We start from the raw sequence: 57,671 nt of genomic DNA on the forward strand, positions 1-57,671 counted from the left end.
AAAACACCTACGAAATAAATTGACTGATATGAAAAAAATATTTTTCATCCTTTGCTTGTTATCACTGACCAAATTCACATTTGGACAAGAGAAAAGAGTAATATCGAAAATTGATTCAACAAAAACACCTGAATTAGTGCTAATCCAAGAATTGACTGTAAAGGCTCCTATTGATTCGGTGTGGAATGCATACACAACTAAGAAAGGATGGGAAAATTGGGCTGTACCACTTGCGGAAGTTGACCTAAAAGTTGGTGGACATATCAAAACGAATTATAATGAACAAGGTAAAATTGGAGATAGCACTACAATTATTACTCACATCATAAATTACGTACCAAAAAGACTTCTGACTTTACAAGCGGAAATAACCGATAATTTCCCCGAATTTATGAAAGATGATGCCAAAGATTTTTTCAATGTGATTTATTTTGACGAGTTAGAAAACGGAGATACCAACATTAAATCATTCGGAATTGGATATAAAAACAATCCGAAATACCTTTCATTAATGAATTATTTTATTCCAGCCAATGAAAAGACCTTAATGAAACTAATCGCTTACTTGGAAAAAAAGAAGTGAAATAAAAAACTGTGGGCAACACCGTGTATAGCTCATTGCGGCTGAATTCCTAATCGGAATTCATTGCATTATGCTATCTTTCGGTTACGGCGGAAAATCATAGCTGATTTTCCGCAACGAGCCATACACATTAACGTTGCAAGTAATAGCGGAAATCACTCAGACGTAATAAATCAGTATTTAAAAAGGGAGAATATTGCGGAGTAAAATGCTGAAAATAAAACGTTGGAATTTACTCAATTGTGAAAAAAAAGCAGAACCGATTTTGAGCAACTTTGTGGAAATTTACTCAAACTGAATTTATAAGTGTTGTGAAAATAGGAATTGAATACTGAAATACTCTTGCGGAATTTAGCTTGCTTATGGAATTGAAAATATTTGCGAATTTATTTACTTAAAGCTCAAATTTATGGAAAATCAATTAAAAACTGAAAAAACTACTACTTGCAACACCATGCATAATTTAATTGCTAAATAGTTTTTCCTGCGGAAAAACCTCGCTAAATCAAAAGATAGTCTTTTTTAAGTTTTTTTTCGCTAAATTTACGCAATCAAACCATGCACAAACACGTTAGCTTTAATGCGTGAGCTGAACTTTCCTGAAATAGGTTGACTAAAAATTAAGCAATTAATTACAGTCACTTATGAAAACACAAAATGAACACTGGCGAAAAAAAAGCTACCAAAAAGCCACTTTAGAAACCAAACTTTTAGTCGTTGACCAAATCTTAAATGGGCAGATTTCAAACAACCAAGCTTCCAAAAAATACGACGTTCCCAGAACAACTATTTCCTATTGGTTAAGAAAATACAGTACCTTAGTACAACAAAATACGGGTATGAGTAAAAACGATGAAATTAAAAAGTTAAAGGAAAAAATTGAAGAACTTGAGTTTCAAAAAGACTTCCAACAAGATATTATTGCTGATATGGAACTCATTACAGGCGTCGATATGTCAAAAAAGTCATTGCCCAAAACATTAGCAAAAGAGATAGAGCTAAAGAAAAAACAGCGTATAAAAGAAAATGGCTCTATGGATGTTTTGGGTTATCTAAACAAGCCTTCTACAAAAGACTCAAAACCCAACAGAAACAAGAAGTAGACCATCAAAAAGTAATCAAAATGGTTAAGGACTACCGTAAAAAAGTAGGCTCGAAAACCGGTGGTATTAAGCTACATAAAGAACTAAAACAGGACTTTATAAACGCTGACATTAAAATTGGTAGAGACAAGTTCTATCGATTCCTCAGACTAAATAATCTTTTGATTCCTAAAACTAAAAATTACATCACAACGACAAACTCAAACCATATGTACAAAAAATATATGAACCTGGTAAAAGACCACGTTCCTACTCGACCAGAACAACTTTGGGTTAGCGATATAACATACATTAAAACAGAAAATGGACACAACTATCTAGCTTTAGTCACAGACGCCTATTCTAAACAAATAATGGGATATAAACTCGATAACCATATGAGAACATCGCTTTGTAAAGAGGCGCTTGCTATGGCTATTAAAAACAGAAAATATCCTAAGCAAAAGCTTATTCATCATTCCGACAGAGGGTTTCAATATTGCAATCCCAAATACACAGAATTTGCTGAAAGTAACGGAATAACAATGAGTATGACTGAACAATACGACCCTTATGAAAACGCTGTTGCTGAACGCATTAATAGAACGCTTAAATATGAATATGGATTAAAACAAACCATTAAAAACACTCAATTAGCACAAAAAATGACACAACAAGCAGTCTATATTTATAACAATTTAAGAACCCATTTTAGCCTGGATCTCAGAAAACCTGCTGATGTCCATCTCAATCCAAACATCAAATACAAGTCGTACCGAAAAAATAATGTAAATTTACCTGAACTTACAATTTAAGAACAAACCTAGTTCAAACTTTTTTTTTGCATTCTAAACGGATAAAAAAAACTTTTGAACGTCTAAATATTAACTAAAAAGAGTCAACCTATATCAGTATAATACAAACCAACAAAAAACACACTAAAAATTTGAATTTAAGTAAATTAATAAACAAAGGATTGATTACGGTTTACGGACCTTTAGTTTCGTTTGTTATTATTTGTGGATTAATAGCAAATTGGTTTACTTCGAACATTCTGAAATTGGAAAAGGCTGATTATATTGTTGCAATTACTATTTTTCTTGCAGTTTGTATTGGTTGGATTTGGTGGAGTTTTAAAATCGTTAAATGGAAATATTGGGCTTTCTCAAAACTTACAATTAACGAAAGTTATGAATTATACATAAAAGCTATTGAATCTGGTCTGATTTGGAAAACTGGAAGTGTGTTTAACAAAACTGAAATTTGGACTGAAAAAGACAAAATCAAATGGCAGAAAATTAATCCAGAAATTCGAAAAATATTTGAGATAGAAGATGAATAAAATAACTCTCGAAACGGAATCTTATTTAGTTGAGGAAAGAGGAAATGAAAGATTTTTTCCTTTTTTGGAAATAGAGTATAATGAAATAATAATTTACGAAAATGAAGTTCCAAAATATTATTTATCATTTTCAAGTGAATTAGAATCTGCTAACGGTTTTGGGAATTGGTTTATGGAAGAATTACAAAATAAAGGAAATGACTTGAGCGGATTTATAGTTGAACTTGGAAAAAGTCTAAATCTCAATTGGGATGTTTTTTACACAGGTTTTGGAGAAATAATTGAGGACAGTTGGAATTCCGAAATTGTTGAACTAATTGAATTTAATGACAAACTGATAGAAAAATTAAAAACGACACCACAACACCGTGTATAATTAATTGCTTTGGTCGTTGCTTATTTGGAAAATTCCTTCGGAATTTTCTCGCGTTCGTTTTTGTTTACTAAATTAGTTGCTGAAACACGCAACTAACCATACACAAAACCGTTGTGGTACATTTACCAAAACGAACGCTGGAATCAAAAACTGACTTAAACCGAACTGAAATTTTAATGAATTTTTCACGACATTGTGATTTATGCGAAAACCAAATAACGAGTCTTGAAAAAGGATTGACTTGTAATTTGACCAATAAAAAACCTGATTTTAATAATACTTGCTCAAAAATTACACTTGATAAAAAAATTTCAAGAAAAATTAGAAATTGCTAATCTCGAATTGGAAATAATACGCAGAAACCAAAATCAACACATCTGACTTTCTATGGCACAACATTTATTGGTTTTCTTTTAATACTTCTTGGGTACTTTTTATCTGACTGGAAAATATTTAGCTTGTATATATGGTACGTGAAAATTGGAATGATTGGAGCTGGATTTTCATTTCTGGCAGCTGCTTACTCTAAACTGAATAAATATAGAAGAGAATATAAAAAAGCGGAACTGGAAAAGAATAAAATGGATGAAGTCCTAAATAAATATGGAATTTCATATCAAGAAAACTTTGAGTTTAAAGAAAAAATTCACGGAACTCGAGAAGTAAATGTGAATATCGAATTTAAAAATTGGACAAAAATAAAAACAACAAACTCTTATAAATTTGACTATTAAAAGTAAAAAAAACGACACCAGAACAAAGTACTGTCGTAAAAAAACAAGTAAAATCTTATTAATTTTTCAATAAAACACTTCTGTAATTAGTATCATAACTTAAACCTAATTTTGCAATAGCAAAAACCCTTTTAATAGCGTATTACAGATGCTATGATCCCTTTTTGTACTTTCTTGTGACTATTAACCGATTGTAAATTGCTTTGCAAGACTTGTTGTATTTACAAGCAATAGACTTTCATTCAGACAATTAAATTTAATACCGTTTAAAACTCCTAGAAAAAGGAATAATTTCCGTCTGTTTTGACACAACATCACATCCAGTATAAACACATGTAAAACAGAGGTATAACAAATGTTTTAATACAGTTTATAGCGTAGTTATAGTATACTTATAGCAAGTATATAGCATAAATAAAAGTAGGCAGTAAGATGTAATCTTAATAAACAAAGTCACAATTAAAGTATATAACGTTAAGAGGCATATATCTAATTTAATCGGTAATAGCCTAGTCTTAATATACCATCAAATGGTATATTAGGTTAGAAAGAACTAACTGTAATGCTTAAATCATCTAACAAACAATAAACAACCCACTATCCAGATAGAGTATAACAAAAAAAGCATAAACTTAAAACTGTGCTTTTTGTAGCATCTAATTTTAAACAAAAAACTTTTATTTTTTTACAAATATTTAAATTCAACATTAAAAATTGTACTTTTCTAAATCATTTTTAATTATTCAAACTTCAAATTAACAAACAATATGACTGTATTACTTTTTTCAATTAACTTCATTTAATTTCTAATAATTTATTAAAACATAATCATTTTCATTACATGTTGAATAAGATTAAAGAACAATCAAAAAAAGAAATGATTTTCGATACTATAGAAAGTATCACTATAGAAAACCAAACAACTGAATTCCCAAAGCATTATCACGAGACTTTTTGTTTTTCTCTTGTTTACAAAGGAGTAAATCAAATAGATTTTAAAAATCAAAGTGTTTTTAGTGAAGCTGGAAGTCTATCAATTGTTAATCCTTATCAAATACATTCAAATCCAATAATAGATAATGTATCTCATATAAAGTTTGACACAATTTATGTTCCAAAAGAAGTGCTAAAGTTTATAATGAAAGGTAAAAACATCAAGTTTACAGAACAGAGTATTAAAAGCAAAAAAGTGAAACATTTATTTTTGTCATTAAAAAGTGCCTTGCAGAAAAAAAATAACAAACTTATTGAAATTCATTTATCCAAATTCATAAATTCCTTAAAATTCTGTGCCATAGAAAATGAACAAGAATATTTAGGATTAAATTTTGATAATTTTAAACAAATTAACCAATATATTGAAGCTAACATTCAAGATAAATTTTGCTTAAATCAACTATCATCACAAGCAAACATAAATAAGTTTGGTTTTAGTAAAAAATTTAAACTAACTACTGGTATGACACCTATGAATTATATTTTAATGAGAAAAGTTTTTTCAAGCAAAAAATTAATTCATACAAATTTAGAACTAACCGAAATTGCATATCTGTATAATTTTACAGACTTAGCACATTTCTCTAAAACTTTTAAACGGTTTATTGGTATTTCTCCTAAAAAGTATAAGGAAAGTATCTCAAAAAAAGCATAACGACCAAGATTATACAAATGCTTATCAAATAATAAATTTAGATTTGAAAAAATTAATTTTCAAATGAAAAAAGCAAATAACTACAAGTCTTACAAGTATAAAATACCACTACTTATTACTTCACTTATACTTTTGTTTTGTTCCTGTAAAAACAATAACAATATAATATCTATTGATGCACCTAGTCAGGAATTTAATATTTCAAATAAAGACTCAATCACCCATGATTTAAAATTAATAAAAGATAAATTTTACTCTTTTACAATATATCAAAAAGGAATAGATGTAGTCGTTTACTTAATGAATAGTAAAAATGAAATTTTACAAGAAAAAAATAGTCCAAATGGATCTTATGGATCTGAACAATTTTATTTTTATTGTGAAAATCAAGATGAATACAAACTTTTAATTAAACCACTTAACGAAAATAAAAATACTTCAAAAGGAAAGTACACTTTAGCTGTATCTGAAGTTTCTAAAGACACTAAAATCACTTTAGACAAATCAGATTATTTAAAAGATTTTAACACTTTTAAAGCTATTTTTGAAAAAGCAAACTCTGGACTATATAGATACTATTCAAAACAAGAAGTAGATAGTGTATTTTCTGTTAACAAAAACAAGATAAATAATAAAACTACATATCAAGAATTTTACAATTTAGTATGGAATGTAATAGACTATACTGGAAGTTGTCATAATAATTTAAGGCTTCCCAAATATTTAAAAACACTATTGTATAGAAAGGATATTTTTTTTCCTATTCCTATAAAATACATCGACGGAAAACTATATTCAAATATTAATTATAATAACATTCCTGCTGGAGCAGAAATTTTAAGTGTAAATGGAATAAAAGCAACAGATTTTTCAAATCAGATTTCTAAATATAGAAGTACAGATGGTATAAATCAAACCTCCAAATATAATTTTATTCAAACCAATTGGGCGCCTTTATACATTTATCATGCTTATGGTGAAAAAAATGAATTTAATATAATCTATAAATATAATACCGAAACTACATCTGTAGTCTTAAAAAGTATCAATTTTAATAATTACTTGAAAAATTATAATAAAAGACACTCTAAAGTATATGACACAAAAGTAAATGATGCTTATCAATATCGATATATTGACAGTTTACACGTTGGAGTATTATCTATCAAATCTTTTGATCTAGGAGAAAAAGGGAATGAAAGTTTTAAAAAGTACGAATTATTTCTAGACTCTGTTTTTATCTCCCTAAAAGACAAAAAAAACTTAATTGTAGATATTCGTGGAAATGGTGGAGGCAGTGGTGATGCCCTTATGTTACTTACTAGTTATTTAAGTAATAGAAGTGTAAAAGAAAATATAGGTGCATACACTTTGTTTAACAAAATACCTTTTCCTGAATTTTATATAGGATCAGTTCAAAACAATGAAAAAATTTTAAATGACTATGTTGATGACTTTAAAAATGGAAAATATTACCAAAATAGTAAATTCAATCCACTTTGGAAACCAAATAAAAATAACTATAAGGAACATTTTATTTTACTAATAGATCCATTTGTTGCTTCTGCTGCTTCTCACTTTGCAGCACATATTAAAAGTGATAAAAGGGCTACTATTATTGGAGAGGAAACTGGAGGAGCATATTATGGGCATACTGGACATTTCCCAGTGTTATATATATTGCCAAACTCTAAACTTGAATTAAGTTTTTCTGTGGTAAATTTAGAGCAAGATGTCATTAAGATAGCAGAAGAAAAATTTGGAAATGGTGTTATACCTGATATTGAAATAGTGCAAAATCACGAAGATTTTATGGAGAATAAAGACACACAGTTAAACTTTGCTTTTGATTTTGTAAAAAAGAAAACACAAAAATAAAAACGTTGCCTAACAATATATATTATCTTAGGGTAGTTAGTGTTTTATAATAAAAGTTAAATAAAAAAAGCACAATTCTATGATTGTGCTTTTTTATGTTATGTAACAGGACTTAAAAAGATTACTTTTTTGGTATCTCTTTTAATATCTCTAAAACAAACTTCCAGTATTTTTGAGCAGACGATATTTGTGCACGCTCATCAGGACTGTGTGCGCCTTTAATGTTTGGCCCAAAACTAATCATTTCCATATCTGGATAATTTTGTCCTAAAATACCACATTCTAATCCTGCGTGACAGGCAGCAATATGTGCTTTTTCTCCGTTTAGTTTTTGATATAAATTATCTAACACTTTTAATATAGAGCTATCCATATTTGGTGTCCAACCAGGATAATCTCCAGAAAGCTCAACCTCACAACCTGTAAGCTCAAATGCTGCACGTAGTGTATTTGCTAAATCCATTTTACTACTTTCTACAGAGCTACGCGTTAAACATCCTATTTTTACATGTCCATCTTTAACAATTACGCGTGCAATATTATTAGAAGTCTCTACCAATTCAGGAATATCTGCACTCATACGATACACGCCATTTAATGCAGCATAAATTGCACGTGTTAATCCTTCTTGTACACCAAGATCCATGATAAACTCTGGAGTTTCAGTTTTTAATACCTCAACAACCAAATCAGGTTCCATGGTTTTAAGTTCGGTTTTAATACTATCTGCTAATAATTGCATATCATTTACAAAAGCTGCTTCATGCACAGCATCAATAGCAACTACTGCTCTACTCTCTCTTGGTATAGCATTACGTAAGCTTCCTCCATCAATCTCAGAGATACGTAAACCAAAATTTTCAAAACCATCAAATAATAAACGGTTCATTATTTTATTAGCATTACCTAAGCCTTCGTGAATTTGCATACCAGAATGACCTCCTTGTAAGCCTTTTACTTTTACTTCAAAACCTATTTTAAATTCAGGTGTTTCTTCTTGCTCATAAGTTCTTGTTGCAGTTACGTCAATACCTCCTGCGCAACCAACACCAATCTCGTCATCTTCTTCTGTATCCAAGTTTAATAAGATTCCGCCAGTTAACAAACCACCTTTTAATCCCATTGCACCTGTCATACCAGTTTCTTCATCAATAGTAAATAAAGCTTCAATAGCTGGATGTGGTATGTCTGTACTTTCTAAAAGTGCCATTATTGTTGCAACACCTAATCCGTTATCTGCACCTAGCGTTGTTCCTTTTGCTTTTACCCAGTCACCTTCAACAACCATTTGGATACCTTGTGTGTCAAAATCAAAATCGGTATCTGCATTTTTTTGGTGAACCATATCTAAATGCGATTGCATTACAATAGTCACACGATCTTCCATACCTGCAGTTGCTGGCTTTTTAATAATGACATTTCCTACCTCATCTTCTATAACTTCTAAACCTAAATTAGTCCCAAAGTCTTTCATAAATTTAATAACGCGCTCTTCCTTTTTTGAAGGTCTTGGTACTGCGTTTAAATCTGCGAATTTATTCCATAATGCTTTTGGCTCTAAAGCCCTAACGTCTTGACTCATTTGTGTTGTTTTTATTGAAGTACAAAAGTACAAATTGAATAGGCATTTAGAAACCTTTTTAACTTAGAAATAATATTGGGTGAAACAACTTTTTTAATACGACGTAATGTTTTAACCCATAAAACTCAAAACCATATACATTGCGAAAGTTAGAAACATCAACACGACTAATAGTAATATAAATAGGTTTATATTTTTAAGATAAAACAATACTTTTTTCAGGAAGCAGAAGCGTTAATTCTTTCATTTTTCTAGATATGTGTTCATATAGTTTGTCTAAATTAAACGGATTGTGGCATTATGTCATCTTCATTAAATTCTACAATTTTCTTTCTCATCATTTGATTATTTGTAAAATGTCTAGAAATATCCATTGTCTTATTTACAAATTCATTTTTATTATAATAATGGATTTTTATGGACTTGCAATTTTCATGTTCAAATATTTCATTTAACATTACTCGATCTGATAAACCACAGGAATGTCCATAAATTACAACTTGATAATCTTCTGAATTTAAAAACCTTAACAAGTCTCTATACCTTCCATTTTCCGCATACTTAAAAGACTTAATTCCTTTAAAAAATTCATTATCATTTAATTCTTCTATTTTTTTATATTCTTCATTCATTTCATCTCCATACCCAAAAACTAAAGACTCTTCTTCTAAACTATTGTGGATATGGTTTACGATAATATTTTTAGAGCTCCTTAAGTTTTTGATTTTAGATGCGTTTATAACATTGTCTACTGTTTTAGTATAATTAAAATTCAAGAAAAATATAACATCAGTTTTTATATTTTGCCCTTTCCTTAATTTATCAATTATATCAGTTTCTCTTATATTTGAAGTTAATTGATTAATATATTTTTTTGATAATTCAAAGTCAAGCGATTTAGTATAGTCTAACTGGTTTAGATATTGATGAAGTAGTTTTTCTAATTGATTCAACTCTTTGTTTAATATTTCAATGTCTGTTTTCCCTTTTAAACAATCTTTCAATAATTCAAAATATGCATTTTCAATATCAACCCAACTATCTATTGAATCTTTAAAATTTTTTTCTAATAATTTTGATTTAAATTCGTAATTAAATTTGTGAGGACCACTTAAAATGTAATCTTTAATTTTTTGATAACTATCCATGTCATGAGCAAATGAAAGTATGTTTTTATCTTCAAACGAATAATTCCTTTTATTGTAAAAAGTAAATAATTCATCATCATTAAAACTAAACAACAAGTCTCCTTTTTTATTTCTCAAATCACCTCTTTTCTTTAAACTCTTAATTATAAAACTCTTAAAATACCAGAGTAAAAAATCTTCATATCGTGTTTTTAAACCCAATGACAAATCAAAGCCATTACCAACTAATACTAATTTATTAACGACTTTCTTTTTAGGTTGAAACTCTAATTTTGATTCTCTCATAAATCTAATTATTCTTTGTAATTTTATTTGTACTTAAAGTCATACTTATAAACAACTCTAAACAATGACTATAGTAATTATTCATATAAACAATAAATGTATAAATATAAATTGATTCTGCTTTACTATTCAGCTCAATAACATCTGATTTTCAAATCTTTAAACTACTTATTATACCATTACAAATACAAAACAACCTTAGTCGCTACTCCTGATAGTAGTGGCATCCTTTTTTGCAAAAAAAGATATAACGGACAGCAGGTAGAAACCTTTTAAATAAACCTAAGTGATTGGTCCTAATTTTTAATTATTTTTGAGTTATGATTAAAAACAAAAAACTTTGGGTTGTCTTACTAATAATACCAATGTACATTGTTGTAAAATTAGCGACTAATTATCCTGAAACAGTCGAAGTTATTTACAGTAAAGGCATCTATCCTTACATAGCTAAATTGTTTAGATATACCTTAGGATGGATACCCTTTAGTATTGGTGATGTCTTTTTAGGTTTTTCTATTATTTATGCAATCCGTTGGTTAATTCTAAATTTTAAACGCATCTGGAAAGACACTGTCAACTGGTTATTGGATGTTGGTGCTACTGTTAGTATTATTTTTATTGCTTTTCAGTTACTTTGGGGTTTAAATTATCATAGAGTTGCTTTACATAAAACTTTAGATCTTGAAGACGACTACTCTACACAACAACTAATAGAGGTTACCAAACAACTTATTAAAAAATCAAACGCTTTACATTTAGATATTGTTAAAAATGATAGTATTAAAGTGGTGTTACCATTTACTAGATCTGAAATTTTAGAGTTAACTCCAACAAGTTACGATGTTTTAAAAAATGATTTTCCAGAGTTAGCTTATCATCCTAAGAGTTTAAAAAAATCACTATTTAGTTATCCTCAAGCGTATATGGGTTTTGCTGGTTATTTTAATCCTTTAACACATGAAGCTCAGGTTAATTACCTTATTCCTGTATACAAATACCCAACGACTTCTGCTCATGAAGTAGCACATCAATTAGGCTATGCAAAAGAAAACGAAGCTAATTTTATCGCTTTTTTAGCGACTATTAGTAATCAAAACATGTATTTTAAGTATTCTGGTTACACTTTTGGATTAAGACATTGTTTGGGTGAAGTCTATAGACGTGATCCTGATTTGTATGATACATTATTAGCCGATATAAATAAAGGGATTATAAAAAACTTTCAGGAAAGCAGACAGTTTTGGCTAAAGTATATGAATCCGCTAGAACCATTTTTTAGATCTACCTATACCACTTACCTAAAAGCTAACAATCAATCTAAAGGAATGGATAGTTATAGCTATGTGGTGGCTTTATTAGTTAATTATTTAGAAAATAAAACCTTATAGAAACGTTAAAATAGCTTTTAGCGTTTGTTTAGCATATTGGCTATTGCGTATATTTAAGGTTTAAACAACCTTAAACTATCAACCAATGATTAAAAAATGGGCAATATTAAGCCTACTACTGTGTGGTTATTTTTCTTTTGCACAGGAGTATGTACCTAAAAATGATGGTGTTAAAACTAACACTTCTAATTACACTGCATTTACAAATGCTAAAATTTATGTTACTGCAAATCAAGTTATTGAAAACGGAACGTTACTAATAAAAGACGGTAAAGTTGTCTCTAGCGGAAACAATGTTACTATCCCTAAAAATACTGTTGTTGTTGATATTTCTGGTAAAACTATCTACCCTTCTTTTATTGATATTTATTCTGATTTTGGTGTTAAAAAACCAAGCAGTACTCCTGGTAACAGAAGAAACCCTCAGTATGATGCTGGTCGTGAAGGTTATTATTGGAATGACCACATTAGACCTGACCAAAACGCTGTAGATCATTTTAAGTTTGACAGCAAAAAAGCAGAGGCTTTACGTAAAGCTGGTTTTGGTGTTGTAACCTCACATATTGATGATGGTATTATCCAAGGGACTGGAGTTTTAGTTACTCTTGCTGCTAATGGTAATGATGCTACTAGACTACTTGACCAAAAAGTGGGACAGTTTTCTAGTACTTCAAAAAGTAGAACCTCAAGACAAGCTTACCCAACGTCTTTAATGGGTACTATGGCTTTATTACGTCAAGTTAATCATGACGCAGATTGGTATGCTAAAGGTAATATTAAAGAAAAAGATAGAGCTTTAGAGGCTTATATAGCTAACAAAAATCTGGTTCAGTTTTTTGATGCTGGAAAAAAAGTCAACGCATTACGTTTTGACAAATTAGGTGACCAATTTGGTATACAATATGTATTTGTTGGTGGTGGAGATGAGTATGAACTTATTAAAGACATCAAAAATACAAATGCAAAATTTGTGTTACCAATAAATTTTCCGGTTGCTTATGATATGGAAGATCCATTATTAGCACAATCTGTTAGTTTGGAAGATTTAAAAGCATGGAACCAAAGTCCTGCTAATCCTAAAATTTTAGCAGAAAACAATATCACATTTGCTTTAACAACACATAAGTTAAAAGATGCAAAACAATTAATGCCTAATCTATTAAAAGCTATAAAATATGGTTTAGATAAAACTACTGCATTACAAGCATTAACTTCTGTTCCTGCAAGTATAATAGGAAAATCTAAAGAATTAGGACATCTTAAATCTGGTGCTTATGCTAACTTTTTAATTACCTCTGGAGATATTTTTGATAAAGAAACTACTATTTATGAAAACTGGATTACAGGTATTAAAGACCAACTAACAGACATGAATACCACAGATTTACGTGGTAATTATACTTTTAATTTAGACAATACAGACTACCAATTAGAAATTACTGGTGATATTGAAAAACTTAAATCTAAGGTTAAAACCGAAACTAAAGCGTACGACGGAAAAATTAGTTTTGATAAAAACTGGATGCAACTAACATTTGCAACACAGGACAGCACCAAAAAAGAGTTTTTTAGAGTTGTAAGTCACGTTACTAACACCAACACTTTAAATGGTAAAGTCTATTATCCAAACGGAAACGAAACAACCTTTTTTGCTAGCAAACAAAATAAAGAAGACAAAAAAGGTGGTAAAAAAGATAAAAAGAATAAGAAAACAGACGCACCAAAAATATATCCTGTTACCTACCCTAACATGGCTTATGGTACAGAAAACCTTCCTAAACAAGAAACGTTATTGTTTAAAAATGTAACGGTTTGGACCAATGAAAAGGATGGCATTATAAAAAATACTGATGTTTTAATTAAAAACGGAAAAATTGCTAAAATAGGTGTAAATCTAAGTACTAGTAATGCAACTGTTATTGACGGAACAGGTAAACACTTAACAGCTGGAATTATTGATGAGCATTCCCATATTGCTACAGAAAGCGTAAACGAAGCTGGACACAACAGTACTGCAGAGGTTACTATTGAAGATGTTATTGATGCAGAAGATGTAGACATTTACCGTAACCTTGCTGGAGGTGTAACAAGTATTCAGATTTTACATGGATCTGCCAATCCAATTGGTGGACGCTCAGCAATTATTAAATTAAAATGGGGAGAAAAAGCCGATAACTTAGTGTACACAAACAGTCCTAAATTTATAAAATTTGCTTTAGGAGAAAATGTAAAACAATCAAATTGGGGAGACAATGCTAAAACACGTTTTCCGCAAACCAGAATGGGTGTAGAACAAGTTTTTACAGACTACTTCCAGCGTGCAAAAGAATATGACGCACTTAAAAAAAGCGGTAAACCTTACCGTAAAGATTTAGAGCTTGAAACTATTGCAGAAATTTTAAATAAAGAACGTTTTATTTCTTGTCACTCTTACGTACAAAGCGAAATTAATATGTTAATGAAGGTGTGTGAAGCATTTGGATTTAACGTCAACACCTTTACACATATTTTAGAAGGTTATAAAGTCGCAGACAAAATGGTACAACATGGTGCTGGAGGCTCTACATTTTCTGACTGGTGGGCTTACAAGTATGAAGTTAATGATGCTATCCCTTTTAATGCACCAATCATGCATAATGCAGGTGTTTTAGTCGCTATTAATAGTGACGATGCAGAGATGTCAAGACGTCTAAATCAAGAAGCTGCAAAATCTGTTAAATATGGAGACATTAGTGAAGAAGATGCTTGGAAGTTTGTAACCTTAAATCCTGCAAAGCTATTACATATTGACAATCGCGTTGGTAGTATTAAAGTTGGTAAAGATGCAGATGTTGTGTTATGGACAGATAATCCTTTATCTATTTACGCTAAAGCGGAAAAAACAATCATTGAAGGTGCTGTTTATTTTGATTTAAAACGTGATGCAGAACTTAGAGAGGCTATCAAAAAAGAGAAAAACGAATTAACAATGTTAATGCTTGATGCTAAAAACAAAGGTTTAAAAACAAAACCTATTGAAAAAAAGGAGAAAGAATTACTGCATTGTGACTCTATTGATCACCAACACATCCATTAGTAAACAGAAAAACACACTCATAAATTTTCGCTTTAAGCGGAAATAAAAACGATAATAAATCATGAGAAAACTTAATATATTAATCCTTGCGTTGTTGATTTCGGTAATTAGTTTTGCCCAGCAAACACCAGGAGACAAACAATCTCAAGCCATTACAATTGAAGGTGCAACAGCACACATAGGTAATGGTCAAGTTATTGAAAATTCATTAATAATATTTGAAAACGGTAAACTAACCTTTGTTGGAAGTGCTAATACAAAAATTGCAAGAAAAGGTAATGTGATCAATGCATCAGGTAAACATGTATATCCTGGTTTTATTGCACCAAACTCGACATTAGGTTTGGTAGAAGTCGATGCTGTTAGAGCAAGTGATGACGAGGACGAAGTTGGTGCAATGAATCCACACATACGAAGCTTAATTGCTTATAATACAGAGTCAAAAATAGTTGAATCTATGAGACCAAACGGAGTCTTGATGGCACAAATTTCTCCTAGAGGTGGACGCATTTCTGGTACGTCAAGTGTTGTACAACTAGACGCTTGGAACTGGGAAGATGCAGCTATTAAAGAAGACGATGCTATACATTTAAATTGGCCAAGAAATTACTCTAGAGGTCGTTGGTGGTTAGGAGAACCTAATGTTTTAAAAGAAAACAAAAACTACTCAAAAGAAGTTGAAGAACTATCCAATTACTTTGCACAAAGTAAAGCATACAATGCCAACAAAACCAGTCCTAAAGACTTACCTTTTGAAGCTTTACATGGTTTAATTGATGGTAGTAAAAAACTATTTGTACATGTAGATTATGAAAAAGGAATTACAGACGCTGTTAATTTTGCTAAAACGCAAAACGTAAAATACCTTGTAATAGTTGGTGGATATGAAGCTAATAATGTTAGTGATTTATTAAAACAACACAATATACCTGTATTATTACAACGTGTACACTCTAGACCTAAAGGAGACGATCATGATTATGATTTACCTTATAAACTAGCAACACAATTAGTAAATAGTGGTGTTTTAGTTGGTCTAGAAAACGCTGGAGATATGGAACGTATGAATACTAGAAACTTACCGTTTTTAGCTGGTACAACTGTTGCACATGGTTTAACCAAAGCGCAAGCATTAAGTTTAATTACATTAAATACTGCCAAAATTTTAGGTGTTGATGATAGTGTTGGATCATTAGAAGTTGGTAAAGATGCAACCCTTTTTATAAGTGAAGGTGATGCTTTAGATATGAGAACCAACAAACTTGACAAAGCGTTTATACAAGGTCGTGATGTAAGTTTAGAAACGCATCAAACAGAATTATACAAACGTTACTCAAATAAGTATAAGAAAAACTAAAGGTGTATTCAGTTTTAGTAATACCAACTATAGTTAATAAAAAAAGGCGACCCATTGGGTCGCCTTTTTTTTATTGCTTGTAGAAAAACTACTCTACGACTTCAGCAGTTTCTGGTTTTGCAAATGTGCTTACAGGCAATGCTGTTTTAAATAATTTAACATCAGTAAAAGGTAAATCGTTACGCTTTTTAACAGGTAAATTATCTTCAACTACATACCATGTTAATGTATCTGGTACAACTACACCTTCAATGGTTTGCCATTTTCCGTATTTAATAAACGACCATTTTTCACTTTTAGCTTTTGTATTAAAAGTAACAGTATAAGCTAACCATTCCATTTTAAATGTTTTAGGATTGTAGTAAACAATGTACTCATCGTCAGAAGATGATCCAATACCATTATCATAACTAATTTTAATTCCTGGATACGTAACACCTTCAAATACTAATGGTTTAGCACCTTCATAATTAATTCCGTTATCAGCTAAAACAAAAGGCATTGCATTAAAGTAAAACATTAAATTGTAGTAAAACTTAGGATTACCTTTGTACGCTTCTTCATTTTTACTGTTTAGCCAAACATTGTTACCATCAAAACCTAAAGTATGATTTGGCATAGTAATTACAGATTGTCTTGTTTTTAGGTTAACAGTTGTTACTTCTTTACCTGTTGGTTTTGTAATTGTAAATTCTAAAGCCTGTAATGCATTCCAGTTATCAATACCTCCATGAGCATCAAATACTTTAGTAATATTTTCTGGATAAGTTTTAGTCGCTACTGTTTTAGTAACCTCTTTTGGCATTAGTGAGTCTTTAGGTGTTGATTGTGTCTCATTTTTACATGATACAACAAGCAATGCAATACATAATGTGTAAAGTAAGTGTTTCATTTAATTTATTGTTTTTATAATTCTGATTATAGTCGAAATTACCTCAGATTCTTTACAAAAAAAGCTTCAGTATTTAACTGAAGCTTTTAAGTATATTACTTATTGGTTTTTAATCAACAAATTTTGCTTTTTCTGGTTTAACAAACATAGCTGCATCAGGAGCTGTTTTTGATAATTTTACATCAGTAAAAACGTTAGGCTTTTTTGGAGTTGTAGGTTGGTCGTTTTTAAAACCATATCCTGTAATAGAGTTAGGTAAAAGTAACCCGTTTACTTCTTGCCAATCTCCATAACGTCTAAAGTGTAACTCTTTAGTATCAATTCCTGGTACAAAATTAACTGTATAACCTAACCACTCCATTGTATAAGTTTCAGCATTATAATACAGTACATAAATATCTTCAGGTGTTGCTCCTACTCCACTATCATAAGAAATTTTAATTCCTGGATAAGTTACACCTTCAAAAGTTAATGCTTCAGCTTCAGAAAATGTAATTCCGTCGTCAGACAAAATAAAAGGCATTGCATAAAAATAGAACATTAAATTATATCCAAATTTAGGATCGTAACCTTTATATTCTTCATCTGTTTTATTTAATAACCAAGGTTTATCTCCATCAAAACCAATTGCGTGTTTTGGAGAGTCTAATAACGCTTTTCTATTGTATAAATCTGTTGTAGTAACTAATTTACCATCTGGTTTTTCTTCAGTATACTCTAAAGTTCTCATAGACTTCCATACATCCAATCCTCCATGTGCATCAAAAATCTTAACCAAGTTTTCTGGATATTTTTTAGTCTCTTTAACTACTTTTTTAGTTTCTGGTTTAGTCGTTTTTTCAGCAACTGTAGTTGTTACTTTTTTTGTTTCTGTTTTACAAGAAAACAATAATAACCCTAATGATAAGGTGTAAAATAAATGTTTCATTTTAAAATAAATTGGTTTAGTACTTTATACTCAGTCTAAATTAATCACAATAACTTACATAAAAAAGCTTAAAAAGTTATAATTAAATTCAGTAATCAATTATTACAAATTTCTCATTTTTCTACGCTTTTATTAATGATAACTCAGTGTAATGGAGTTCAATTTTTAATCCAAAAAAGTGATACTATGTATACTGCAAGATTTAGCTTAAATTTGCAGTCTTCATTACAATTAATAGATGGCAAATAAACAAATAAGCAGTACACAAAATCAATTAATAAAGCATATAGTTTTGTTAAAAGAAAAATCTCGTGAACGTAAAAAACAAAGACTTTTGTTATTGAAGGCGAACGCGAAATACAATTAGCCATTAATGGACTGTATACTATTGAAACCGTTTTATACTTTCCGGAAATTTATGATACGAATAAACTAAGTGCGCTTCCTGAAAATATAAATTGTATTGAAGTTACAAAAGAAGTCTATCAAAAAATTGCTTATCGTGATACTACAGAAGGGATTGTAGCAATTGTAAAAAGCAGACCTCACCAATTAGACAGTATTAGTTTTACTAACAAAACACCTTTAATATTAATTGCTGAAGCACCAGAAAAACCCGGTAATATTGGAGCCATTTTACGTACTGCAGATGCAGCAAACGTAGATGCTGTAATTATTGCAAATCCTAAAACCGATTTATACAATCCAAATTTAGTACGCTCTAGCGTTGGTTGTGTTTTTACCAACCAGATTGCAACAGGAAGCACCACTGATATTATTACTTTTTTAAACCAAAATAACATCAATATTTATAGTGCTATTTTACAAGAAGCTAAAGATTATCATACACAAGATTTTACTCAAGCATCAGCAATAGTTGTTGGTACAGAAGCTGTTGGATTAAGCGATGCATGGAGAGACGCCTCCAAACAAAACATAAAAATACCAATGCAAGGCAAAATTGACTCTATGAATGTGTCTGTTGCAGCAGGAATTTTGATTTTTGAAGCTAAACGTCAACGTAATTTTAAATAATATTATGACAGCAAACACTCTATTTTACATCATCGTAGCCATAATAATTATTAGTTTTTTAATTGATAAAGTTTTAGATGCACTTAACGCTAAACATTACAATAACATACTTCCAACAGAATTAGAAGATGTTTACGATACTGAAGAATATAAAAAATCACAACAATACAAAGCCACAAACTATAAGTTTGGCCTGTTAACTTCTGGATTTTCAATTATATTAACGCTTAGTTTTTTCTTTTTAGATGGTTTTGCTTTTGTAGACCAAATAGCACGTCAACTAACAAATAACTCCATTTTAGTTACTCTTATATTTTTTGGTATTATAATGTTGGGAAGTGATATATTAACAACTCCGTTTTCTTATTACAAAACCTTTGTTATTGAAGCTGAATTTGGTTTTAATAAAACCACAAAACAAACCTTTATTTTAGATAAAATTAAAGGTTGGATAATGACCATAATTGTAGGAGGAGCAATTTTAGCTGCATTAACATGGTTTTATCAAACTACAGGATCTACATTTTGGTTATATGCTTGGCTACTAATAACAGTATTTACGGTATTTATTAATTTATTTTACTCTAAATTAATTGTACCTATTTTTAATAAACAAAGTCCTTTAGAAGACGGTAGTCTACGTACTGCAATATCTGACTATGCTAAAACTGTTGGTTTTAATCTAGATAAAATTTTTGTTATTGATGGTTCTAAAAGAAGTACCAAAGCCAATGCCTATTTTTCTGGTTTTGGAAACGAAAAACGTGTCACACTATACGATACTTTAATTAATGATTTAAATGAAGATGAAATTGTTGCTGTATTAGCTCATGAAGTTGGTCATTATAAAAAGAAACACATCATTTTTAACCTAGTGACTTCTGTATTACTTACTGGATTTACACTTTACATTTTATCTTTATTAATAGGAAATCCAATGTTAAGCGAAGCTTTAGGTGTTGCAACACCAAGTTTTCATATAGGATTGATAGCTTTTGGTATTTTGTATTCACCTTTATCAGAAATAACAGGTTTATTAATGAATTGGTTTTCGCGTAAATTTGAATATCAAGCTGATAATTATGCAAAAAACACCTATAAGCCAGAGCCTTTAATTACCTCTCTTAAAAAATTATCAAAAAACAGTTTAAGCAATCTAACACCACATCCAGCTTACGTTTTTATGCATTATTCTCATCCTACTTTATTACAACGTATCTCAAAATTAAAGGGTTAGATTAAAATCTAAAAATATTATTTAGAATTATTATAAATAATTTGGTTAATCCAAAGTACATAGATATTTTTGCACAAAATTAACTATTTATATTAAGTCTAAATAAAGATAAATGAAAAATTTATTACTATTACTAACACTATTTTTAGTTTCATTTGTATCAATTGCACAAAGTACAGCAATCGAAGGAACTATATTGGATAATAATCAATCACCTATAATTGGTGTTAATGTGTTAATTAAAAACACAACAAAAGGTACAACATCTGATGTAGATGGAAACTTTGAAATAAAAAATATAACCAATGGAGACTATGTAATCTCTGTTTCTTACTTGGGATATAAAACTAAAGAAATAGAAGTTTCAATTATTAATAATGAAAGCGTAGCCTTAGGAAACATAACCATGTACGAAGGAAACGAAATACTAAATGAGGTAGTTATAGATATTAACAGAAAAAATAAGTTTTCAAGAAAACAAAGTGCTTATGTTTCTAAATTACCATTAAAAAACATTGACAACTCACAAGTATATAACACAATTACAAACCAATTACTAGTATCACAGTCTGTAAATACTTTTGAAGATGCATTAAAAAATGCTGCTGGTATAACAAAATTATGGTCATCAACTGGTCGTAGTGGTGATGGTGCTGGTTATTATTCTAGTCGTGGTTTTGCAGTACAACCTCAATTGGTAAATGGTGTTGCTGGTATTACTAATGGATTTATAAATCCTTCTAACGTTGAGCGTGTAGAGGTTATTAAAGGACCTGCTGGAACATTATTTGGAAGTTCTGTTTCTTCATACGGAGGATTAATTAATATTATTACTAAAAAGCCATACAATAAAACTGGAGGAGAAATAACTGTTTCTGGTGGATCTTTTGATTTTGCTAAGTTTAATGCAGATGTTAATGTTAGTCCAAACGATAAATTATCGTTTAGAATAAACACAGGTTTTCAACAAGAACATAGTTTTCAAGATGCTGGATTTAAAAAATCTGTATTTGTAGCGCCTTCAATTTCTTATAAGTTAAACAATAACTTGACTTTTAACTTTTCTTATGAAGCCTCAGATAACGAACAAACAAATGAAACATTTTTATTTTTAAACAGATATGCACCTTTAGCGTTTAGCTCGATTGACGAGTTAAATTATAATACAGACTTATCTTTTACAAATGATGATATTAGTATTAAAAACATTACTCAGAATTATCGTGGTGAAATCGCTTGGAAAATATCTGACCAATGGTCTTCTCAAACATTAATTTCTGGTGGATTAGCTAAATCTTTAGGGTATTACACGTATTTATGGAATGGATCTGATGCATTATTTAACTTATATGCTCAAGATACAGATGCAAGAACTAAAACTAGAAATTTACAACAAAACTTTACTGGTACTTTTAAGATTGGTGATATTGAAAACAAATTGTTAGTTGGAGCAGATTATCTAGATTCAAATACCATTGATAATAGTTCAAATTGGGGATATTTACACACCATAAATATTGATGGAGATTTAGTTTATGGTGAGCCAGAAATTAACGAAGATAATTTAAGTGCAGCATTAACAGGTATTGGTTTTTTAGATAGTGACATACGTCAAAATATATTAGGCTTTTATGTGTCTGATGTAGTTAAGGTTTTACCTAGCTTATCTGTAATGGCTAGCTTACGTTACGACAGATTTGACTACCAAGGAGACAGACAAACAAATGCTGATGATGATACGGAATATACGGAGTCTACTTTTTCTCCAAAATTTGGTGTTGTGTACCAACCTATAGTCGATCAGTTATCAATATTTGCTAACTACCAAAATGGTTTCTCTTATGTTAACCCTCAATATATAACAGATTTTGATACTGGTATTGTAACATTACAAAGCTATGACGTAGAGCAAGCAAACCAATATGAATTTGGAGTGAAAACAAACCTATTTAATAACAAATTAGAAACGACTTTAAGTTATTACAACATAAACGTAGACAACAAATACTATTGGGCAACTCAAACTCAAGATTTAGCTATTAATAGTCAAGGTATAGAATTAGAAGTAAATGCTAATCCTATTGATGGATTAAACATCCATACTGGATTTAGTTATAATGATTCTGAAATTACAGACTCTCCTTCTGCAAGATTTTTAGAAGGCAATCGTTATGGAGAATCTGGAGCAGATATAACCTACAACTTCTGGGCAGACTATAAGTTTTTTGAAAACTTTGGTGCTGGTGTAGGATTTAATGGTCAATCAGAATATGATACAATGGTAGATTACAAATCCGTTACAGGTAGTTTTGATATACCTGCTTACACAATATTTAATGCCTCTTTATATTATGAAACTAATACATTTAGAGCTAGTATAAAAGCTAACAATATTACAGATAAAACTTATTTCTCTGGATGGAGTACGGTAACACCACAGAGACCAAGAACAATTCTGGGAAGTGTTACATTTAAATTTTAAGTTCAATTAGTCTAACTTAAAAGGACAACTTTTACTAGTTGTCCTTTTGGTATTTAAAAAAATATGTCCTTTAAAAAAATCATTTTTCAATTACATAAAATTTTAGGTTTAGCAACAGGTTTAGTTGTGTTTATAGTTGCTATAACAGGTTGTTGTTGGGCTTTCAAAGAAGAAATTGAAAGCCTATACAACGACTATAAAAAGGTAGAACCACAAGACAAGCCAATCTTAACACCTACACAAGCTAAAGACTTTGCCAAAGCGGTATTACCAGATCACCATATACATGGTACATTGTTTAAAAAAGCTGATGATGCTATTGAAGTTATATTTTATGATGCAGAACCAGAATTTTATCAGAGTGTTTTTTTAAATCCTTACTCAGGTAAAGTCATACAGGTAGACGACCATATGTCTGGTTTTTTTGCCTTTACACTCAAAGGGCATATGCGTTTATGGCTACCAAAAGCTATAGGCGAACAAGTTGTAGGTGCTTCAATTTTAATTTTTATTTTAATTATTATTTCAGGATTTATTTTATGGATTCCTAAAAAGCGTAAAAACTTAAAACAACGATTAAAATTTGACTGGAAAAAAACGACCAGATGGAAACGTAAAAACTTTGATTTACATACAGTTATTGGATTTTACATTTGCTCCTTTGCATTAATATTAGCATTTACAGGATCTGTAATATCTTATAATTGGTTAAAATATGTAGTCTATGTATCTACTGGTGGAGATAAAGTACCTGCTTTTATTATTCCTAAAAACAATAGTGAAATTACTAAAAACGACAGCATTAAACCTATGGATTACTTAATTGAAAAACTATTGAAGGAGTCTCCTGATGCAGAAAGTTATGAACTACATTATCCTACCAATGATGAAGAAAGTATTTATGTTGAAGTCTCAAATAGTAAAGGCTTGTATTATGATTCTGATTACAGATTTTTTGATCAAAACACATTAGAAGAAATAGAAACTCCTGCCATATACGGTAAATACAAAGACGCTAAATTTGCAGATAAAATACTGCGTATGAATTATGATATACACATTGGTGCAATTGGTGGTATAGCAGGAAAAATTCTTGCGTTCTTAATTAGTTTACTTACAGCAACTTTACCTATAACAGGTATATTATTATGGTATGGAAGAACTTACAAGAAAAAGAAACCTAAAGTATAAAGTTTAATACTCTTCCTCTAAAGCGCTTTGCACATTATAGTGTTTAAAATGAAACCCTGTATCTTCTATTTTTTTAGAACTTACACGTTGACTTTCGAATAGTAAAATGTGCATTTCGCCTAAAACCAATCGCATCGCAAATCTAGGAATATTTGGTAAAATTAAAGGTCGTTTTAACTGTTTTGCTATAGCTTTTGTTAACTCTTTATTAGTTTCTGGATTTGGTGCTACACCATTATAAACGCCTTCTAATCTATTGGTCAATACGTGTAAAAACAGACTTGAAAGATCCTGTACATGAATCCATGATTGCCATTGTTTCCCAGAGCCAAAAGCTGCTCCAGCTCCAAATTTAATAGGTTTAGCCATTTCTGGTAAAGCGCCTCCTTTGGAAGACAATACCAAGCCTATTCTTATTTTTGAAACTGCAATATCTAAAACAGAAAAGGCATTTACAGCTTGTTCCCATTGTTTAACCACTTGTCCTAAAAATGAAGCACTAACTTGATTAAAATCTTCTGTATAATAATTGGTCAAAGAGTGAGGATAAATACCAATTGCACTTGCTGAGACAATATGCTTAACTTGATGTTCTGTATTTTTTAAGGTATTAAATAATAACTGAGAGGTTTGAATACGACTTAAAACAATTGTTTTTTTATAAGCTTCTGTCCAACGTTTAGAGATACTTGCTCCTACTAAATGTATAATTGCTTCAACATCTTTTAAACACTCTACATCTATTTCATTTTTAGAGGGATTCCATAAAAACCCTTTATAATGATCTGCATTTGATAACTTAGATTTACTTGTTGTAAGATAGTTTACATCGATGTTTTGGTTATGACATTGCTTGACTATTTCAGTTCCAATTAATCCTGTTGCACCAGTTATAAGTATACGCATTCTTTTTTTATTAAAAATACAATTTTAAACACGCATTATGTAGGTGTTTAAGTAAGGTTTAACGTTTATTTAAAATCAGAAAAAGAAACAAGTAATTAACAACTTTTAATAGCTCTTAAAATATGACGTTTACTTGGTGGTCCTGGTAATCTGGTTACTGTAAAACCAGCACTTTGCATAGCTCGTCTGGCTGCTCCTTGTGCACAATACGTCATTAAAACGCCATTAGGTTGTAATGCCTCAAACATTATTTTGAAAACAGATTCTGTCCAAAGTTCTGGCTGTTCAGCAGGTCCAAAAGCATCAAAATAAATAACATTATATTCATTTTTAACCTTTAAATCCATGATGTCTTGCTTGCGTTTTTCTAATACAAATTGTTTAGTAATCTGATTGGGTTGCTCCCAAATAGTTTGGTGCATCGTTTTAAAAACTTCAGTTTTATGACTTGCTAAGAGTTGTTCTGGATAATTTAATTGCGATATAATATCCATTGGCACAGGATCTGTTTCTATACCTAAATAATGGATGTTTAACGGTAAATCTTCCGTTTTTAAAAGTGTATTAAAAGCATTAAGTCCTGTACCAAAACCTAATTCTAAAACAGAACAGGACTGTTTTAAATTCTGCCCACTTTCAGTTGACAAAAAATATAACAATCCTGTGTTTATATAAACAAAATCGGACTCTTCGATTGCTCCAAAAGTGGAATGATAATGTGCATTATATTTGTGATGCACTAGGGTTGAAGAACCGTCTTTTGTAATTTCTATTTTTGGTTTCAACTTTATTATTTAATTAAAAGTTTTTTAATTTTTGGTATTGGACCTGTACATATTTTACTGTGACAAGCAATACATGTATTGATCGTGTTGTTAAATCTATCTTTTAAATTTAAAGTAGATGTTGTATTGTAAATCTCCTTTTGAGCTGTTATAAATAGATTTGAAAAACTTTTAAATTGTTGATCTCTAATTTGAAAATCTGACAACTGAGCTGAATGAATATTTAAGAAATGGTTTGGAAATTGTGTTGGGCTTTGGCCATTAATAATTTGCTGTTTAAGCTCTAAATTATGCGCATACATGTCCAACATTAATTTTGACATTTCTGAAGGCACATACATATCATACACCTTTTTAGCTTTAACTGGAGTTTCTGTTTTAGAATTGCATGACGTTAAAACCACAAATAAAATTATCCAAACACGTTGTTTCATTTTATTGTTTTTCAACTAATAAAACACCATCTGCTTGAAATGAGAATGTACGTTTAGGTTCTGTTATTTTTTCAATATCGGCTTTAGCTGCACCTTTATCTTCAAGATAATGACGTTGGTCATCTACAGATACTTCTTCTATATATGCTAAACCATTTACAATTACCTCTTCTCCTGCTATATTTTTAGGCATAAAAAAACCATAGTCTTTAAACTTAACCATAACTTCTTTACCATCACCTAAATCTGCTGTCATCCAACATCCTTTAGCTTGGCATACTTCTTTTACTTTTAAAGTGACTTTAGCTGGAATACTATCTCCTGCTTTTAAACTCATGTAATGGTCTACCATTGATACAGATGCTATAGCGTCATCAGATATAATTTCTTTTCCAAAAGTTTTATAAGTTACAGCTTCTGTTTTAGCAGTAACATCTTCTTTTGTAACAGTTTCTGTTTCGGTTTTAGTTTCGGTTTTACAAGCAACTATTGTGATTAATAATGCTATAAGTATTACATAATTTTTCATGTTATAATTTGTTAGATTCGTATTTCCAAAGATAGTATTTTAAGGTTAATTGCTTACTTTCTAAGTAATAATTCTGTATTTTTGTAAAAGAAATTCAACCACAATATATGGCTACTTTAACCAAAAACGATATAAAAATTACTAGAACAGAAACGTCTAAAATAAGCTCGATTGATTTTAACAATTTAGCGTTTGGACAAGTGTTTTCTGATCATATGTTAACCTGCGATTATAAAGATGGCAAATGGCATAAGCCAGAAGTTGTGCCTTATGGTCCAATTACATTAGACCCATCGTCTAAGATTTTTCATTATGGACAATCTATTTTTGAAGGTATGAAAGCCTACAAAGACAACAATGGTGACCGTTTTTTATTTAGACCAATGGACAATGTTAAGCGATTAAACTTGTCTGCAAAGCGTCTAGCTATTCCAGAATTACCTGAAGATTATTTTATGGAAGGTTTAAAAGCCTTGTTAGATGTAGACCAAGATTGGATACCTACAAACGAAGGTAGCTCGTTATACATTAGACCATATGTTTTTGCAACAGGTAACGGATTTCATGCTTCACCTGCTGATGCTTATAAATTTATTATTGCTACAGCACCTTCTGGAGCTTATTTTTCTGGAAAAGTTAATGTTTTAATAGAAGAACAATACTCACGTAGTGCTAATGGTGGTGTTGGTTTTGCTAAAGCTGGTGGTAATTATGCTGGACAATTTTATCCAACACAATTAGCTAAAGATAAAGGTTACCAACAAGTTATTTGGACAGATGATACCACACATGAATATATTGAAGAAGCTGGAGCGATGAATGTATTTGTACGTATTAATGATACCCTTTTAACGTCTCCTGTCAGTGACCGTATTTTAGATGGAATTACAAGAAAAAGTATTTTACAATTAGCGGAAGCTGAAGGTATAAAAACTGAAGTTAGAAAAGTTAAAGTAAGTGAATTGGTTGAAGCCTCTAAAAACGGAAGTTTAAAAGAAATGTTTGGAGCTGGTACAGCTGCTGTTATTTCTCCAATTTCTGGTTTTGGTTTTAGAGGAAATGATTTTGAAATCCCTGAACAAGACCAATCTTTTGCTTCACAATTAAAAAATCGTATTGTAGCTATACAAACTAATAAAGCTGAAGATCCTTTTGGATGGAGAATTAAGCTTTAAGTTCAAAACTCTAATTTATATATAAAAAAGCAACCATAATGGTTGCTTTTTTTATGATCTATAATTTTAAAACAGTACTAGACTACTTATCTAAAATAGCTTTGATATCAGGCTTAAAATAATTAGGTCCTTTTAAAACTTTACCATCTTCACGATAAATTGGCTCTCCATTTTCACCCAATTTACTCATGTTACTTTTTTGTATTTCGTTAAAGACTTCTTCTATTTTATGCTGCATACCATGTTCAATAATAGTACCACATAAAATGTAAAGCATATCTCCTAGAGCATCTGCTACTTCTACCAAATCATTATTTTCTGCTGCTTGAAGGTACTCAGCATTTTCTTCGCGCATTAACTCGTGACGAAGCTTGTTTTTTTCTGTACCTAAATTAGCTTTTGGAGCTTCTAAATGTCCAATTTTAAATGCTGTATGAAAGGCTTTTACTGCTTCTATTTTATCTTGCATATTATTATTATTTATTCCTTGACGTTAGTCCTTAGTTTTAGTAATTTTGCTTAAAAATAAATTATGTTTAGTAAAGGACAAATCGTTTTTGGAATTTTATTTGCTGTAGCATTTATATTAGTGTTAATCAGGATGTACCGTAAGGATTTGAATTTACATAAAATACATTACAAAGGTGTATTATGGATATTATTAGCCTTTCTTGGTTTTATAGGTATGATTGTGGCTATAAAAGTTATTTTCAAGTAAAAAATAGTTAGTCATATTATTTAATATTAGTTTTATTTGCAAATAAAACTAATATATTAATCATGAATTATTTTAAGTCACTAACCACGATTACATTTTCCTTATTTTCTTATTTAGGTCTATCTCAAAGTTACGTAGGGCACTCTATTGACAACTATTCTGGAATAATAGGCGTTATAGATAATCCTTCTAACATTGTTGATTCTAGATTTAAAACCGATATAAACCTTATGTCTGCAAGTACCTTTATAGGTAGTGATTATTACGCTATAGATTTTGGAGAATTATTTGGTGAAGATGTAGATATTGATAACACAGCACAAATATCTGCTTCTGAAAAAAACAACTTTTTTTCTAATGCAGATATTATAGGGCCTTCATTTATGTTTAATATTAATGCTAATAACAGTATTGGTGTTATTACTAGATTAAGAGGATTTGCCAACATCAATAATATTAATGGCTCATTATTTGAGAGTTTAAACGAATCGTTTGATGAAACTAATGATTTTGATTTTGATTCTAGTAACTTAGTTTCTACAACTCATGCTTGGGCAGAACTTGGTATAAGTTATGGTCGTATTTTGTATGATGATTATGATCACTTTTTAAAAGGAGGTATTACTTTAAAACTATTACAAGGTGCTGGTGTATCGTTTTTTAATAGTCCAGGATTTTCAGGAAATTATGATGCATCTGCACAAACTATAACAACTGCTGGGAGTATTAATTATGGGAGTAGAAACGATATTTATGAAGATGATCCTATAGATTTTGACGACTTAAAAACTGGTTTTGGTGCTGATTTAGGTTTTACATATGAGTGGAGAAGAAATAATACGACGGATGGCAAAGGGCATAATAAATACTTATTAAAAGTAGGATTAGCTGTTACAGATATAGGATCAATTACTTATGATGATGTAACACAATATAACTATGACTTAAACAACCAAACTGAAAGTACCATAAATTATAATGATACTGAAGAGTTTTTAAATGAAAACTATAGTTTTACTGAAATTACAAAAGAAATTAAAGTTAATTTACCCACTGCATTACGCCTTAGTGCAGATTACCATATTGACCGATCTATATATTTAAGCTTACAAGGTGCTTTCTCATTAATTAAAAACAACACTCAATTTACTAACAAAATTAACAATGCGGTTACAATATCACCACGCATTGAGACTAAATGGTTTAGCTTTTACACTCCTGTTAGTTTTAGACAATATGATGATACTGCTTGGGGAGCAGGTTTTAGATTAGGACCTTTAACACTTGGATCTAGTTCTATTTTATCAAATATTATCTCTGATAATTCAAAATCAACTGACCTTTATGTTGGATTAAAAATACCTATTTACCAAAGTAAAAAATACAATTAATATCAAAAAAAAGCCTTAATCTAATTGGATTAAGGCTTTTTTATTTCCGCTACAGCGGTATTATTTTTTTAATTTTCTTCTGGTAAGAAGTTGTAGTTTTTACTGTAAAATAACATTTGACCTTCAAAACTTTCTGGTTGTGTTACATTAATAGCTTTAATGTTACCGTCTGCATCAGTTTCTGGTACTAAAACAGGATTAACAAAACCACTGTAAGGAGGAGATTTAAATTGTTTGTTACGCTCTAAAACCTCAGCATGAATTGCTTGATCTACTTTTACACCATAACCTTCTACTAAATCTTCTACAGCCTTATAATCTCCTTCTGACTTAATACGTTGTGTTTCGCGTAATAATTGTCCAAATAAGTCATGTAATTTTTCGTAATCGTTGATGTTAAAATATGTTTTACCATCACGAGTCACTTTTTCAATAACATTGTCTGCTTGTCCTTTTTCAAAAACCCAAGCACTAACCCATTGTCTGTTTCGCATGTGAGCTTCTTCTACGTCATCACCAAGTTTAAGTCTAATTAATTGAGACATTAATCCGTTACGAATGTAGCCATCATAAGCAGCCATACCTACTTTTTTCCAATCTTCAACTAAACCTAATTCTTGTAATTTAGGGTTGTATAAATAATATAATCCAACTAAATCTGCACGACCTTCTTCAAGTGTTGAAGCATAGTTTTTAAGTGTTTCTTTAGTTTCTCCAACACCTGGATTTAATTGTCCTGAAGCATGACCAATAACTTCGTGTAAAGCGGTATGTAATTTATCTGCTAATTGTCCATAATTTTCTTCTAGTTCATACTCTTCATCATCATGTACAAACTCTTTTAAACGACCTGTACTTCCTGCATTATTATAGGCATGAATAATGTTTCCTAAAGACACAGATTTACTTCCAACTGCTGCACGAATCCAGTTAGCATTTGGTAAGTTTACACCAATTGGTGTACTTGGTGAGGCATCTCCAGCTTCTCCTGCCACGTTGACAACTTTGTACGTTACACCAACAACGTTTTCTTTTTTATGTTCTTTCATTAAAGGAGAATTATCTTCAAACCATTGTGCATTTTCAGATAAAACAGCCATTTTTGCTGACATATCAAAATCGTTGATTTGTACAATAGTTTCATAAGACCCTCTATAACCTAATGGGTCATTATAAACTTCGATAAAACTATTTATATAGTCTACATTTCCTGCAGTTGCAGCAGTCCATGCTACATTATAGTCATCCCATGTTTGTAGGTCTCCTGTTTTGTAATATTTAATTAATAAACTTAGGGCATTACCTTGTGCTTCGTTTTCTGCTACTCCTTGAGCTAATTCTAACCATTTTACAATTTCATCAATTGCACTACCATATAAACCTCCTGATTTATAAACACGTTCTTTTAAAGTTCCGTTTTCTTTAACCAACTGAGAGTTTAAACCATAAGACAATGGTTTTTTAGGATCCGGAGATTTCATTTTACCATAAAAAGACTCGACATCTGCATTAGTCACATCAGGACCATAAAAGTTAACAGCACTTTCTAACACATTATCGACACCTTTAGCTTGGTTTACTTTTTTTGTGTCTTGTGTATTAAAAATAACATCAAAAGCTTCACCTTCTAAAACTGTATTAGTCTCAGCTAAAATACTTTTTAAATAATCTTGAGAAAATTCTGGAGTTAATTTATCATTTGAATAATGGTGATGTATCCCATTACTAAACCAAACACGCTTTAAATAAGTTGTAAAAGCAGACCAATTGTCTGAGCTTTTATCTCCTTTAAAATTTGTGTAAACATTTTCTAGAGCTGTTCTAATTTTTAAATTATGTCTGTAATTTTGGTCCCACATTATGTCGCGACCAGCTAATCCTGCTTGTGTTAAATAATACACTAACTTTTGCTCCTTTAATGTTAATTTATCCCATCCTGGAATTTGATAACGTAATATTTTAATGTCTGCAAATTCTTCGACATTAAAATTAAAAGCAGTCTCAACACTCTGCTTTTTTTCTGTTTTAGGTGTTTCCTCCTGTTTGGTCTTTTCGTTTCCGCAAGACACTAAAAGTGTAGCTACAAAAGCTGCACTTAATATTGATTTTAATTTCATGTTAGTTTGTTTTTAATAGTGCCTAAAGATAAGATTATTTGACATATTATAATTTGATTATCTTTGAAATAATAAACCTTTCAATACTCCCAAAACCAATGAAATACTTTAAATACATATTATTTTTATTGCTAATTGCTATCATCGCAATTGCTATTTATGTTGCTGTACAACCAAATGATTACAGTGTTTCAAGAACCAAGACTATACAAGCTCCTACTAGTTTAATTTATAAAGAAGTTATTGATTTTAAAAATTGGGAAGATTGGAATGCTTGGGTTGAAGAAAAACCAGACATGACTATTACATATCCTGATAAAACGGAAGGGATCGCTGGCTCATACTCTTGGATTGATAATACAGAAACTGGCACAATGACTACTACAGATACCAATCCAAATAAAACCATAACTCAAACTATGCAATTTGGAGAATATCCTAGCTCTGAAGTGACTTGGTTATTTGAAGATAATAAAGATGGTAGTACTGATGTGACTTGGACAATTTCTGGTAATAATCTTCCTTTTGGATTTAAAGCATACAATGCTTTTAATGGTGGAATGGATAAGCAAATTGGACCTTATTATGAGCGTAGTTTAGAGTTATTAGATAAAAAAGTGGTTGAAAGCATGAAACAATACAGCGTAAAAGTAAATGGTGTTACAGAACATGGTGGAGGGTTTTACTTGTACAATACCACATCTGCTAAAATGGATAATTTTAAAGATAAGATAAAAGAAATGTTACCTAAAGTTGGACAGTATTTTACAAAAAACAACATTATTCCATCTGGAGCACCTTTTGTAATTTATCATAAATGGGATTTAGAAAACAACTCAGTCATGTTTTCTTGTGCTATGCCAACTGCTGATAAAGTTATAACTACTGAGGATTATATATTAACAGGTCAACTGCTACCTTTTAAAGCTTTAAAAACCACTTTAAAAGGAAATTACTCAAATCTTGAAGAAGCATGGAACACTGCTATGGCTTATCAAAAAGACAACAATTTAAATACAGATCAAACTGGTGTTGCTTTAGAAGTCTATTTAACAGACCCAACAAATACTGCTAATCCTGCGGAATGGATTACCGAAATTTATTTACCATTAGCACCTAATAATAATAACGCACTACAAAGTCATTAAAAATGAAACAACTTGTATTAGTTTTTATTGGTGGTGGATTTGGAAGTGTACTACGTTATATTATTGGAAAGACTTTAAACAACTCGGAAAACGGAATACCATATGGTACGTTTTTAGCCAATATTATAGGAAGTTTATTAATTGGTTTAATTTTAGGTTTGGCACTTAAAAACAATACCCTTAGTAATAATCAAACCTTATTATTAGCTACAGGATTTTGTGGTGGTTTTACAACGTTTTCAACCTTTGCCTATGAAAATCACATGTTTTTAAAATCTGGAGATTTTACCAGCTTTGCTATATATACCATAGCTAGTTTTATTCTAGGCTTTTTAGCTGTTTTTTTAGGCATTTGGTTAGCTAAACAGTTTTAAGGAATAACTTTGGTGTATTTTTTTACGCCAGCCTCAATACGAACATATAAAATATTGTCATTAGGTACAATAGGACAAGAATACATACTATTGTAAGCACAATATGGATTGTAAGCTGTATTAAAATCGATTAACATTTGATTATTTTTAGGCAACTTCACATCTATATAACGACCTCCTTTATAAGTTTCGACTCCATTGGTATTATCCATAAACGGTAAAAACAAAGCTTCCTCCTCTCCTAATTCTGCAGCCATTTCAATATCTTGATATACATTTAATTTAAGTGTTTTATTATTTAAATTAAAACTTACTTCGCCATACTTTTTATAATCCACTACTCTATCTGTAGTCGTTTTCATTTTAAAAGACGGTTGGTTTGGAGTGCTTTTAAAATTAGCAGTAACAACATATAAGCTATCAAATTTAAAAAAATCAAGCGTAGAAAACACTTTACGATCTCTATCTGTTAATGGAGATTTTGCTGCATCTTTAAAATCTGCATTCATTTTACGTTGGAAAGCGGTATCACCTAACAATGGTTTTTTGTCCTGACCACAACCAATAGTAACAAAAACTATTAAAAAGAAAGTTAAATATCGTACCATTACTTTTGAAAAACTATTTTAAAAATTTGTTTCAAAAATACAACTTATTCAAAATTTTGATTAGCTTTGACTTAACAAATTGAAGAAAAATGAATTTAGTCATTACATATTTAAGTAAACAAACCTCTTGTAGAGATACAAGTAGTTGGACTTGCTATATGTTATTATGATATAAATATCAATTAATACAATACAAAAAAGTCCAACCTAACGGTTGGACTTTTTACATTTATAACAACAACCAAACCAATGAAAAAACTATTAAAAAATTACATTAGTACTTTTGACGGACTGTCAAAAGAAGTATGGTGGCTATCTTTAATTACCTTAATTAATAGAGCAGGTACTATGGTTATTCCTTTTTTATCGTTGTACTTAACCGAAGACTTAGGTTTTACATTATCTAACGTTGGGACAATCATGACCGCTTTTGGATTAGGATCTGTATTAGGGTCTTGGTTAGGCGGAAAACTAACAGACAAAATTGGCTATTACAAAATCATGGTTTTTAGCTTGTTTGTTTCAGGCTTCATGTTTATTGCCTTACAGTTTTTAAAAGATATATTTAGTTTATCTCTAGGTATTTTTATACTAATGATAGTTGCAGATATGTTTAGACCTGCCATGTTTGTAGCCTTAAGTGCTTACAGTAAACCCGAAAACAAAATACGAAGCGTTACCTTAATTAGACTGGCTATTAACCTTGGGTTTTCAGCTGGACCAGCAGTTGGTGGATTAATAATTGTTGGATTGGGTTATGGTGGTTTGTTTTGGGTAGATGGTATTACTTGCATTGCAGCAACATTACTTTTAATTAAAGTTTTAAATCCTAAAAAAACACGCATTCAAGATAACATAATTGTAGACAATCCATACTCTGCTTACAAAGACAAACCGTTTATTATATTCTTATTTGCATTGTTTTTATTTGGATTTATATTTTTACAGTACTTTTCTACAATGCCTTTATATTATAGAGAAATTCATGTTTTAAGTGAGCTTCAAATAGGATTATTACTTGGTGCCAATGGTTTTTTTATATTCCTTTTAGAAATGCCATTAATTAAATATTTAGAAAGTACTCGTTTTACAAAAACTACTTTAATATTGTTTGGTGCCTACTTAACAGCCATTAGCTTTTTAATATTAAACTTTACTAGTTGGACTGGAATATTAATTTTCGGAATGTTTTTAATGACAGTTGGAGAGATGATTGCTTTCCCTTTTGCCAACGCGTTTGCATTGCAGCAAGCCAAGAAAGGAAATCAAGGCGAATATATGGCTTTGTATTCTATAGCCTTTTCTTTTGCTCATATTTTTGGACATAAATCAGGTATGGAACTTGTTGAAGGCTATGGTTATGAGAATACATGGTACATCATGACAAGTCTAGGTGTATTATGCATGTTATTACTATTTATATTAAAACAATACATGAAAGCAAAACCAAATGTAGCATGAATTTAAACCAAGTGACTGTTTCGTCAAGAAACCTAAAAAAAGCTATTGCCTTTTACAAACAATTAGGCCTTAAACTTATTGTTGACGCTTTACCACGTTACGCAAGGTTTTTATGTCCTGATGGTGATGCTACGTTTTCTATTCATTTAAATGAAAGTATGCAAAATAACGACAATACTACAATTTACTTTGAAGATGATAATTTAGAATCATTAGTTATTCAACTACAACAAAAAGGAATTACTTTTACATCTCAACCTGAAGATAAATCTTGGCTTTGGAAAGAAGCCAAATTATTAGATCCTGACGGAAATCAAATTATATTATTTAAAGCAGGCAATAACAGAATACATCCACCTTGGCGCATTGATTAAATTATGAAAAACATATTATATATTTTAACCCTAATATTATTAGTAAGCTGTAATAATATTGAAAACAAAAAAGTAGATCTTAATAATACCAACAAAAAAGACGTTGTTAAAACAAAACCATTTCCTGACTTAAAACCCAACAGATATAATGTAGCGTTTTTAATTATGGATGGTACTTTTAATACTGAATTGACTGCTCCTTTTGATATTTTTCAGCATACTATTTTTAGAGAAAACATTAAAGCTATGAATGTCTTTACTGTAGCTAATACAGACCAAGCTATTACCACTTTTGAAGGTATGCGTTTGTTACCAGACTATAATTATGTAACAGATAGCTTACCTAAAATTGATATTTTAGTAGTACCAAGTGCAGAGCACCATTTAGACACAGACCTTGAAGACAAAGCTATGATTGACTTTGTAAAACAAATTGACAAGGAAGCCCAATTTGTAACCTCACATTGTGATGGTGCTTTTGTCTTAGCCGAAGCAGGACTTTTAAATAATAAAGTGTCCACAACGTTCCCGAGTGATATAGATAAAATGCGCCAACGTTATCCAGATTTAGACATTAAAAAAGACGTTCTATTTGTTCATGATGGTAAATATATCACGTCTGCTGGAGGCGCAAAAAGTTTTGAGGCTGCTTTGTATTTATGCGAATATCTATACGGTAAAGAAATCACACAATCTTTAGCAGGAGGTTTAGTTATTGATTGGGATTTAAATACGATTCCGCATTTAATTGTAGATTAGTTAATACTTTGTAATGGCATTATTTTTAACCACATGTGACAAAATAATTTGTGTTTTACATTCGCCATAAATAATTAACTGATCAATAAAAGCTTCTAAATGTTTGTGGTTTTTTAATATGACTTCCATTACAATATTTTCATTACCTGTAATACGATAGCAATTTACCACCTCGTCAAACGTTTTTACCTTTTCTAAAAACGGTTTGAGTTTACCCATAAAAGCTTGCAGAGTAATCAAAGCTTTTAATTGGTAACCGACTTCATAAGGTGAAATTAAAGTAATATGATTTTGGATAATTCCTAAATCTTCCATTTTTTTTATACGCTCTGAAACAGCAGGAGAGGTTATTCCTACCTGTCTGCCAATTTCGGCATTAGACTGTCTTGCATTTTGCTGCAAACACTTTAAAATTTTCCAATTCAGACTATCAACACTCATATTAAAGTAAAACTAATAAATAATTTAATAACTAAAGCAAATATAGCTTTTTGATTTAAAATCGAAAGCAAAATATATTGTCTTGTGATTATTTTTGATAAAAAGAAAAATTTAAATGTCTGTACAACCACCTTCGCATCTTTCGGATTTGCCAATTTATAAGCAAGCTATGCAGATTTTTGTGCTATCTAGAAGTATTTCTAGTTATTTAAGTCAAGATTTATCTTACTTATATGACGACGGAACAGAAGATGCTAATATTTATTTTTCTGGCGACCTAGTACAACATTCAGAATCTCTTGCTCCAGAAATTATTAATGCCGAATTAGAGCATTGTCAAGACAAGAAGCATAGACATATTGCTTCTGTAGTTAGATTAACTAACAGACTTTATAAAAACTGTAATCGTTTAGAAACTTGTAATAGTAACGGTAAAGATTATGTCCCAATATTAAAAAGAGAAATCAGAAAGTTTAGAAAACTTCAGACTACCTGGATGCTAACTCTTTAAGTATTAAAATTAGCGACTTGTATATGTTTTGTTTCGTGGTTTAATACTAGAGCAAAAAGTAAAAACCAAATAGAAAATCTGCGAGGATTTTAGCATTTAGTAGACTAGAACTAATAATAAGTTACAGCACATATGAGAAAAATGATTGGTAAAGACATAATTCCACTTCTGATTTCAATAATTCTTTTAATAATCTCAATCGGAATTACATTTTTTACGAATTATACTCTGAATTATAAGCATTACGTGGGAATTGGATTAATTGGAATTTCAACGCTTTTGTATTTTAAGAGCAAAAAACTATTTGTTTATATATTCGGACTGACTTTGAATCTCGGAACCCTAAATCTGATTGATATTTATTATTCAAACGTAATATTCGGAATTGGACCAATTAAGTTAAATCCAATATTTCTGACTTTACTGATTATTTTCTTGGCTATGAATAAAGAAGTACTGAACAAATTGTTCCCTGAAAAAGAATTAGCGGAAAAAAATGCGGAAAACCTAAAACTGATTAAACATTACGAACAAAAATTAGAATTGAAAACCGAAACGGAATTAAAAAATATTGCGGACGAAAAAAGTGGATACGTGAACGAGGCGAAAATTGCTTCTAAAAATATTTTGAGGAATAAATACGTGCTGTAATACCGTGTATAATTAATTGCTAGTACTAGCCTACCTACGAATATTCTATTCGGTTATTATTTGCTAAATTAGTTGCTTAAACACGCAACTAACCATACACAAAACCGTCATATAAGGTATGTGGATTAGTTATTCTCCTTCGAAAAAGTCATTATCAAGTTCCTTAACCTCGTAAGTTATTTTTACTTGAACTCCAACATTATATTGATGCATTAAGTCAACTAGTTTTGAGCCATCAATTAATATTATCGAATGATGAGCTTCTCTTGCTTTCTTTATTGCAGCATCATCAAAAGTCGAAGTTGTTATAAATACTCCTTTCGTAGTATCTCCACTCATTGCTCCAATAAAATTTCTTATATCTTTTTCTCTAACTTTGTTTTCTGTGTACCTTTTAGCTTGAGTGTATATTTTTTCAAGACCGAGTTTGTCTTCATTTATAATTCCATCAATTCCTCCATCACCTGATTTTGAAGTTTCAATAAAATCTCCATATCCCATTTTTTTTAATAATATTAAAATTACCTTTTCAAAAAAATATGGGTCAATTTCTTTTAATTTATCTAATAGTTCTGTTTTTACTTCAGTTTCAATAGTTGAAAATCCATTGTCAATTAAGTCTTGTGGAGATGCATTGTCAGCATCGATTGTTTCTATTTCTAACTGATTTTCCTTTTTACTTTGAACCGACGAGCGATGGTTAATAAAATCTGGATCATTTTGTAAATCTGATAATACAAGTTTTCCGCTAATCAATGTCTGTTTGCCTTTCTCTGCTAATTGAACTAAACCTCTTTTGGGATAAGAAACAAATTTACCCATTTTCAGATATGATTTTCCCCAAAGTATTCTATCAATCAATACATTTGCTCCCGAACTTGTTTTTTTGTCCAAAAGCTCTTTAGGAAGTTCTGAATAGTAACTATCTCTAACTTTTCTTGCTAATTCTCTACTGCTTATAACTTCAACCGTATTCAGTATTTCCAAAATTGGCATAAAAGTTTGGTGATATTTTGGTAATTCCATTTGTTATAAATGTTCAGTTTTAATTAAACTTAACTAAAATCAACAACTCTTGCGTTGTACATAAATGAATCTTGAAATGCTTTAAGTTTTGGATTAAAAGTTTCAGAAAAGATTGCAAATTTAGCTTTCGGTACACTTTCACTTAATCTTAAAACATAGTTGTGTAAATTGTTTCGTGCAATAAAATCTGCATCATGAATCATAAACAACTGCAGTTCTCCTAAATGCAAACTATTTAAATGGTATAATTTACTTAGTCGTTTTGGTGTTGAAATTAAAACATCAACGCCATAATACACTTCCTCACGTTGTTTTTCTAAATCATATTCCTCGTAAGCACAATACACACGTAAGTCTGTTCTTTTAGTAAAAACATCAAAACGCTCTTTTAAATCTAAAGCTGCCTGTTTGTCTTTAACTACAACCAAAGCTCTTGGAGAGTCTTCAAATGCTTCGGCTCCTAATTTTTGTACAGCACTAATAATCATAGCTGTTGTTTTACCACAACCTTTTGCTCCTATTGCATACACATCATTACCACCTTTAATTAAAGGCATAACTTGTTTTTGAAATGCATTTGTAGTTTCTAAACCTGCTTTTTCAATATTTTCTTTAAGTGAAGGATGGTATTTTTTAAAAGACATGTCTTGTATAATATTATAAGTAAAATATGGTGAAAACCATAGTTTACAAAGATACTAATTAATGACACATTTTGCAGTCTGCTTTGTCTTTAACTTCTCCAACCAAAAATCCTTGGTCATTAATTACAAAATCACAACAGTCTACAAAACCTTGAACAATCATTTTTCGACCACGTTGTATTTGAGACTTAACCGTTGGCAAAGCTAAATTTAATTGGTTTGCTATTTGCTGTTGTTTTAATCCTTTTATGTCACTTAAAAATAAAGGATCTCTGTATTTTTTTGGTAAGCTTTTAATAATACCTGGTAAGCAATCGGCTTCAGTATGTTCTAACTTTTGTTCTTCAAAAACAAAGTCTTCTTCTGTAGTTTCATACACTATTTTTTTACTTCTAAAATAATCTAAAACCGTATATCTAGCAATCGAGAACACCCAAGATTTAAGCTTATCTTCCTCTTTTAGCGTGTTTAATTTAGTGTGTACCTTTATAAAGGTTTCTTGTAACAAATCTTCTGTAATTACTTCATCTTTCACTTTACTAAAAATAAAATATTTGATATCGTCAGCATGTAATTTCCAAATGTCTTGAGTATCCATAATTATGTGTTAAAAAAAACGCTAATCTTAGTATAAAATTACTAAAACTAGCGTTATTAATATCTGTTTTAAGTCTTACTTAACAATTACAAGTCGTACAAGTACAATTCTCGCAAGTGCAGTTTTGACAATTTCCTTTAGCGCAACCATCACAGTTGCATGTGCATTCTATATTTTTCATATTATTTGTTTTTAATGTTCATATAATAGACGGAAGAAACATTAAAAAGATGCAAAAATTCAGAACTTTTTTTTAAAATGAAATTATTCCACTTGTATTATAGCTTCATGTAATATTGGAAAATTACAAGAATTAGCAATAAAACACAGTTGATTTGCTTTACTATGAAGGCTTTGTGCTAACTCTTTTTGAGTTTCATTTTTTATAGTCACTACAGGTTTTAATCGTACTATTTTAAAACTTCCGCTTCCTGAAGCCAATACTTCCAGATCACCTTCAGCGTCATCTGTATAGCTTAAAACTTCAATATTATGTTGTGCACAGACATATAAATAAGACATCATATGACAGGAGGCTAAAGCCGACAATAATAAATCTTCAGGGTTGTATAACGTATCATCTCCTCTAAAAATTTTTGCTGCAGACACGGATAAATCCGAAACTTTGTTAGCAATCGTTACTTTATGATTTCTACTAAAAGTCCTTGGGTTACTTGTACTTTCTCCTTTGTTAATTGTCCAATTTACTTGTGCTTTAAAGGTGTGTTTCATTGACATATTTTTATTGAAAGTAAAAAAAGCGTTTCATATTGAAACGCTTTTTTGTTTTTTGAATTTGTATTTTTTACTATGCTTTAAATAGCAAAAGTTATAATGAGATCCCAAAACAAATTTGGGATAAGTGATTCACGCTCTTTTTTAAAGAAAGAAAAAAGAGGTTCTCTGCTTACATGTTTCTGCGATACTGACCACCAACTTCAAACAACGCTGAAGTAATTTCACCTAAACTACACACTTTACAGACATCCATTAAAGCTTCAAAAATATTTTCGTTATTAATGGCTTTATGCTGTAAGTCTTTAAGCATCGCTTTAGTATCGTTGGCTTTATGTAAATTCTCTAGAGTTTTTATCTGGAATTGCTTTTCTTCTTCTGTTGCCCTAATGACTTCCGCAGGAATTACTGTTGGCGAACCTTTAGAACTTAAAAAAGTATTTACTCCAACAATTGGAAATTTTCCGTTATGTTTCAACGTTTCATAATATAAACTCTCTTCTTGAATTTTACTACGTTGGTACATGGTTTCCATAGCTCCTAAAACACCACCACGTTCTGTAATTCTATCAAATTCTTGTAAAACTGCTTCTTCAACTAAATCGGTTAATTCTTCAATAATAAAAGAACCTTGAATTGGATTTTCGTTTTTATTTAATCCTAATTCTTTATTTATAATTAATTGAATTGCCATTGCACGTCTAACCGATTCTTCAGTTGGTGTGGTAATAGCTTCATCGTAAGCATTTGTATGTAATGAGTTACAGTTATCGTAAATAGCGTATAAAGCTTGAAGTGTTGTACGAATGTCGTTAAAATCAATTTCTTGAGCATGTAAGCTTCGTCCAGAGGTTTGAATATGGTATTTAAGCATTTGCGCTCTTGCATTTGCTCCATATTTATGCTTCATGGCTTTTGCCCAAATTTTACGAGCTACACGACCAATTACTGCATATTCTGGATCAATTCCGTTTGAGAAAAAGAACGATAAGTTTGGTCCAAATTTATTGATGTCCATACCACGACTTAAATAATATTCCACGTAAGTGAAACCATTAGATAAGGTTAAGGCTAATTGTGTAATTGGGTTTGCTCCTGCTTCTGCAATATGATATCCAGAGATAGAAACCGAATAGAAATTACGCACATTATTCTCAATAAAATACTCTTGTACATCTCCCATTAATCGCAATGCGAATTCCGTAGAGAAAATACAGGTGTTTTGAGCTTGATCTTCTTTTAAAATATCTGCTTGAACCGTTCCTCTTACTTGCGCAATCGTGTTCTTTTTAATGTCTGCATATATGTCTGCTGGTAATACTTGATCTCCAGTAACACCTAATAACATTAAACCTAAACCATTGTTTCCTTCTGGTAAATCGCCATTATAAGTAGGACGTTCTTTACCTTTATAAAGCTTCGCTATTTTTGCTTCAACTTCTTTTTCAAGACCATTTTCTTTAATGTAAAATTCACATTGTTGGTCTATGGCAGCATTCATAAAGAAACCTAACAACATTGGTGCTGGTCCATTAATAGTCATACTTACCGACGTCATTACATTGGCTAAATCGAAACCAGAATATAATTTTTTAGCATCGTCTAAACAGCAAATTGAAACTCCTGCATTACCAATTTTACCGTAGATATCTGGACGTAAATCTGGATCGTTTCCGTATAATGTTACACTATCAAAAGCAGTCGACAAACGTTTTGCTGGTAAACCTGCACTTACGTAGTGAAAACGTCTATTAGTACGCTCTGGTCCACCTTCTCCTGCAAACATACGTGCTGGATCTTCACCTGTACGTTTAAATGGATATAATCCTGAAGTATATGGGAATTCTCCTGGTACATTTTCTTGCAACGTCCAACGTAATAAATCTCCCCAAGCTTGGTATTTTGGTAAAGCTACACGCGGAATTTGTAAGTGAGATAATGACTCAGAATGTGTTTCAATTTTAATCTCTTTATCTCTTACTTTAAACGTATAAATTGGATTTTTATATTTGTTTACCTTTTCATCCCAACCAGTAATAACTTCCCAATTGTATGGATCCAAGTTTAATTTAACACGGTCAAATTCTGCAATAAGTAACTTTATAAAGTCTTTATTGTCATCCTGAACTTGCTTCAGGATCTCATCTTGATCCAGTCCTTGCTTACTAATAAGAGACATCTCGATTGCGCTCGATGTGACATCCATTACTGAACAAATAGTTTTATAAATTCCGTAAAGTTTTTGAGCAACTTCAACCTGAGTGTTTGCTGTTTTATCATAAGCACGATTATTTTCGGCAATTTCAGATAAATAACGTGTTCTACTTGGAGGTATTACAAAAATCTTTTCGCTCATTTCATCAGAAATATGGAAGGTAGATTTTAAGTCTGAATCTGCTTTTTCAACCAACTTATCCATGATGGCTTTGTATAGCGTATTCATTCCTGGATCGTTAAATTGCGACGCAATGGTACCGTAAACAGGTAATTCTTCTTGAGGTGTATCCCAAAGATTATTGTTACGCATGTATTGTTTTTTTACATCACGTAAAGCATCTAAAGATCCTCGTTTATCAAACTTATTAATGGCTACTAGATCTGCAAAATCTAGCATATCAATTTTTTCTAATTGTGTTGCAGCACCAAATTCTGGTGTCATAACATAAAGAGAAACATCAGAATGTTCAATAATTTCGGTATCCGATTGTCCAATTCCAGACGTTTCTAAAATAATTAAATCGTATTCGGCAGCTTTTAAAACCTCAACCGCTTCATTAACATATTTAGATAATGCTAAGTTAGATTGACGTGTCGCCAAACTACGCATATATACTCTTGGAGAATTGATAGCATTCATACGAATACGATCTCCTAAAAGCGCACCTCCTGTTTTACGTTTAGAAGGATCTACAGACACTAAACCAATGGTTTTTTCTGGAAAATCTATTAAAAAACGACGAACTAATTCGTCAACCAAACTAGATTTTCCTGCGCCTCCAGTTCCTGTAATTCCTAAGACTGGTGTTTTTGAAGCTTTATTTTTATTGTGAATTTTATCTAAAGTGTCTTTTGCAACTTCTGGGAAATTTTCGGCAGAAGAAATCACTCTAGCAATTGCTTTTGGATTTTTGGTTGGTAAAATATCTAATTCGCCATTTAAAGCATCTCCAATAGCAAAATCAGACTGTTCTACCAAATCATTAATCATACCTTGTAATCCCATTGCACGACCATCGTCTGGAGAATAGATTCTAGCAATACCATAATCCATAAGTTCTTTAATTTCAGAAGGAAGGATTACTCCTCCTCCACCTCCAAAAATCTTTATATGCTCTGCACCTCGTTCTTTTAAAAGATCGTACATATATTTAAAATACTCGTTATGACCACCTTGATATGAAGTCAAACAAATTGCATTTGCATCTTCTTGAATAGCTGTATTTACAACCTCATCTACACTTCTATCATGTCCTAAATGGATCACCTCTACTCCTGTAGATTGAATGATACGACGCATGATATTTATCGAGGCATCGTGACCATCAAATAATGCTGCTGCAGTTACAATTCTAACTTTATGTTTTGGCTTATATGGTGTTGCTTGTGTCATTCTTAAAATATAATCTGTTTTAGACTTGCAATTTACGGAATATTCAAAAATATTGCTATATAATCTGTAATTATCTAAAAGTTAAAAGCAAAAATAATAGCCTTGTAATTTTAGACTAAATTAGTAGTCAATATGTTATCAAAATGAAAAAACTTACTATACTTATAAATTGTGATGATCAATCAGGAATTATTGCAACAGTGACCAATTTTATTGCTAATAACAACGGTAACATTGTATATATAGATCAACATGTAGACAGAGAACAAGACATATTTTTTATGCGTTTGGAAGGTGAATTTGAAACCGATAAATTTGATATAGATGCGTTTAAAAACAACTTTAAAATAAATCTAGCTGAACATTTTAAAATGAAATGGCGCATTTATGAAGCTAATAACAAACCTAAAATGGCATTGTTTGTATCCAAATACGACCATTGCTTGTATGATATATTAGGTCGTTATAATTCTGGTGAGTTAGATTTAGAAATTCCGTTTATTGTTAGTAACCACAATACTTTAAAACCTATTGCAGATAGCTTTAACATTCCGTTTTACCATATTCCTGTTACAAAAGATACTAAAGCTGAAGCTGAAGATGCGCAATTAAAATTATGCAAAACTTTTGATATAGATTTTATAGTACTTGCACGTTACATGCAAATTGTATCTAGCAAAATTATAGACCAATATCCAAACAAGGTAATAAACATACATAACTCGTTTTTACCTGCTTTTGTTGGTGCCAAACCTTATCATTCTGCTTACAAAAGAGGTGTAAAAATTATTGGAGCAACAAGTCATTATGTGACCGAGGAATTAGATGCTGGCCCAATTATTGAACAAGATGTAACACGAGTATCACATACACACGCCATAGAAGATTTAATTGCCAAAGGACGTGATCTGGAAAAAATAGTGTTGGCTAATGCCATAAAGCTTCATCTTAAACGAAAAGTAATGGTGTTTAATAATAAGACTGTAATTTTTTCTTAAAACAATAAATGATACTTATTAGCAAGTATTTTCATTTAAATTAAATTATAGTTAACATAAAACGCAGTTTTTGCATAAAAAAAACATCATAAGATTAAGTATATTTACACCATAAATTATAGAACATGAAAAAAATATTGACCTTTATTATTATTTTAAATTTTACTGCCTGTGCAGAATTACAACAGGTTGTTAACCAATTACCACAATCTGGAAGTGTTAGCGATTTAGATATTGCAGGCGGACTAAGACAAGCTTTGGACCTAGGTATTGACAAGCAAGTGACTAAACTAACCCAAACTGATGGTTTTTTTAAAAACGAATTAGTTAAAATTTTACTTCCTGAAGAATTACAAAAAGTAGACAAAGCTTTACGTGATATTGGATTAAGTAATTTAGCTGATGAAGGATTAAAAGTGTTAAACAGAGCTGCAGAAGATGCAGTAGGTGAAGCTACACCAATATTTGTAAATGCTGTTAAAGAGATTACATTTACTGATGCTAAAAACATATTATTAGGTAATAATGATGCTGCAACACAATACCTAACAAGTAAAACACAAACTGCTTTATATGACAAATTTAATCCTGTGATTAAAGCCTCTTTTGACAAGGTTGGAGCAGATCAAATCTGGTCTAATCTAATTAACAAATACAATGCTATACCTTTTACAAGTAATGTAAATCCTGACCTAACAGATTATGTTACAAGTGAGGCTTTAAAAGGTGTTTACACAATGATAGCTGTTGAAGAGCAAGAAATAAGAACTAAAGTTGGATCTAGAACCACAGCTTTATTACAGAAAGTATTTGCTTTACAAGATTAATCTTTAAGTTAATCTTAGAATAATATTTACTTAACATTTAAACTAAACTTATGTAAGATATTTGCAGCGTAAAAGAAAACTTCTCACAACTTTCTTTTACTGAGTTAGTTTAGTTAGTTAATAGAGTCTGTTTTTTTGAGAAAGGAATAGACTCTTTTATTTTTTACGATATTTTGTACTGAATTATTTTTTTTATTTAAATAAAAAAAGTAATTTAATTATCTGAAAATCAAACAACTAAACTAATGACTCGTAGAGACTTACTACAACAACATCAAAACAAGCTAAACAAACGCTATAAACAGTTAGTTGAGCAAGCTTACAACTTACGTCAAACAGATCACGAAGCCAGTGATGTGTTTGCTTATAAAGCTATTAAAATTTTAGACAAACTAAATAGACTTAGTTATTTAGCCAGAGATGTTTCACAAACTGCCTCTTAATTGTTTAAAATAATTAAACGCCAAAATCAATCTTGATCCATACCACGAAAAATATTCGCCATCTACTAAAATTGTTTTTGTGTTTTTAAATTCGGTTTTATGCTTATCAGTAAAAGGATAAGGCTCACTTGATAATAAAACTAAATCGGTTGACAGATTGTTATTTAACTCTTCTATACTAACCTCTGGATAACGACTAAGGTTAGCATAAACGTTTTCAAATTTATTTAATTCTAATAAATAATTAATAAAAGTGCTATTTGCTGCAACCATCCAAGGATCTTTCCATATAAAGTAAGCCACTTTTAGCGTAGGTTTATCTTTTATATAGTTATTAAAATCTAATACATTAGCCTCTATTTTAGTTACAATAACTTTTGCTTGATCTATTTTATTGAATATTTGACCATACTGATTGACTACCTCAACACAATCTTTAATTGTAAAAATATCCGAAACATGAACTTGACAAATGGATTGACAATCTTTAACAATGGCTTGCGTATTCTCTTCTTTATTACATAAAATCAAATCTGGTTTTAAAGCTTTAATTTTATCTAAATTAATCTGCTTTGTTCCGCCTACAATTTGTTTTTCTTTTTTTAAATGAATAGGATGCACACAAAACTTAGTCAAACCTACGATACTATCTTCTAAACCTAAATCATATAACAATTCGGTTTGAGAAGGCACTAACGATATGATGCGTATTGGTGTAGCATCTATGTTAAGTGTATTACCTATTTGGTCTGTAAGTAGCATTTAGTTTTGGCTTAAAATAATAGTGATTTTTTAATATGAGATATTAAAATAAATTTAGCGTGACAAAACGTGCAATTGTTTATTTACTATTTAAAACAACTTCCATTTGCTGTTGTAATTCTTTTGCTTTAGCTGCTGCTGCCTCAGCAAAATCATTATTATTAGAAGCATATATAATTCCTCTAGAAGAATTTATTAATAAGCCTACATTATCACTCATACCATATTTACAAACGTCTTGAAGATTTCCGCCTTGAGCTCCAACACCTGGAACTAACAAAAAACTATTAGGAATAATTTTTCTAATATCAGTAAAGTATTCGGCTTTTGTTGCACCAACTACATACATTAGGTTTTCGCTATTTTGCCAAGATTTGGACGTTTCTAAAACGTGTTTGTACAACTCTTTTCCTTCAACCGTTTTGGTTTGAAAATCAAAAGCACCTTGATTAGACGTTAGTGCTAACATAATAGTATGTTTGTCTTTAAAAGCTAAAAATGGTTCTACCGAATCTTTACCCATATAAGGAGCAACAGTTACACTATCAAATGCTAAATCTTCAAAAAAAGCTTTGGCGTACATTGTACTTGTATTACCAATATCACCACGTTTAGCATCTGCAATTGTAAAAATATCCGGATGGTTTGTGTTTAGATAATTAATCGTTTTCTCTAATGCTTTCCAACCTTTTAAACCATAGGCTTCATAAAAAGCTGTATTTGGTTTATAGGCAACACATAAATGGTGAGTGGCATCTATTATTGCTTTATTAAACTCGAAAATAGGATCTTCGGTTTGTAATAAATGTTCCGGAATTTTATTTAAGTCGACGTCTAATCCAATACATAAAAAAGACTTCTTTTTAATAATTTGTGCTGTTAGTTGTTGTGTTGTCATTAGTACTGTTTAATCATTTTGTGAAGTATCACAAAACTTACTTTTTCATTTTAAAAATTTTAGGATAATCTAGCCTTTAAAAAAAGCCTCAATTAAGAGGCTTGTTATTAAATATGTTCGTCGCTAGCTTTTAACTTTTCGGTATTATCAGCTAATTGTAATTCGTCAATAATTTTTTGGATATCTCCATTTACAATATTGGATAGATCATACAGTGTTAATCCAATTCTGTGATCGGTTACACGACCTTGCGGATAATTGTATGTTCTAATTTTTGCACTTCTATCTCCAGAGGTAACCATTGTACCACGTAAAGCAGCATCTTCTTCCATTTTTTTAGCCAACTCTAAATCATACAATCTAGAACGTAATACTTTAAAAGCTTTTTCTTTGTTTTTATGCTGAGATTTTTGGTCTTGACATTGTGCTACCAAACCTGTCGGAACGTGTGTTAAACGTACTGCTGAGTAGGTTGTGTTTACCGACTGTCCTCCTGGTCCTGATGAACAGAAAAAATCTATACGTACATCTTTTGGATTGATTTCTACATCAAACTCTTCTGCTTCCGGAAATACCATAACGGTTGCTGCACTTGTGTGCACACGACCTTGAGTTTCGGTTTGAGGGACACGCTGTACACGATGCACACCTGCTTCAAATTTTAAAGTACCATAAACATCTTCACCTGAAACTTCAAATTGGATTTCTTTAAAACCACCATTTGTACCTTCACTATAATCTACGGTATCTACTTTCCAGCCTCTACCTTCACAGTATTTGGTGTACATTCTAAATAAATCTCCTGCAAAGATACTAGCTTCATCACCACCTGTTCCAGCACGAAGCTCGACTACCGCATTTTTAGAATCTTGTGGATCTTTAGGGATTAACAATACTCTAATTTCTTCTTCTAATTTAGGAATACCTTCTTTAGCTTCGTCATATTGCATTTTAGCCATATCTACCATTTCGGCATCACTACCATCTGCAATAATTTCTTCTGCTTCTTTAAGGTTATCTGTAAACTCGATATATTGCTCACGCTTATCCATTAAAAGTCGTAAGTCTTTGTATTCTTTATTTAGCTCGACATAACGCTTTTGATCCATGATAATATCTGGTTGGATAATTAAATCACTAACCTCGTCAAAACGTTGTTTTACTATTTGTAATTTCTCTAACATCTTCTTCTTAAAATTGTGAAACAAAAATACGATAATTAATGAACTAGCAATACTTTTATATACAAACTATAAGCATCTTAATAAAAATTATTGAGGATAAAAGCTATTATTTTTTTGAAGTTTTAATAACTTTAGTTGTGCATTTTTCGGCATATTTAATAAGAAAAATCAATCCAAAAACATAAAAAGTTCTGTCTATATATTGAAACAGAGAAAAATCAAAATAATAACCCACTAAAGCACATAAATCTGCAAATGCTAAAGCAAAAATAAAGAAAGCTCCAAATAAGGATTTACCAGTAGTCTGATTAAAATTATTGTTTCCTGCATAAAAACAAGCTGCAATAAGCACTAGACCATGGACATAAACATTATACTCTTTTATAACTGTAAAACTTGAAGTATTATAAACGTAATTGGTTACTAAATGCAATCCAAATAAATTAATTAAACCTAAGATTACAAAAACAGCTACTGCAATTTTATCTGACGCTTTATGATCATACAACTTCTTGAAGTGATTTAACACTAGTAAATAACCTGCAACTCTTGACAAACTTGTTAATAGTTCATACAAAGGGGTTTCGTAAAAAAACAAAAACACATCTGCCAATAAAAAAAACAAGAATATATACAACACAAACCTGTTAGCTTTATTTCTAATATTTAAGTAAAATCCAAAACAAATTAAAGTGATAATTATTCTAATAATCCTACTATAAAACAGTGGATACATAAAAATAATACAGTAATTTACTAATAGAATAGCAGCTAATAAATAGAATTGTTTTTTACCCAAATGACAACTAACTTTATTTAAAATTTTAACAACTGTTGAATTATATATTCAGAAGCAATTATACTATAAATATATCATTATTCGTTATTGATAAGCATATGATAAGTCAATTATTCGCTATACTACACTATTATCGCACGTTTGCCACGTGGTCTATTGCTATTAATATTTTATTATTAGTTTTTGGAAGTCTAAATATATTAGTCGCTTTAATAACTAAATTATTTTTGATAGTCTTACTTTGGTATATTGTTAACCAGACTGAAGCCAAGCAAAAACTGACCTTTTATAAAAATTTAGGAGTATCTGACTTTAAATTATTTGGTATTGTATATTGTATTGACGCCATTATTACAGTAGTATTTTTAAGTTTAATTAACCAATTTATTTAAACCATTTTGATTTTTGAAATCGATAGTGTAGAACTTTATTTTAAAGAAAAAACAATCCTTAACGGGATTTATTTAAAAGCTGAGACAGGTAAAACTACTAGCCTTTTAGGTCGAAATGGCTCTGGCAAAAGCTGTGTTTTAAATATTGCTTTTGGTACGCTTATCGCGAAATACAGCCACATAAGACTAAACAACAAACCACTAAAAAAACCTTTATACCAAACCCAATTAGCTAGTTTTTTACCACAATACCATTTTACACCAAACCAAGTAAAAGTTAGTGTTTTGTTTAAATTATTTAATGTTAAATGGAAGGATTTTATAGTAGAATTTCCTGAACTTACTAAATACAAACAGTATAAAATAAACACATTATCAGGAGGAGAAAGACGTCTTATTGAAATTTATTTAATATTAAAAAAGAATGCCAAAATTATATTATTAGACGAACCATTTAATGGCATCTCTCCTTTATATATTGATAAAATTAAATTATTAATTGAAATTGAAAAAAAACATAAAGCCATTATTTTAACAGACCATAGATATCAAGATGTTATTGCTATTTCTGATACAATTTACTTAATTAAAAACGGCTGTTCTAAACTAATTAATAATCTTACAGAATTAGAAGATTATAACTATTTACATCAAGGAAGCTTATAGCTTAAGAGACTTTTATTCTATCTTTTATTTGATCAAAAAACAGGTATTGGCTTAAAAAGAAAAAACCTAATAAATACAGTAGTCTTTCTCCGTAATAAAAACTAGGCACCTCTATAAAATTAGCTATAAACCCACATAAGTCTGTAAACACAAACAAAAAAGTAAAAATTATAATATAAACTGCTTTAGGAGACTCAGTACAAAAATAATATTTAGCAGCTAGAGCTGCAGCCACAACACAAAAAAACCAATAAACTTGAATAGAGAGAAGTTGACTAGCAGTCATTCCTCCAGATACACCAGAAACTGTGATATAACCAATAAGTAAATTTATAATCATAACAATTATAAATAAAACAGATAATGAATTACCTAATTTTTTAGTCTTCATTTTTTTATAAAGACTAAAACAAAGCAAACCAAATGCTAGTGTTTTAACAACAGAATACGCTTCTATAATATATGGTGAGTTATAGTACAAATCTAAAGCATCTGCTATAAATAATAGACTGGTAAATGCAATAAACAACTTGTCTTTAACATCAAAATTAAAAAACATAAACAAAAACAAACCACTTGAAATTAACCTTACTATTTGACTATTAAAAAACTCAAGACAAAGTAGTGCTACTATGTTTATAATAGCAAGAGTAAGCGTAAAGATTTTTATGTTTTGTTGTTTATACAAGATTATTGATCAAGGCTTCTTATAAATATAAGAATTAAAAATCTACTACTACACCTATACCCAAAAGTTGTTTCCATTGTATAGAGGCTCCTTTTTCTACAAATTCGTCTTCAACTTCAGTTTCTTCAATTATTTTAATGTCATTATCGTATTTTAGATGAGATCCTAACGTTGCTTTTACAAAATCATTGACTTTAAAATCAAACACGACTTCCCAATCGACATCAATGTTTCCGAAACTATTTAAATAATCTGTATAAAAGCTTAATCTGTTTTTTATGTAAATATTTTCAAGCACTTCTGTTTCGTATGAATTGGTTAAAAGTATACCCATTTCGGTACGTGTATTTTCACCATCCTTAATTTTATTTCCTAAGGCATCATACACAGCTGGTTCTACTCCAAAAGAACCATCATCTGCTAAATCTTGATCTAGAACAAAAGTTGCTTTAAAGGTTAAAGGCGACATGTAAAATGACAATTTTTCGATGTTTTTACCATATTCTGCTCCACCTCCTAAAAACAAATAACCAGGAGTCATAAAACTTGAAATTGAATTATCTCTATTTGGATAATTAAAACCATTAGTATACTGTGTTTTAAAATTAAAACGTCCAGAAAAATACCAATTAGTTAATGTGTCTTTTCTAAATCCTAACGTAGAGATTAGCTCAAGCTCGTCTTCTGTTTTTCTTAATCTTTGGTTTTCTTGCTTGTTAACACCATATCGTGTTCTAAGCTCATTAAACCATATTAGATTATTTTTTTTGTAGCGTAAACTAGACTGAATAGCTAGTAATGCTGAAATTGAATTTGCTCCTCCTGCATTCCAATTAACAAAAGTTACCTCGTTAATATCTACGCCTAATTTATTTGCTTGTTTCCATGCAGTTGTGTCAACCACTTTTACTTTTGTTACAATTTGTGCTGTCGTAACCTTGATAAAACACATAAAGCACATTATAAAAATGTATCTCATAGTATAAAATTTAGTTTAGCATTTAATATACAAACGTACCATACTGACTTTCTATTGTCAGTTTTTTTGTTTCCGAAGCTTCAACCTTACCAATCACCTGAGCATTAACTCCATATGACTTAGAGATTTCAATGATTTGTTCTGCAACTTGAGGAGAGACATATAATTCCATTCTGTGTCCGCAATTAAACACTTGGTACATTTCTTTCCAATCTGTTTTTGATTGCTCTTGGATTAACTTAAATAAAGGTGGAATTGGAAATAAGTTATCTTTTACAACATGTAAGTTATCTACAAAGTGTAAAATTTTGGTTTGTGCTCCACCACTACAATGCACCATACCATGTATGTCTTGGCTTTTGTACTTTGACAAAATCTCTTTTATAATTGGCGCATAAGTCCTTGTTGGAGATAATACTAATTGGCCTGCATCAATAGGGGAATTTTCTACTTTGTCTGTTAATTTAATGTTACCAGAATAAACTAAATCTTCAGGTACTGAAGCATCAAAACTTTCAGGATATTTCTTAGCTAAGTAATTATCAAACACATCGTGACGTGCAGACGTTAAACCGTTACTACCCATTCCTCCGTTATAGCTTTTCTCGTAAGTAGCTTGTCCAAAACTTTCTAACCCAACAATAACATCTCCTGCTTTTATGTTAGCATTATCAATAACATCACTACGTTTTATTCTTGCTGTAACTGTAGAGTCTACAATTATTGTTCTAACCAAATCACCAACATCTGCAGTTTCGCCTCCTGTACTATGTATAGTAACTCCAAAACTTTTTAAGTCTTCAATTAATTCTTCGGTACCATTAATTATAGCAGAAATAACTTCTCCTGGAATTAGATTTTTATTACGACCAATGGTTGAAGACAACATGATATTATCTGTAGCACCAACACAAAGTAAGTCGTCAATATTCATTATTAATGCATCCTGAGCAATACCTTTCCAAACAGAGACGTCTCCTGTTTCTTTCCAATACATGTATGCTAAAGAAGATTTTGTTCCTGCTCCATCTGCATGCATGATTAAGCAGTATTGATCATCATTAGTTAAATAATCTGGTACAATCTTGCAAAAAGCCTTAGGAAATAAGCCTTTGTCAATATTTTTAATTGCATTATGTACATCTTCTTTAGATGCAGATACACCTCTTTGGCTGTAACGTTTTGAAATTTCTGAACTCATTGTGTTGTGTTAAGCAACAAAGATATTTATAAATAAAAAGCACACAAATAATATGTGCGCTTTTATAATTAATTTGATGTTTAGGTACATTTATTTCCAATCTGGCATTTTACCATTACTAATTAATAGTGTTCTATTTTCATCTAAATCAAGCGTCATTTTGTAAATATTGTTTTGAGATATACCATCGTAAAGCAATCCTTCATTTTTTCCACTTATTACACCCAAGAATATTATTGTTTAACTAGATTTAAATACAAATCACAAAAAAAGCCTCAAATGAGGCTTTTTTATTTCTTTTATTTTTGTTTATTTAGTAAACAATAATTCTCTATACTTTGTTAAAGGCCAAAGCTCGTCATCCACAAGTAATTCTAATTTGTCACAATGATATCTAATATCCTTAAATAAAGATTTAACATTATTACAGTAAGCCATTGCTTTTTTATCCAAATCTTTACTATTATTAGAAGCTTTTCTTGCTGCTGTCATTTTTGTGACATTTGAATTTATTGAAGCAATATGCTCAGAGATTTCTTCAATTAAATTTAATTGCTCTTGTGCAAACTTTTTAAAGTCTTTACCATAAATCTCTTTTAATCCTTTTACATTTTTGATTAAAATGTTTTGATATCTTACAGCTGTTGGTACTACATGATTACGTGCTATATCACCTAATACACGACTTTCAATTTGAATACGCAAAACATATTCTTCTATTTCAATCTCATATCTAGCTTCAGATTCAATTGTATTCATCACACCTAGCTCTTCAAAAAGCTGTAATGTTTGTTTCGATATTTTTGCTTTTAAAGCCTCTGGTGTTGTTTTATTATTACTAAGTCCGCGTTTTTTTGCTTCTTTTTCCCAAGCTTCACCATAACCATTTCCTTCAAATAAAATATTTTTGGACTTCTTGATATACTCTCTTAAGACATTAAATATAGCATCATCTTTTTTCATATCCTTTTTATCAATCAAGGCATCAACCTCAACTTTAAAGTCTATTAGTTGTTTAGCGACAATACTATTTAAAACTGTCATTGGGTTAGCACAATTAGCTGTAGATCCTACTGCTCTAAATTCAAATTTATTTCCTGTAAAAGCAAAAGGAGACGTCCTGTTTCTATCTGTATTGTCCAACAACACATCAGGAATTTTACCAACAACGTTTAGTTTTAAATCTGTTTTTTCTTCAGGAGACAATTTACCATTGGTCACGTTTTCTAACTCATTTAATGTCTTAGTTAATTGCTGACCTATAAATACCGAAATAATTGCTGGAGGTGCCTCGTTTGCTCCTAATCTATGATCATTACTCGCTGAAGCTATAGCTGCACGAAGCAACTCTTCATTATCATTAACTGCTTTTATTGTATTTATAAAAAAGGTTAAAAACTGAAGATTACTCATTGGTGTTTTTCCTGGTCCTAATAAGTTGACACCTGTATCTGTACTTAAACTCCAGTTATTATGTTTTCCAGAACCATTAACGCCTGCAAATGGTTTTTCATGAAATAGCACTTTAAAATTATGTCTATCTGCAATTTTATCCATAACATCCATTAGTAATGAATTATGATCTACCGCTAAATTAGCTTCGTCAAAAATTGGCGCTAATTCAAATTGATTTGGAGCGACCTCGTTATGTCTTGTTTTAACAGGAATACCTAAGAGCATACATTCGGTTTCAAGGTCACGCATGTAAGCCATAGCACGATTAGGGATGGTTCCAAAATAATGATCATCAAGTTGTTGTCCTTTTGCAGGTGCATGACCTAACAATGTACGTCCTGTTTGTACAATATCTGGTCTAGACATTGCTAAATCACGATCTATTAAAAAGTATTCTTGCTCCCATCCTAAAGACGCATTCACTTTTTTTACATTTTTATCAAAGTATTTACAAACAGCTACTGCTGCACTATCTACAGCTTGTAGAGCTCTTAATAAAGGGGTTTTATAATCTAACGCTTCACCTGTGTATGACACAAAAACGGTTGGTATACATAATGTTGTACCATAAATAAATGCTGGAGATGTTGGATCCCAAGCGGTATACCCTCTAGCTTCAAAAGTGTTTCTTATTCCTCCATTTGGAAAACTAGACGCATCAGGTTCTTGCTGTACTAATTGTCCTCCTCCAAATTTTTCGATAGCTAATCCACCTCCAATTGTTTCAAAAAAAGCATCATGCTTTTCAGCTGTTGCTCCTGTTAAAGGCTGAAACCAATGTGTATAATGCGTCGCTCCTTTAGAGATTGCCCATTCTTTCATTCCTGTAGAAATATGATCAGCTACAACTCGGTCAATTTTTTTACCTAACTGTATAGCATCTCTAACGCTTTCAAAAGCTTCTTTAGTTAAATACTGACGCATCGTGGATTCATTAAAGACATTGCTTCCAAAGATTTCAGAACGACGATGGTTTTCTTGGATAACAATCGGTTTATGTTTTAATGATTCTTTTATAGCATGAAATCTTAATGTTGACATATAAATATTTTAAGTTATTAATTTTACGAATTTACAAAAATAAGCACTCTTAAAATAAGATACCCTAAAAAATATAGGGTTATTAACAGTCTTTTA

53 protein-coding genes and 2 pseudogenes are annotated in these 57,671 nt (G+C 30.6%); 29 read left to right on the forward strand and 26 right to left on the reverse strand.

From position 1 onward, the window contains the following. From ITB9_RS06300 to ITB9_RS06335, 8 genes and pseudogenes are all read left to right on the forward strand, one after another. On the forward strand, window positions 1-583 hold a 583-nt coding region (locus ITB9_RS06300), incomplete at its 5' end, for an SRPBCC domain-containing protein (RefSeq protein WP_054851585.1). Between the two features lie 644 nt (window positions 584-1,227). After that, window positions 1,228-1,686, forward strand: a complete 459-nt coding sequence (locus ITB9_RS06305; protein WP_054851586.1) for a helix-turn-helix domain-containing protein — start codon at window positions 1,228-1,230, stop codon at window positions 1,684-1,686. Further along, window positions 1,644-2,480 (forward strand): annotated as a pseudogene (locus tag ITB9_RS06310) (IS3 family transposase); the annotation flags it as partial. The gene ITB9_RS06305 and the pseudogene ITB9_RS06310, both read left to right, overlap by 43 nt. A gap of 245 nt (window positions 2,481-2,725) precedes the next feature. Then, window positions 2,726-3,007 (forward strand): hypothetical protein, encoded by a 282-nt coding sequence (locus ITB9_RS06315; protein WP_148638394.1) that lies wholly within the window; start codon window positions 2,726-2,728, stop codon window positions 3,005-3,007. Then, window positions 3,000-3,383 carry a hypothetical protein gene (locus tag ITB9_RS06320; RefSeq protein ID WP_054851589.1) on the forward strand — a complete coding sequence of 128 codons (384 nt, stop codon included), beginning with the start codon at window positions 3,000-3,002 and terminating at the stop codon, window positions 3,381-3,383. Before ITB9_RS06315 ends, ITB9_RS06320 begins: the two co-directional genes overlap by 8 nt. Window positions 3,384-3,868: 485 nt before the next feature. Then, window positions 3,869-4,117: a hypothetical protein gene (locus ITB9_RS06325; RefSeq protein WP_054851590.1), complete on the forward strand. Its 249-nt coding sequence runs from the start codon at window positions 3,869-3,871 to the stop codon at window positions 4,115-4,117. An 841-nt stretch (window positions 4,118-4,958) separates the two neighbouring features. Then, on the forward strand, window positions 4,959-5,768 hold the full coding sequence (locus ITB9_RS06330) for an AraC family transcriptional regulator (RefSeq protein ID WP_054851591.1): 810 nt from the start codon (window positions 4,959-4,961) through the stop codon (window positions 5,766-5,768). Between the two features lie 63 nt (window positions 5,769-5,831). Then, a complete protein-coding gene (locus ITB9_RS06335) occupies window positions 5,832-7,646 on the forward strand; it encodes a S41 family peptidase (protein WP_054851592.1) in 1,815 nt (604 codons plus the stop codon). Window positions 7,647-7,767: 121 nt separating this feature from the next. Here the strand turns inward: ITB9_RS06335 and ITB9_RS06340 are convergent, their stop codons facing one another. Beyond that, window positions 7,768-9,228, reverse strand: a complete 1,461-nt coding sequence (locus ITB9_RS06340) for an aminoacyl-histidine dipeptidase (protein WP_054851593.1) — start codon at window positions 9,226-9,228, stop codon at window positions 7,768-7,770. A 281-nt stretch (window positions 9,229-9,509) separates the two neighbouring features. Further along, a complete protein-coding gene (locus ITB9_RS06345; RefSeq protein ID WP_054851594.1) occupies window positions 9,510-10,661 on the reverse strand; it encodes an AbiH family protein in 1,152 nt (383 codons plus the stop codon). 320 nt (window positions 10,662-10,981) lie between these two features. On the opposite strand from ITB9_RS06345, the gene ITB9_RS06350 reads away from it, so the two are divergent. The 3 genes from ITB9_RS06350 (at window position 10,982) to ITB9_RS06360 (ending at window position 16,482) form a co-directional block, all read left to right on the forward strand. Then, complete coding sequence (locus tag ITB9_RS06350; protein WP_054851595.1) at window positions 10,982-12,049, forward strand: DUF3810 domain-containing protein; 1,068 nt, start codon at window positions 10,982-10,984, stop codon at window positions 12,047-12,049. 85 nt (window positions 12,050-12,134) lie between these two features. Further along, entirely contained in the window at window positions 12,135-15,125 is a 2,991-nt protein-coding gene (locus ITB9_RS06355; RefSeq protein ID WP_054851596.1) for an amidohydrolase family protein, read from the forward strand. Between the two features lie 61 nt (window positions 15,126-15,186). Next, window positions 15,187-16,482: an amidohydrolase family protein gene (locus tag ITB9_RS06360; protein WP_054851597.1), complete on the forward strand. Its 1,296-nt coding sequence runs from the start codon at window positions 15,187-15,189 to the stop codon at window positions 16,480-16,482. A gap of 88 nt (window positions 16,483-16,570) precedes the next feature. Here the strand turns inward: ITB9_RS06360 and ITB9_RS06365 are convergent, their stop codons facing one another. Both ITB9_RS06365 and ITB9_RS06370 read right to left on the reverse strand, forming a co-directional pair. Beyond that, entirely contained in the window at window positions 16,571-17,374 is an 804-nt protein-coding gene (locus ITB9_RS06365) for a DUF6503 family protein (RefSeq protein ID WP_054851598.1), read from the reverse strand. A 109-nt stretch (window positions 17,375-17,483) separates the two neighbouring features. Further along, window positions 17,484-18,302 carry a DUF6503 family protein gene (locus ITB9_RS06370; RefSeq protein ID WP_054851599.1) on the reverse strand — a complete coding sequence of 273 codons (819 nt, stop codon included), beginning with the start codon at window positions 18,300-18,302 and terminating at the stop codon, window positions 17,484-17,486. 238 nt (window positions 18,303-18,540) lie between these two features. Between ITB9_RS06370 and ITB9_RS06375 the strand changes: the two are divergent. From ITB9_RS06375 to ITB9_RS06390, 4 genes and pseudogenes are all read left to right on the forward strand, one after another. Continuing rightward, a pseudogene (locus tag ITB9_RS06375) lies at window positions 18,541-19,337 on the forward strand (TrmH family RNA methyltransferase). A 4-nt stretch (window positions 19,338-19,341) separates the two neighbouring features. Then, window positions 19,342-20,574 (forward strand): M48 family metallopeptidase, encoded by a 1,233-nt coding sequence (locus ITB9_RS06380; RefSeq protein ID WP_054851600.1) that lies wholly within the window; start codon window positions 19,342-19,344, stop codon window positions 20,572-20,574. Window positions 20,575-20,686: 112 nt separating this feature from the next. Continuing rightward, window positions 20,687-23,056, forward strand: coding sequence for a TonB-dependent receptor (locus tag ITB9_RS06385; protein WP_054851601.1), 2,370 nt, complete (start codon window positions 20,687-20,689; stop codon window positions 23,054-23,056). 63 nt (window positions 23,057-23,119) lie between these two features. Next, window positions 23,120-24,247, forward strand: a complete 1,128-nt coding sequence (locus tag ITB9_RS06390; protein WP_054851602.1) for a PepSY domain-containing protein — start codon at window positions 23,120-23,122, stop codon at window positions 24,245-24,247. A 3-nt stretch (window positions 24,248-24,250) separates the two neighbouring features. Here the strand turns inward: ITB9_RS06390 and ITB9_RS06395 are convergent, their stop codons facing one another. The 4 genes from ITB9_RS06395 to ITB9_RS06410 all read right to left on the reverse strand — a co-directional run bounded on the left by ITB9_RS06395 (window position 24,251) and on the right by ITB9_RS06410 (window position 26,901). After that, window positions 24,251-25,153, reverse strand: a complete 903-nt coding sequence (locus ITB9_RS06395) for a TIGR01777 family oxidoreductase (protein WP_054851603.1) — start codon at window positions 25,151-25,153, stop codon at window positions 24,251-24,253. Between the two features lie 95 nt (window positions 25,154-25,248). Continuing rightward, window positions 25,249-25,938, reverse strand: coding sequence for a tRNA (5-methylaminomethyl-2-thiouridine)(34)-methyltransferase MnmD (mnmD, locus tag ITB9_RS06400; protein WP_054851604.1), 690 nt, complete (start codon window positions 25,936-25,938; stop codon window positions 25,249-25,251). 5 nt (window positions 25,939-25,943) lie between these two features. Then, window positions 25,944-26,372 (reverse strand): hypothetical protein, encoded by a 429-nt coding sequence (locus ITB9_RS06405; RefSeq protein ID WP_028607621.1) that lies wholly within the window; start codon window positions 26,370-26,372, stop codon window positions 25,944-25,946. A 1-nt stretch (window position 26,373) separates the two neighbouring features. Continuing rightward, on the reverse strand, window positions 26,374-26,901 hold the full coding sequence (locus ITB9_RS06410) for a DUF4920 domain-containing protein (RefSeq protein WP_054851605.1): 528 nt from the start codon (window positions 26,899-26,901) through the stop codon (window positions 26,374-26,376). A gap of 107 nt (window positions 26,902-27,008) precedes the next feature. On the opposite strand from ITB9_RS06410, the gene ITB9_RS06415 reads away from it, so the two are divergent. Beyond that, complete coding sequence (locus ITB9_RS06415; RefSeq protein ID WP_054851606.1) at window positions 27,009-28,076, forward strand: branched-chain amino acid aminotransferase; 1,068 nt, start codon at window positions 27,009-27,011, stop codon at window positions 28,074-28,076. 82 nt (window positions 28,077-28,158) lie between these two features. On the opposite strand, the gene ITB9_RS06420 is transcribed toward ITB9_RS06415, so the two are convergent. Then, complete coding sequence (locus tag ITB9_RS06420) at window positions 28,159-28,545, reverse strand: nucleoside triphosphate pyrophosphohydrolase family protein (protein WP_054851607.1); 387 nt, start codon at window positions 28,543-28,545, stop codon at window positions 28,159-28,161. Window positions 28,546-28,608: 63 nt separating this feature from the next. On the opposite strand from ITB9_RS06420, the gene ITB9_RS06425 reads away from it, so the two are divergent. Continuing rightward, window positions 28,609-28,794 carry a hypothetical protein gene (locus ITB9_RS06425; RefSeq protein ID WP_054851608.1) on the forward strand — a complete coding sequence of 62 codons (186 nt, stop codon included), beginning with the start codon at window positions 28,609-28,611 and terminating at the stop codon, window positions 28,792-28,794. A gap of 62 nt (window positions 28,795-28,856) precedes the next feature. Continuing rightward, window positions 28,857-30,185 (forward strand): DUF5723 family protein, encoded by a 1,329-nt coding sequence (locus ITB9_RS06430; RefSeq protein ID WP_054851609.1) that lies wholly within the window; start codon window positions 28,857-28,859, stop codon window positions 30,183-30,185. Between the two features lie 68 nt (window positions 30,186-30,253). Here the strand turns inward: ITB9_RS06430 and ITB9_RS06435 are convergent, their stop codons facing one another. After that, a complete protein-coding gene (locus tag ITB9_RS06435; protein ID WP_054851610.1) occupies window positions 30,254-32,302 on the reverse strand; it encodes a dihydrofolate reductase in 2,049 nt (682 codons plus the stop codon). 98 nt (window positions 32,303-32,400) lie between these two features. On the opposite strand from ITB9_RS06435, the gene ITB9_RS06440 reads away from it, so the two are divergent. Together ITB9_RS06440 and crcB are read left to right on the forward strand one after the other, a co-directional pair. Next, window positions 32,401-33,450 carry an SRPBCC family protein gene (locus ITB9_RS06440; protein ID WP_054851611.1) on the forward strand — a complete coding sequence of 350 codons (1,050 nt, stop codon included), beginning with the start codon at window positions 32,401-32,403 and terminating at the stop codon, window positions 33,448-33,450. Between the two features lie 2 nt (window positions 33,451-33,452). Beyond that, complete coding sequence (gene crcB / locus ITB9_RS06445) at window positions 33,453-33,824, forward strand: fluoride efflux transporter CrcB (protein ID WP_028290109.1); 372 nt, start codon at window positions 33,453-33,455, stop codon at window positions 33,822-33,824. On the opposite strand, the gene ITB9_RS06450 is transcribed toward crcB, so the two are convergent. Further along, a complete protein-coding gene (locus tag ITB9_RS06450) occupies window positions 33,821-34,432 on the reverse strand; it encodes a DUF1684 domain-containing protein (RefSeq protein WP_054851612.1) in 612 nt (203 codons plus the stop codon). The genes crcB and ITB9_RS06450 overlap by 4 nt on opposite strands. A gap of 249 nt (window positions 34,433-34,681) precedes the next feature. Here ITB9_RS06450 and ITB9_RS06455 point away from each other — a divergent pair, with 249 nt between their 5' ends. The 3 genes from ITB9_RS06455 to ITB9_RS06465 are packed head-to-tail and all read left to right on the forward strand — an operon-like array spanning window position 34,682 to window position 37,026. After that, window positions 34,682-35,893: an MFS transporter gene (locus ITB9_RS06455; protein WP_054851613.1), complete on the forward strand. Its 1,212-nt coding sequence runs from the start codon at window positions 34,682-34,684 to the stop codon at window positions 35,891-35,893. Next, the gene (locus ITB9_RS06460) at window positions 35,890-36,267 is read left to right on the forward strand and encodes a VOC family protein (RefSeq protein ID WP_054851614.1); all 378 of its coding nucleotides are present in this window, start codon (window positions 35,890-35,892) and stop codon (window positions 36,265-36,267) included. The genes ITB9_RS06455 and ITB9_RS06460 overlap by 4 nt, the downstream gene beginning before the upstream one ends. Before the next feature lie 3 nt (window positions 36,268-36,270). After that, complete coding sequence (locus tag ITB9_RS06465) at window positions 36,271-37,026, forward strand: DJ-1/PfpI family protein (protein WP_028607628.1); 756 nt, start codon at window positions 36,271-36,273, stop codon at window positions 37,024-37,026. On the opposite strand, the gene ITB9_RS06470 is transcribed toward ITB9_RS06465, so the two are convergent. Then, complete coding sequence (locus tag ITB9_RS06470; protein ID WP_028290104.1) at window positions 37,027-37,467, reverse strand: Lrp/AsnC family transcriptional regulator; 441 nt, start codon at window positions 37,465-37,467, stop codon at window positions 37,027-37,029. It lies immediately after the preceding gene. A gap of 115 nt (window positions 37,468-37,582) precedes the next feature. On the opposite strand from ITB9_RS06470, the gene ITB9_RS06475 reads away from it, so the two are divergent. Together ITB9_RS06475 and ITB9_RS15465 are read left to right on the forward strand one after the other, a co-directional pair. After that, a complete protein-coding gene (locus ITB9_RS06475) occupies window positions 37,583-37,978 on the forward strand; it encodes a hypothetical protein (RefSeq protein ID WP_028290103.1) in 396 nt (131 codons plus the stop codon). Window positions 37,979-38,419: 441 nt separating this feature from the next. Continuing rightward, a complete protein-coding gene (locus tag ITB9_RS15465) occupies window positions 38,420-38,629 on the forward strand; it encodes a hypothetical protein (protein WP_148638396.1) in 210 nt (69 codons plus the stop codon). Window positions 38,630-38,758: 129 nt separating this feature from the next. Here the strand turns inward: ITB9_RS15465 and ITB9_RS06485 are convergent, their stop codons facing one another. The 5 genes from ITB9_RS06485 to ITB9_RS06505 all read right to left on the reverse strand — a co-directional run bounded on the left by ITB9_RS06485 (window position 38,759) and on the right by ITB9_RS06505 (window position 45,242). Continuing rightward, window positions 38,759-39,655 carry a restriction endonuclease gene (locus ITB9_RS06485; protein WP_028607631.1) on the reverse strand — a complete coding sequence of 299 codons (897 nt, stop codon included), beginning with the start codon at window positions 39,653-39,655 and terminating at the stop codon, window positions 38,759-38,761. Window positions 39,656-39,684: 29 nt separating this feature from the next. Continuing rightward, entirely contained in the window at window positions 39,685-40,299 is a 615-nt protein-coding gene (locus tag ITB9_RS06490) for a DEAD/DEAH box helicase (RefSeq protein WP_054851616.1), read from the reverse strand. 58 nt (window positions 40,300-40,357) lie between these two features. Next, window positions 40,358-40,897: a sigma-70 family RNA polymerase sigma factor gene (locus ITB9_RS06495; RefSeq protein ID WP_028290101.1), complete on the reverse strand. Its 540-nt coding sequence runs from the start codon at window positions 40,895-40,897 to the stop codon at window positions 40,358-40,360. A 264-nt stretch (window positions 40,898-41,161) separates the two neighbouring features. Then, window positions 41,162-41,635, reverse strand: a complete 474-nt coding sequence (locus ITB9_RS06500) for an OsmC family protein (RefSeq protein ID WP_054851617.1) — start codon at window positions 41,633-41,635, stop codon at window positions 41,162-41,164. A gap of 169 nt (window positions 41,636-41,804) precedes the next feature. Beyond that, window positions 41,805-45,242, reverse strand: a complete 3,438-nt coding sequence (locus ITB9_RS06505) for a methylmalonyl-CoA mutase family protein (RefSeq protein ID WP_054851618.1) — start codon at window positions 45,240-45,242, stop codon at window positions 41,805-41,807. A gap of 143 nt (window positions 45,243-45,385) precedes the next feature. Between ITB9_RS06505 and purU the strand changes: the two genes are divergently transcribed. The 3 genes from purU (at window position 45,386) to ITB9_RS06520 (ending at window position 47,510) form a co-directional block, all read left to right on the forward strand. Beyond that, window positions 45,386-46,240, forward strand: a complete 855-nt coding sequence (gene purU, locus ITB9_RS06510; protein ID WP_054851619.1) for a formyltetrahydrofolate deformylase — start codon at window positions 45,386-45,388, stop codon at window positions 46,238-46,240. A gap of 125 nt (window positions 46,241-46,365) precedes the next feature. Beyond that, window positions 46,366-47,067, forward strand: coding sequence for a DUF4197 domain-containing protein (locus ITB9_RS06515; protein WP_054851620.1), 702 nt, complete (start codon window positions 46,366-46,368; stop codon window positions 47,065-47,067). Window positions 47,068-47,312: 245 nt separating this feature from the next. After that, complete coding sequence (locus ITB9_RS06520) at window positions 47,313-47,510, forward strand: Lacal_2735 family protein (RefSeq protein ID WP_028290096.1); 198 nt, start codon at window positions 47,313-47,315, stop codon at window positions 47,508-47,510. Here the strand turns inward: ITB9_RS06520 and ITB9_RS06525 are convergent. The 4 genes from ITB9_RS06525 to ITB9_RS06540 all read right to left on the reverse strand — a co-directional run bounded on the left by ITB9_RS06525 (window position 47,493) and on the right by ITB9_RS06540 (window position 50,931). Continuing rightward, entirely contained in the window at window positions 47,493-48,272 is a 780-nt protein-coding gene (locus tag ITB9_RS06525; RefSeq protein ID WP_054851621.1) for an ABC transporter substrate-binding protein, read from the reverse strand. The two genes, ITB9_RS06520 and ITB9_RS06525, sit on opposite strands and share 18 nt — an antisense overlap. A 79-nt stretch (window positions 48,273-48,351) precedes the next feature. Then, on the reverse strand, window positions 48,352-49,170 hold the full coding sequence (gene pyrF / locus ITB9_RS06530; RefSeq protein WP_054851622.1) for an orotidine-5'-phosphate decarboxylase: 819 nt from the start codon (window positions 49,168-49,170) through the stop codon (window positions 48,352-48,354). Between the two features lie 107 nt (window positions 49,171-49,277). Beyond that, the gene (gene prfA / locus ITB9_RS06535; RefSeq protein ID WP_028290093.1) at window positions 49,278-50,354 is read right to left on the reverse strand and encodes a peptide chain release factor 1; all 1,077 of its coding nucleotides are present in this window, start codon (window positions 50,352-50,354) and stop codon (window positions 49,278-49,280) included. A 106-nt stretch (window positions 50,355-50,460) separates the two neighbouring features. Next, a complete protein-coding gene (locus tag ITB9_RS06540) occupies window positions 50,461-50,931 on the reverse strand; it encodes a hypothetical protein (RefSeq protein ID WP_148638398.1) in 471 nt (156 codons plus the stop codon). Window positions 50,932-51,551: 620 nt separating this feature from the next. On the opposite strand from ITB9_RS06540, the gene ITB9_RS06550 reads away from it, so the two are divergent. Beyond that, entirely contained in the window at window positions 51,552-52,211 is a 660-nt protein-coding gene (locus ITB9_RS06550; RefSeq protein ID WP_054851624.1) for an ABC transporter ATP-binding protein, read from the forward strand. A 1-nt stretch (window position 52,212) separates the two neighbouring features. Here the strand turns inward: ITB9_RS06550 and ITB9_RS06555 are convergent, their stop codons facing one another. From ITB9_RS06555 to ITB9_RS06570, 5 genes are all read right to left on the reverse strand, one after another. Beyond that, window positions 52,213-52,770, reverse strand: a complete 558-nt coding sequence (locus tag ITB9_RS06555) for a hypothetical protein (RefSeq protein ID WP_054851625.1) — start codon at window positions 52,768-52,770, stop codon at window positions 52,213-52,215. Window positions 52,771-52,933: 163 nt separating this feature from the next. Then, complete coding sequence (locus tag ITB9_RS06560; protein WP_028290089.1) at window positions 52,934-53,878, reverse strand: DUF3078 domain-containing protein; 945 nt, start codon at window positions 53,876-53,878, stop codon at window positions 52,934-52,936. 22 nt (window positions 53,879-53,900) lie between these two features. Then, a complete protein-coding gene (locus ITB9_RS06565) occupies window positions 53,901-55,079 on the reverse strand; it encodes an AIR synthase related protein (RefSeq protein ID WP_054851626.1) in 1,179 nt (392 codons plus the stop codon). Window positions 55,080-55,169: 90 nt separating this feature from the next. Further along, window positions 55,170-55,307 (reverse strand): hypothetical protein, encoded by a 138-nt coding sequence (locus tag ITB9_RS15605; protein ID WP_187294259.1) that lies wholly within the window; start codon window positions 55,305-55,307, stop codon window positions 55,170-55,172. Window positions 55,308-55,388: 81 nt separating this feature from the next. Continuing rightward, window positions 55,389-57,575 (reverse strand): glutamine synthetase III, encoded by a 2,187-nt coding sequence (locus tag ITB9_RS06570; RefSeq protein WP_054851627.1) that lies wholly within the window; start codon window positions 57,573-57,575, stop codon window positions 55,389-55,391. Window positions 57,576-57,671: the final 96 nt, after the last annotated feature.

Source organism: Olleya sp. ITB9, assembly GCF_001315805.1.
In the GTDB taxonomy this organism is placed as follows: Bacteria; Bacteroidota; Bacteroidia; order Flavobacteriales; family Flavobacteriaceae; genus Olleya; species Olleya sediminilitoris.

Bases quoted from the DNA above. Each gene is read 5' to 3' on its own strand.
- ITB9_RS06305 (WP_054851586.1), top strand. From the start codon at position 1,228: ATGAAAACACAAAATGAACACTGGCGAAAAAAAAGCTACCAAAAAGCC.
- ITB9_RS06320 (WP_054851589.1), top strand. From the start codon at position 3,000: ATGAATAAAATAACTCTCGAAACGGAATCTTATTTAGTTGAGGAAAGA.
- ITB9_RS06325 (WP_054851590.1), top strand. From the start codon at position 3,869: ATGATTGGAGCTGGATTTTCATTTCTGGCAGCTGCTTACTCTAAACTG.
- ITB9_RS06330 (WP_054851591.1), top strand. From the start codon at position 4,959: ATGTTGAATAAGATTAAAGAACAATCAAAAAAAGAAATGATTTTCGAT.
- ITB9_RS06335 (WP_054851592.1), top strand. From the start codon at position 5,832: ATGAAAAAAGCAAATAACTACAAGTCTTACAAGTATAAAATACCACTA.
- ITB9_RS06340 (WP_054851593.1), bottom strand. From the start codon at position 9,228: ATGAGTCAAGACGTTAGGGCTTTAGAGCCAAAAGCATTATGGAATAAA.
- ITB9_RS06345 (WP_054851594.1), bottom strand. From the start codon at position 10,661: ATGAGAGAATCAAAATTAGAGTTTCAACCTAAAAAGAAAGTCGTTAAT.
- ITB9_RS06350 (WP_054851595.1), top strand. From the start codon at position 10,982: ATGATTAAAAACAAAAAACTTTGGGTTGTCTTACTAATAATACCAATG.
- ITB9_RS06355 (WP_054851596.1), top strand. From the start codon at position 12,135: ATGATTAAAAAATGGGCAATATTAAGCCTACTACTGTGTGGTTATTTT.
- ITB9_RS06360 (WP_054851597.1), top strand. From the start codon at position 15,187: ATGAGAAAACTTAATATATTAATCCTTGCGTTGTTGATTTCGGTAATT.
- ITB9_RS06365 (WP_054851598.1), bottom strand. From the start codon at position 17,374: ATGAAACACTTACTTTACACATTATGTATTGCATTGCTTGTTGTATCA.
- ITB9_RS06370 (WP_054851599.1), bottom strand. From the start codon at position 18,302: ATGAAACATTTATTTTACACCTTATCATTAGGGTTATTATTGTTTTCT.
- ITB9_RS06380 (WP_054851600.1), top strand. From the start codon at position 19,342: ATGACAGCAAACACTCTATTTTACATCATCGTAGCCATAATAATTATT.
- ITB9_RS06385 (WP_054851601.1), top strand. From the start codon at position 20,687: ATGAAAAATTTATTACTATTACTAACACTATTTTTAGTTTCATTTGTA.
- ITB9_RS06390 (WP_054851602.1), top strand. From the start codon at position 23,120: ATGTCCTTTAAAAAAATCATTTTTCAATTACATAAAATTTTAGGTTTA.
- ITB9_RS06395 (WP_054851603.1), bottom strand. From the start codon at position 25,153: ATGCGTATACTTATAACTGGTGCAACAGGATTAATTGGAACTGAAATA.
- ITB9_RS06405 (WP_028607621.1), bottom strand. From the start codon at position 26,372: ATGAAACAACGTGTTTGGATAATTTTATTTGTGGTTTTAACGTCATGC.
- ITB9_RS06410 (WP_054851605.1), bottom strand. From the start codon at position 26,901: ATGAAAAATTATGTAATACTTATAGCATTATTAATCACAATAGTTGCT.
- ITB9_RS06415 (WP_054851606.1), top strand. From the start codon at position 27,009: ATGGCTACTTTAACCAAAAACGATATAAAAATTACTAGAACAGAAACG.
- ITB9_RS06420 (WP_054851607.1), bottom strand. From the start codon at position 28,545: ATGCAAGATAAAATAGAAGCAGTAAAAGCCTTTCATACAGCATTTAAA.
- ITB9_RS06425 (WP_054851608.1), top strand. From the start codon at position 28,609: ATGTTTAGTAAAGGACAAATCGTTTTTGGAATTTTATTTGCTGTAGCA.
- ITB9_RS06430 (WP_054851609.1), top strand. From the start codon at position 28,857: ATGAATTATTTTAAGTCACTAACCACGATTACATTTTCCTTATTTTCT.
- ITB9_RS06435 (WP_054851610.1), bottom strand. From the start codon at position 32,302: ATGAAATTAAAATCAATATTAAGTGCAGCTTTTGTAGCTACACTTTTA.
- ITB9_RS06440 (WP_054851611.1), top strand. From the start codon at position 32,401: ATGAAATACTTTAAATACATATTATTTTTATTGCTAATTGCTATCATC.
- crcB (WP_028290109.1), top strand. From the start codon at position 33,453: ATGAAACAACTTGTATTAGTTTTTATTGGTGGTGGATTTGGAAGTGTA.
- ITB9_RS06450 (WP_054851612.1), bottom strand. From the start codon at position 34,432: ATGGTACGATATTTAACTTTCTTTTTAATAGTTTTTGTTACTATTGGT.
- ITB9_RS06455 (WP_054851613.1), top strand. From the start codon at position 34,682: ATGAAAAAACTATTAAAAAATTACATTAGTACTTTTGACGGACTGTCA.
- ITB9_RS06460 (WP_054851614.1), top strand. From the start codon at position 35,890: ATGAATTTAAACCAAGTGACTGTTTCGTCAAGAAACCTAAAAAAAGCT.
- ITB9_RS06465 (WP_028607628.1), top strand. From the start codon at position 36,271: ATGAAAAACATATTATATATTTTAACCCTAATATTATTAGTAAGCTGT.
- ITB9_RS06470 (WP_028290104.1), bottom strand. From the start codon at position 37,467: ATGAGTGTTGATAGTCTGAATTGGAAAATTTTAAAGTGTTTGCAGCAA.
- ITB9_RS06475 (WP_028290103.1), top strand. From the start codon at position 37,583: ATGTCTGTACAACCACCTTCGCATCTTTCGGATTTGCCAATTTATAAG.
- ITB9_RS15465 (WP_148638396.1), top strand. From the start codon at position 38,420: ATGAATAAAGAAGTACTGAACAAATTGTTCCCTGAAAAAGAATTAGCG.
- ITB9_RS06485 (WP_028607631.1), bottom strand. From the start codon at position 39,655: ATGGAATTACCAAAATATCACCAAACTTTTATGCCAATTTTGGAAATA.
- ITB9_RS06490 (WP_054851616.1), bottom strand. From the start codon at position 40,299: ATGTCTTTTAAAAAATACCATCCTTCACTTAAAGAAAATATTGAAAAA.
- ITB9_RS06495 (WP_028290101.1), bottom strand. From the start codon at position 40,897: ATGGATACTCAAGACATTTGGAAATTACATGCTGACGATATCAAATAT.
- ITB9_RS06500 (WP_054851617.1), bottom strand. From the start codon at position 41,635: ATGTCAATGAAACACACCTTTAAAGCACAAGTAAATTGGACAATTAAC.
- ITB9_RS06505 (WP_054851618.1), bottom strand. From the start codon at position 45,242: ATGACACAAGCAACACCATATAAGCCAAAACATAAAGTTAGAATTGTA.
- purU (WP_054851619.1), top strand. From the start codon at position 45,386: ATGAAAAAACTTACTATACTTATAAATTGTGATGATCAATCAGGAATT.
- ITB9_RS06515 (WP_054851620.1), top strand. From the start codon at position 46,366: ATGAAAAAAATATTGACCTTTATTATTATTTTAAATTTTACTGCCTGT.
- ITB9_RS06520 (WP_028290096.1), top strand. From the start codon at position 47,313: ATGACTCGTAGAGACTTACTACAACAACATCAAAACAAGCTAAACAAA.
- ITB9_RS06525 (WP_054851621.1), bottom strand. From the start codon at position 48,272: ATGCTACTTACAGACCAAATAGGTAATACACTTAACATAGATGCTACA.
- pyrF (WP_054851622.1), bottom strand. From the start codon at position 49,170: ATGACAACACAACAACTAACAGCACAAATTATTAAAAAGAAGTCTTTT.
- prfA (WP_028290093.1), bottom strand. From the start codon at position 50,354: ATGTTAGAGAAATTACAAATAGTAAAACAACGTTTTGACGAGGTTAGT.
- ITB9_RS06555 (WP_054851625.1), bottom strand. From the start codon at position 52,770: ATGTTTTTTAATTTTGATGTTAAAGACAAGTTGTTTATTGCATTTACC.
- ITB9_RS06560 (WP_028290089.1), bottom strand. From the start codon at position 53,878: ATGAGATACATTTTTATAATGTGCTTTATGTGTTTTATCAAGGTTACG.
- ITB9_RS06565 (WP_054851626.1), bottom strand. From the start codon at position 55,079: ATGAGTTCAGAAATTTCAAAACGTTACAGCCAAAGAGGTGTATCTGCA.
- ITB9_RS06570 (WP_054851627.1), bottom strand. From the start codon at position 57,575: ATGTCAACATTAAGATTTCATGCTATAAAAGAATCATTAAAACATAAA.